We start from the raw sequence: 54475 nt of genomic DNA, 5'->3' as shown, positions 1-54475 counted from the left end.
AGCACAACCTCAGCGTGGTCAGCAAATTGTGCGATCGCATCACCGTGCTGGCTCAGGGCGCTGTCCTGACCGAGGGTGATTACGCCTCGGTCTCTGCAGATCCAAGGGTGCGCGAGGTATACATGGGTAGTGATGGTAGTGGAGAGCGGGGTACTACCGCTGACAGCGAGCAGTCGGAGGCGGCGCAATGACCAGTAAATCAGATCGCGAATACGAGCAGCTCCGACTCTCGGGATTACACGCCTTTTACGGCGAATCCCATATCCTCCATGGCATCGACATGGTGGTGCACCGTGGTGAGCTGGTGACCTTGCTGGGCCGCAATGGTGCAGGTCGGAGTACAACCCTCAAAGCCATTATGAATATGGTTGGCCGGCGCACCGGCTCAATCATGATTAACGGTGAGGAAACCATGTCTTGTGCGCCTCACCACATTGCCAGGTTGGGTGTCGGGTATTGCCCCGAACATCGGGGCATTTTTTCCTCGCTCAGTGTCCAGGAGAACCTGACGCTGCCGCCAGTGGTGCGCAGTGGCGGCATGAGCCTGGAAGAAATCTACAACATGTTCCCCAACCTGTATGAAAGACGTTTCAGCCAGGGCACCAAGCTGTCCGGTGGCGAGCAGCAGATGCTGGCTATGGCGCGCATTCTGCGCACAGGCGCCAACATGCTGCTGCTGGACGAAATCACCGAGGGTCTGGCCCCGGTTATTGTAGAAAAGCTGGGTGAGGTCCTGATTGCCCTGAAAAACAAGGGTCTGACCATTGTCCTGGTTGAGCAGAATTTCCACTTCGCAGCACCGTTAGCCGACCGTCATTACGTTGTTGAGCACGGTCAGATTGTGGAAGAAATCAGCGCCAACGAACTGAGTTCCAAGCAGTCGGTGCTGGATCGCTATTTGGGGGTCTGATCCCGGATAGGACGAGAGCAAGAAAAGCAACAACAACCCGAACCAACGCAAGACAGTAGCGGAGATACAACAATGACAATGATGAAAAAGCTTCTGACATCAGCCGTTGCATCAGCCATGATGGCAAGCGGAGCCCAAGCGGCTATTTCCAACGACACGGTCAAGATCGGTTACCTGGCAGATATGTCCGGCACCTACCGTGACCTGGCAGGCCCCAACGGGCTTAAGGCCCTGGAAATGGCGATCGCTGACTTTGGTGGTCAGGTAAATGGCGCCAAGATCGAAGTGGTCAGTGCTGATGACCGTAACAGCCCCGATACTTCCTCCAGCACCGTTCGTCGCTGGGTTGAGAACGAGGATGTTGATCTGGTGGCCGGTATGGTGGCTTCTTCCGTTTCCATTGCCGTGAGCAAGATTCTGGAAGAGAACGATCGCCTGGGTATCATCTCCGGTTCAGCCGCTTCCAGTATCACCAACGAGCACTGCACCCCGAACCACATCCACTACGTTTACGACACTTATCCGCTGGCCAACGGTACCGCCAGTGCGGTGGTTAAAGAGGGCGGCAAAACCTGGTACATGCTGACTGCGGATTACGCGTTCGGCCACGCTCTGGAAGGCGACGTTACCCGCGTTGTTGAGGCTAACGGCGGTGAAGTGATCGGCACCGTGCGCCATCCGTTCCCGACCCAGGATTTCTCCTCCTTCATCCTGCAGGCCCAGGCGTCCGGCGCTGATGTAATCGGCCTGGCAAACGCCGGTGCTGACACCACCAACGCCATCACAACAGCCAGTGAGTTCGGTGTCACCCAGTCTGGCCAGACGCTCGCGGCTCTGCTGCTGTTCCTGACTGACGTGCACGCACTGGGTGCGGAAACCGCTCAGGGCATCCAGTTGACCACCGGCTGGTACTGGGACATGAACGACGAGACCCGTGAATGGTCTGATCGCTTCATGGAAGAGACCGGTGTTCGTCCGACCATGGTTCACGCCGGTATCTACTCCAGCACCATGCAGTACCTGAACGCAGTCAAGGCGACCGGGTCTGATGATGCCCAGACAGTGCGCAAACAGATGATGGATACGCCCATCAACGACATGTTTGCCAAGAACGGCAAGATCCGTGTTGACGGCCGCATGGTGCACGATATGTACCTGGCGGAAGTGAAAACCCCGGCTGAGTCCACGAATGAGTGGGATCTGTACAAGATCCTGCGGACTATTCCGGCGGAAGAATCTTACCGTCCGCTCTCCGAGAGCAAGTGCAAGCTGGTTAACAACTAAGACCGGCATCAGGGCTCACCCGGCAACAGGGCAGGGTGAGCCCGCAACTCAGAGAATTGAGTAAGAACAACAACCAACCCCTGTGCTGCTTCTGGAGTTAGCCCAATGTCCATGATTTTCGGCGTCCCTGTAGCTGTGCTCTCCGGCCAGCTCCTGATCGGAATCATCAATGGCGCCTTTTACGCCCTTCTGAGCCTTGGGCTCGCGGTCATCTTCGGTTTGCTGAAGATCATCAACTTCGCCCATGGTGCCATGTACATGCTCGGCGCCATGACCACCGTCCTGATGTTTGACTATCTGGGCGTTAATTACTGGGTCGCGCTCCTGCTGGCCCCCCTGCTGGTCGGCGCTTTCGGCGTCGTCATAGAGTATTTCCTGCTGCGCCGCATCGCGGGGCAAGATCATATTTACAGCCTGCTCCTGACTTTCGGTGTGGCGCTGATCATCACCGGCGTGCTCGTGAACTGGTTTGGTGTGTCTGGCCTTCGCTACACCATGCCCGACATGTTCAAAGGCGGTGTGAATCTCGGCTTTATGTTCATGCCGTATTACCGGGCCTGGGTTATCGTTGCGGCACTGGTCGTGTGCTTCGGAACCTGGTTTGTGATTGAAAAAACCAAGCTGGGTGCCTACCTGCGGGCCGGTACCGAGGATTCCCAGCTTATGCAGGGTTTTGGTATCAACGTGCCCCTCCTGATCAGCCTGACTTACGGCTTTGGTGTGGCGCTGGCAGCGTTTGCCGGCGTCCTGGCCGCGCCGATTTACTCGGTGACCCCGGTCATGGGGTCTGCCACCCTGATTACGGTCTTTGCGGTTGTGGTTATCGGGGGTATGGGTTCCATTGGCGGCGCTATCATCACCGGTATTCTCATGGGTGTTATTGAAGGCCTCACCAAAACCTTCTACCCGCCGGCTTCCTCGGCGGTCATCTTCCTGGTCATGGTTCTGGTTCTGATGTTCCGTCCCAGTGGCTTGTTCGGTAAGGAGGCATAAACATGAATCAGCCAGTCAATTCCGCCGATATTCACAAGTCTATCGTTCAGGAACAGGCCAACCAGGATCGCAAGAAAATGATGCTCAACGGCGTGCTGTTGCTTATCCTGCTCGCTGCGCCGTTTGTGATTTACCCGGTCTTCCTGATGAAAATCCTGTGCTTCGCACTGTTTGCGGTGGCCTTCAACCTCCTGTTTGGGTTCACCGGCCTGCTGTCATTCGGTCATGCGGCCTTCCTGGCCACAGGTGGCTACACCACCGGTTACCTGCTCAGTAACTACTCCGGGCTTACCACGGAGATGGGGATCATCGCCGGCACCCTGGCGGCCACGGCTCTGGGCACTGGCTTTGCCTTGTTGTCGATTCGTCGGCAGGGCATCTATTTCGCCATGGTTACCCTGGCCCTGGCGCAGCTGGTTTTCTTCTTCTTCGTCCAGTCCGAGTTCACGGGCGGCGAAGATGGTATGCATGGTATCCCCCGGGGTGAGCTGCTGGGATTCATCAATCTCGAAGATAACCTGAACATGTACTATTTCGTGCTGGCGGTGTTTATCGCCTGCTATCTGCTGGTGCAGCGCATTGTCAGTAGTCCGTACGGTCAGGTATTGAAGGCCATCAAACAGAACGAGCCCCGTGCTGTATCGCTTGGCTATAACGTGGATCGTTACAAGGTGCTGGCATTCGTGATTTCCGCAGCGCTGGCCGGTCTTGCAGGTTCCATGAAATCCGTCGTGTTCCAGCTCGCTTCCCTGAACGATGCGCACTGGCACATGTCGGGCGAGGTTATCCTGATGACTCTGGTCGGTGGTATGGGAACCCTGCTTGGCCCGGTGGTGGGTGCCACCTTCGTGGTGAATATCGAGTACAACCTTTCCCAAGGTCCCTTACGGGATTGGGTAGATCCGATTCTTGGAGGCATCTTCGTGATCACGGTTCTGGCTTTCCGAAGCGGTATCGTGGGTGAGATCCAGAAGTTCGTGAAAAAGAATCTGGGCTGACGCACTTTTTTCCCTGAAAACCAAAAGGGCCACCTCTCGGGGTGGCCCTTTTGCATTGCCCGGGGTTGGATGATTGCCCCGGCTTCAGGCCGGATGCCTGAAAACAAAGGCATCCATGGCCAGAACACCGTGTTCGATCCCGCCATCAATCAGCACGCCGGGTTGCTGTTCCCCGGCCGCACCGGCCGCCACCAACAGAGGCAGGAAGTGCTCTGTGGTGGGGTGCGCACGTTGTGCATGGGGCGCTTTCTCCAGCGTCGCAATCAATTGTTGGTGGTCGCCTGCAGTGACCTTTGCGCGAACCCAATCCGTGAACTCCCGAGCATAGCCAGAGGCGTTCTCGTCCCCCCAGCGAACCTCGTAAAGGTTGTGGGTAAGGCTACCCGACCCGACAACAAGCACACCCTCATGCTCGAGTGGCTGCAGGGTCTGGCCCAGCTGCCAGGCCGAAGCAGGGTCAAGATTGGCAGGCATTGAAACCTGAAACACCGGAACCGAGTGATCGGGGAAAAGGTGCATCAGGGGAACCCAGGCCCCGTGATCCAGGCCCCGCTTTTCGTCAGCTCGTGCCTTCCAGCCTCCTGCCTCAAGCAAGGCGAGGGTGGTATGGGCCAGTTCCGGATGCCCGGATGCCGGATATTCAAGTTCATACAGTTCGGATGGGAAGCCGCGAAAATCGTGAATGGTCTCGGGCGTTCCGGAAACGCCCACCCGGACTTCCGGCGTCATCCAGTGGGGTGACACCACCAGTACAGCTTCGGGCCTGCTAAGGCGTTTGCCCAGCTCCGTCAGGGCCGGGCCAGCGAGGCCCGGCTCCAGTGCGAAGGTGGGAGCGCCGTGGGAAACAAACAGACTCATGATGGCTCCTCCGGGTTGCGGTGGTTATCGGGCTGCAATCGCGCGATCAATGGACGCGCGGCCTGCGCCGCTGAATACCAGGGACACCGACACGGCCAGCAAGGCCAGGCCAAACTCATAGCCATTGTTACTCATGAACAGGCCGTTGCCGATATGAACACTGAAAATGGCGACTAGCATGGCAAATGCCAGTACCGCGCTGGCAGGGCGAACCAGCAGGCCGATGATCAGTGCCAGGCCGCCGAAGAATTCCGCGCCACCGGCCAGCAGTGCCATCAGGTAGCCCGGGCTCAACCCGATGGAGTCCATCCATTGCCCAGTTCCTTCCAGGCCGTAGCCGCCGAACCAGCCAAACAGTTTCTGCGCGCCGTGAGCAGCGAATATGATACCGACGGGAATCCGGAGGGCCAATGCGCCCCAGCCTGCGTCAATGCTGATCAGTTTGTTCAGGAATGCGTTGTTCATGATGAATCTCCTTGGGTGTGTTTCGAACATGGGAGTACTTTACAAATATCAATAAACGGGATAAACGTACCTTTATTAAATTAACTGTTCCGGAAATCGAAACAATGGATCGATTGTTGGAGATGCAGACGTTCTGCAACGTGGTTGAAGCCGGCAGCTTCGTCGCTGCATCAGAGAATCTGGGAATGTCCAAGGCCGCTGTCTCACGCTATGTCAGCGAACTGGAAAGTCGTCTCGGGGTCCGGCTGCTGCAGCGGACCACCCGCCGCCTGTCGCTGACCGGGGAGGGCGAGGTGTTCTATGTCCGGTGCCGGGAACTATTGGCCGGGGTTGAGGAGGCCGAAGCAGAAATAACCGCCCGCAATGATGTCGCAAGGGGCACGTTGAGGGTGAATGCGCCGGTCAGCTTCGGAATAAGCCACCTGGCGCCTTTGTGGGGAGAATTTCACGCCCGCTATCCGGATGTGGAGTTGTCGATCGATCTCTCTGACCGGCTGGTGGATATCGTCGAGGAGGGTTTTGATCTGGCCATCCGGATTGCCACGCTGCAAAGCTCCACGCTGGTAAGCCGACGTATCACCTCCACCCGGCTCATTGCCTGCGCCTCGTCGGATTACATCGCCACCCACGGCGCCCCCGTCAAACCGGAAGATCTGGCCAGCCACCGGATCATCGGCTACAGCAACTTCACCACCGGCAACGACTGGCCCTTTGAGGGCCCGGATGGCAAGACCAGTGTGCGGGTCCGGCCATGGATGTATGCCAACAACGGTGAAACCTGCTGTGCCGCTGCCGTGGCCGGGCAGGGCATCGTGCTGCAGCCCGGTTTTCTGGTGCACAAAGACCTGGAAGCCGGGCGGCTGGTGGAGCTGATGCCTGACTATCGCTCCACCGAACTTGGCGTTTACGCCGTCTATCCCACCCGCAAGTTCGTGACGCCCAAAGTCCGGGCGCTGGTGGATTACCTTGTCTCTGCCTTTCCCGATGCGCTCTAAAGCGGTGGGCTAGGCGTCCGGAGTCTGCAACCGCTTCCGTTCCGCCCGACGCATCAGGTACCAGGCAATGAACGCAATCAGCGAGACTGCCAGAATGATCAGCGTGGCCAGCGCGTTGATCTTCGGCGAAACCCCCATCCGCACGGAGGAAAACACCACCATCGGCAGCGTGGTCGCCCCTGGCCCGGACACGAAGCTGGCAATCACCAGGTCGTCCAGGGACAGTGTGAATGCCAGCAGCCAGCCGGACACCAGCGCCGGAGCAATCACCGGCAGGGTGATCACGAAGAAGGTCTTCAGGGGCGTACAACCCAGGTCCATGGCCGCCTCCTCGATGGAGCGATCCACCTCCTGCAACCGGGCCGACACCACCACTGCCACATAGGCACTGCAGAAGGTGGTGTGGGCAATCCAGATGGTTGCCATGCCACGGTCAACCGGCCAGCCAATGGTCTGGGCCATCTGCACGAACAGCAGCAACAGCGACAGGCCGGTTATGACCTCGGGCATAACCAGCGGCGCGGTAATCATGCTGGACAGCAGCGTGCGCCCGCGCATCTTCTTGAACCGGGTAATCACAAACGCACACAGCGTGCCCAGGCACACCGCCATGCTGGCGGAGTAGAAGGCAATCCGCAGGCTCATCCAAACCGCCGACAGAATCTGCTCATCCCGGAACAGCTCGCCGTACCAATGGGTGGAAAATCCGGCCCAAACCGATACCAGCCGGGACGCATTGAACGAATACACGATCAGCACGAACATCGGCAGGTACAGGAACAGCAGGCCCAGAATCAGCATGACCTTTGAGAAACTGAACGAGCGTGACTTAACCATGCTTTTCCATCTCCCGGGCCTGGAACCGATGGAACAGCACAATCGGCACCAGCAGTAACAACAGCATCACGATCGCGAGGGCAGACGCCACCGGCCAGTCGCGGTTGTTGAAGAACTCCTCCCACAACACCTTGCCGATCATCAGCGTGTCCGGCCCGCCGAGCAGCTCCGGAATCACGAACTCGCCCACCGCGGGAATAAACACCAGCATCGAGCCGGCGAGGATGCCGGCCTTTGAGAGCGGCAGGGTGATGGCCCAGAAGGTGGTCAGGCTTCGGCAACCCAGGTCTGACGCTGCCTCCAGCAGGCGCACATCCAGCTTCACCAGATTGGTGTAGATGGGCAGCACCATGAACGGCAGGTAGGCGTAGACGATGCCCAGCACCACTGCGAAGTTGGTGTTCAGCATCTTAAGGGGCTGCTCAATCAAACCCAGCCACATCAGGAAACTGTTCAGCAGCCCCTGATTGCCGAGGATGCCCATCCAGGCATAGACCCGGATCAGGAACGAGGTCCAGGAGGGCAGCATCACCATCAACAGCAACACCAGTTGCCAGTGCTTGGGCGCCCTCGCCATGGCGTACGCCATCGGGTAGCCAATCAGCAGGCACACGACGGTGGCCAGGAAGGCGGTTTTCACCGATCCCCAGTAGGCCGCGAAATACAGGCTGTCGGACAGCAGGAACAGGTAGTTCCCGATATTCACCACCACCGAGAAGGTGTTGTCCACCCACCGGAATACGGGCTCGTAAGGGGGAATGGCCATCACCGCCGAGGTCAGGCTGATCTTCAGCACCAGCGCAAACGGCAGGAGGAAGAACAGCAGCAGCCACAGGAAGGGGATACCGAAAACTACCCGCCGATTGAAAAGGACTGCACGCACCCGCTCGGTCAGAGGGGCGGGTAAAAGTTTGCGTCTCATCGGCTCAGTTCCAGAGCAGGATGGGGCTGGAGGCTTCCCAGGATACGAATACCCTGTCGCCCCAGGTTGGCCGCTCACCACGACGTTCGACGTTCGCCATGGTCGCCTGCACCCGTTTGCCGCTGGCCAGCTTCACGTAGTAGGACGTGATGTCGCCCAGGTAGGCAATGTTGTCCACCGTACCGCAGCTCCAGTTGTGCTCGCCGTCCGGTTTGTCGGCGGTCAGATAGATCTTCTCCGGACGCAGGGCGATCAGGGTTTCGGTGGTTTCCGCAGGCGTGGTTACGCCACGGTCGATGAACACCGGCGCATCCAGCAGGGTGCTGGTCAGCGTGATGCTGTCGGCCTCGTCTTCGCGGATGTGCGCCTCGAAAATGTTCACCGAGCCGATGAACTCTGCCGTCATGCGGCTGTTCGGGCTCTCGTAGATATCGATGGGCGAGCCGATCTGGGCAATCCGGCCCTGGGCCATGATCGCAATACGGCTGGCCATGGTCATGGCTTCTTCCTGGTCGTGGGTCACCATCAGGCAGGTGGCGCCAACATTTTCCAGAATTTCCACGAGTTCCAGCTGCATTTCGGTACGCAGCTTCTTGTCCAGGGCACCCATGGGCTCGTCCAGCAACAGCAGCTTGGGACGTTTGGCCAATGAGCGGGCCAGGGCAACCCGTTGCTGCTGACCACCGGAAAGCTGCTGGGGTTTGCGCCGGGCATAGGGTTCCATCTTGACCAGCTTCAGCATGGCGTCCACACGGTCGCGAATTTCGCCCTTGGGCAGCTTGTCCTGTTTCAGGCCCATGGCAATGTTCTGCTCCACCGTCATGTGGGGGAACAGGGCATAGGACTGGAACATCATGTTAGTCGGGCGCAGGAACGGTGGCAGAGCCGTAACGTCCTGGCCGTCGAGCATGATGGTGCCGGCGTTGGGCGTTTCAAAACCTGCGAGCATGCGCAGCAGCGTGGACTTGCCGGAACCCGAGCCACCCAGAAGGGCAAAGATCTCGCCCTTGTGGATGTCCAGATTGACGTTGTCTACGGCCAGCGTGCCATCAAAGCTTTTGGAAATGCCCCGAATGCTGAGTAACACCTCCGCTTGCGCGGAGGTGTTGTTGCGGTTTTCCACCGCTTAACGACCAGACTTCACGTTGGTCCAAGTGCGGGTCATCAGACGCTGGGCGTCCTGAGGCCGGCCTTCCATGATGTACAGCTTCTTCATCACTTCGTCGGTGGGGTAGATGCTGGTATCGCTCAGAATCTCCGGATCAACAAACTCGTTGGCCGGCTTGTTCGGGTTGGCGTACCACACGTAGTTAGTCACATCGGCGATGATTTCCGGGCGCATCAGGAAGTTCATCAGCTTGTGGGCGTTCTCCACGTTCGGCGCACCGGCCGGAATGGTCATCATGTCGAACCACAGCACCGCGCCTTCTTTGGGAATGGTGTAGCGGATCACGTTGCCATTTTCGGCTTCCTCGGCGCGGGCAGCGGCCTGCAGGATGTCGCCGGAGTAACCGGCAGCCACGCACAGGTCACCGTTGGCCAGGTCGCCAATGTAACGGGACGAATGGAAGTAGGTGATGTTCGGACGAATGGCCTTGATCACCTCACCGCCTTTCTTGATGTCGTCGGCGTTGTTGCTGTTCGGGTCCAAGCCGATGTAGGCCATGGCCGCACGCACCATCTCTTCGCCGGAATCCAGCATGGCAATGCCGCAGCCGCCGGCGGCGAGCTTGCCGGTGACCTCCGGATCAAATACCAGCGCCCAGGAATCAGTAGGAGCGCTATGGCCCAGGATTTCCTGAATGCGGCCTTCGTTATAGCCATAGCCGTTGGTGCCCCAGAGGTAGGGCAGGGCAAACTGGCTGCCCGGGTCGACCTTTTCCAGATCGTCCATCAAATCCGGGTTCAGGTTGCTCATGTTCGGCAGCTTGCTGTGGTCCAGCGCTACGAAGGCGTTGGCAGAAATTTGCTTGGCCACGTAGTGGTTGGAGGGCACAACAAGATCGTAGCCGGAACGGCCGGAAAGCAGGGCGGCTTCGAGGATCTCGTTACTGTCGTAGACGTCATAGATGACCTTGATGCCGGTTTCTTCCGTGAACTTCGCCAGGGTGTCCTCAGCGATGTAGTCGGACCAGTTGTAGACGCGCACTTCCTCTGCTGCAAAAGCGGAGGAGGCACACAGAGACAACGCAACAGAGGCGGCCAGCGCCTGTGGCTTACACAACTTCAACATTGGATGGTTTCCCTCACTCAAAAGGGATTAATACAAAACGTGCAGGACGCACGCAGTGTTGTGCAGGTCTGCTGAGGGTGGCCGCAGTTGGCTGTTGTCCCGGACGGAACCCGTCGCCGCCTTTTGACTCCTTTAAGGCTTGTCCTGGAAACGGCAGTTGGGAATCCGCCGAATTCTCGCGATATGTATCATGAGATTCCGGGTTGCGCTATAAAAATTTAACTCCGGGATTTGTGGTATGTCCCTATCTTGCCAAACACCCCGGAAACCGGGATAAAGGAGTGTTGAAACTCCTGCGCCGGCTCCTCGGCACCAGGCCTGTTTGCGTTGTGGAAGGCGTTCCCTATGGCTTCTGGTTCTACGAGTGCCGACTCGTTCCTTCAGGCACACCCCGAACTTCAGTTTGTTGATCTGCTGATCCCGGATATCAATGGCATTGTTCGCGGCAAGCGGGTGGATCCGTCAGCGCTGGCGAAAGTGTTTGAGCGTGGCGTAGCCATGCCGGCTTCCATCTTTGCCCTGAACATTCAGGGCACCACGGTGGAAGAAACCGGTCTGGGGCTCGACATCGGCGAGGCTGATCGCGTCTGCCTGCCCATCGAGAACACCCTCACCATGGAACCCTGGCAGAAGCGCCCAACAGCGCAACTGCTGCTGACCATGTATGAGCTGGACCGCGAGACGCCGTTTTTCGCAGACCCCCGAGTGGTCTTGCAGAACATCGTCAAGCGCTTTGAGGAACTGGGCCTGACCCCGGTGGCGGCCTTCGAGCTGGAGTTTTACCTGATCGACCAGGAGAACCTCTCCGGTCGCCCGCAGCCGCCGAAATCGCCGCTTTCGGGTAAACGCCCGGCGGGCACCCAGGCCTACTCCATTGATGATCTGGACGAGTACGCGGAATTCCTGGCGGACGTGCTGGATGCCGCCCACGAGCAGGAGCTGCCGGCGGATGCGCTGGTGGCCGAATCGGCGCCCGGCCAGTTTGAAGTCAACCTGCATTACGTGGATGACGCAGTGCAAGCCTGCGACCACGCCACCCTGCTCAAGCGCCTGATCAAGAACATGGCCTACGACCATGAAATGGACACCACCTTCATGGCCAAGCCCTACCACAACCAGGCCGGCAGTGGCATGCACCTGCACGTGAGCCTGGTGGATAGTGAGGGCCGCAACGTATTCGCCGGCGACGCCGAGCAGCCAAACGACATGCTGCGCTGGGCCGTGGGCGGGTTGGTGGCCACCATGAACGATGCCATGGCGTTGTTCTGCCCGAACATCAATTCCTACCGACGGTTCAGCCCGGAGTACTATGTGCCCAGTGCGGCTACCTGGGGCGTGGATAATCGGACTGCGTCACTGCGTTTGCCGGGCGGTGATCCTGAAGCTCTTCGAATTGAACACCGTGTGGCCGGCGCCGATGCCAACCCGTACCTGCTGATGGCAGCCGTGCTGGCGGGCATGCATTACGGTATCTCCAACCGGATCGAACCACCGCCGGTCACCGTGGGTAATGCCCATGAACAGCACGAGGCCTCATTGGTGAATAATCTGCGGGATGCCTTGCGGGAGCTGGGCCAATCCAGAGTCATGGCTGACTATCTCGGTCGGGAGTTTCTGGACGTGTTCGTGGCCTGCAAGGAGCATGAGCTGAATGAATTCGAGATGACCATCTCGGATCTTGAGTATCTGTGGTACCTGCACACGGTCTAGTGGTTGCGGGATAATGAAAAACGGCGCCTTCAAGGCGCCGTTCTCGCTTGTGAGGCGACGTTTCCTGTTTATTCCAGAACCAGCCAGGTGGCCTTCAGCTCGGTGTACTTGTCGAAGGCATGGACCGACTTGTCGCGACCGTTGCCGGACTGCTTGAAGCCACCGAAGGGCGCTGTCATATCACCGCCGTCATAGTGATTGATCCACACGCTGCCGGCTCGCAGCGCCTTGGCCACTTTGTGGGCGGTATTGATATTAGAGGTCCAAACCGCAGCGGCCAGGCCGTAGATGGTATCGTTTGCAATCGCGACAGCTTCGTCTGGGGTGTCGAATCCGATCACAGAGAGCACCGGCCCGAAGATTTCTTCCGAGGCAATGCGCATCTGGTTGTTCACCCCGTCAAACACCGTGGGCTGAACGAACAGTCCGCCGGTTTCTTCCATGATCCGCTTGCCACCTTCCACCAGGCGTGCGCCCTCAGACTGGCCGATGCCAATGTAGTCGATAATACGATCCAGCTGTCCCTGATCCACGATGGCGCCGCAGGTGGTGGCCGGGTCCAGTGGGTGGCCAGGGCGCCACGTTTTCAGGGCATCGCGAATCAGCCCGACAAACTCGCCACGAATGCTGTTTTCGACCAGAAGGCGACTGCCGGCGGTGCACACCTCGCCTTGGTTGAAGGCAATGGCACTGGCTGCCTCGGCAGCGGCCTTTTTCAGGTCTGGCGCATCAGCGAAGACAATGTTGGGGCTCTTGCCACCGGCTTCCAGCCACACCCGTTTCATGTTGGACTGGCCGGCGTAAACCATCAGCTGTTTGGCCACATTTGTGGAACCGGTAAACACCAGGCAATCCACGTCCATGTGCAGCGCCAGGGCCTTGCCCACGGTGTGGCCATAGCCTGGAAGCACATTGAAAACGCCCGCGGGAACGCCCGCTTCCTCGGCCAGGGCGGCCAGGCGAATGGCGCTCAGGGGCGATTTCTCGGAGGGTTTGAGTATTACCGAATTGCCTGTGGCCAGGGCCGGGGCGATTTTCCAGGCCGCCATGATCATCGGAAAGTTCCAGGGTACGATGGCCGCCACCACACCCATGGGCTCCCGGGAAACCATGCCGATCTGGTTGTGGGGGGTAGGTGCAAGCTCACCGTAAACCTTGTCGATGGCCTCGGCGGTCCAGCGGATTGCCCGGGCCGTGGCCGATACGTCCACGGTCCTGGCGTGGCTGATGGGTTTGCCCATGTCCAGCGTTTCCAGCAGGGCAAGCTCGTCGCCGTGGGCTTCGATAAGGTCAGCAAAACGGAGCAGCACCGCCTTGCGTTTGGTAGGGGCCAGTTGGCTCCAGATGCCTGTCTCGAAGGCGTTCCTGGCAGCTACAACGGCCTGGTCCGCATCGCTCTGGTCACAGCTGGCAACGACAGCCAGTTCCCGGCCGTCGATCGGGCTGATTGAAGCAAACGTCCCACCAGCAACGGCCCATTGATAGGCGCCGTTCAGGTAAGCGCGGCCCTCGATTGTGAGGTTGTCTGCCAGTGCTTGCCATTCGGCCTGGCTGGTAGGAGTAGAAGAGCTGACGGATTGATTCATGGGCGCCTCGCAGGCTGTAGAGTTGAGAAATCATAGCAGCACTTTCATGCCCGGGCGCCGCCCTCGATATAGGTATAAGAACGTGTCTTTCCGAACGCCCTGCGCTGGCATAGACTTTCTGCGGCGCGCAGCATCGCGGCCGGCTTCTGAACGTCTCTTTCACCCTCTCTGGCGTCACATAATGATCGAGTATCCCCCGGTTCCCTCGTATTACGCAGCTTCCGCCAACCCGGCCCCTGTGCGTCCGGCTCTGCGCGGGTCCTGCGAGGCAGATGTGTGTGTCGTGGGTGCCGGTTATACCGGCCTGTCCACGGCGCTGTTCCTGGCAGAGGCCGGGTTCAGGGTGGTGGTTCTGGAGGCCGCAACCGTTGGCTGGGGTGCATCGGGTCGCAATGGCGGGCAGATCGTCAACAGCTTCAGCCGTGACCTGGACAGCATCGAGCGGCAGACCTCAAAAGAGCATCTGGGGTTGCTGGCTGAAATGGCCTTCGAGGGCAGCCAGATTATTCGCCAGCGGGTGAAGAGTTACGGCATTCACTGCGACCTGAAAGAGGGCGGTATCTTTGCCGCGCTCAATTCAAAGCAGTTCAAGCACCTGGAATCCCAGCAGGCGCTGTGGCGCCGGTACGGGTATGACCAGCTGGAATTGCTGGATCGAAACGCTATCCGTGCCCGGGTTGGTACAGAACGGTATGTCGGCGGCGCCATCGATCACACCGGCGGCCACATTCATCCCCTGAATCTGGCTCTGGGCGAGGCCGCTGCGCTGGAGTCTCGCGGCGGCGTGATTCACGAGCATTCAAGGGTAACGAGCATCGTCCCCGGTAAAACCGTAACCGTTAAAACCGGGATGGGTGAGGTGAGGGCGCAAACGGTTGTTCTGGCGGGCAACGCCTATCTTGGCGGTCTGATACCGGAACTCGGCGCCAAATCCATGCCATGCGGCTCGCAGATCATTGCCACCGAGCCGTTGGACGAAGCCGTTGCCAGAGAGCTGCTGCCCAGCGACAACTGTGTCGAAGACTGCAACTACCTGCTGGACTACTTCCGGTTGTCTGGCGACAAACGCCTGATCTACGGCGGTGGTGTGGTCTACGGTGCCCGCGACCCGGCTAACATCGAAAGGCTGATTCGTCCGAATATGCTCAAAACCTTCCCACAACTGGCGAACGTGAAGATCGACTACGCCTGGACCGGTAATTTCCTGCTCACGCTGTCGCGCCTGCCTCAGCTGGGGCACCTGCACGAGAACGTGTTCTACTCGCAGGGCTGCTCCGGGCACGGAGTCACCTTTACCCATGTAGCCGGTAAGGCATTGGCACTGGCAATTCAGGGTCAGGCGGAAAGGTTTGATGCCTTCGCCAGCCTGCCCCATTACCCGTTCCCGGGTGGAAGGGCCTTCCGGGTGCCTTTGACGGCAATGGGCGCCTGGTATTACGCGTTGCGCGACAGGTTGGGCGTTTGATTCTCCGGAAAACTGTGAAATCGCTCTCGTTCTGTCAACGTTTAAATTTGTAATCGGGGAGTCCGCCGATCCTTATAAGCTCAAAGCCTGAAAAAGAGCGTCGCACACAAAATCACAACAAAACAATATCTTATGCATCCTGATTCGGGCATCAGGCTGTAACCTTCCATCACAACGTGTATCCCTCCGTAACCGCCAAATTCCTGACGGACTTGCCCCGGTAAATCCGGAACTGCGCCGCATATAACCGAAAACTGCCGCTGTAAGATTTGCTCAAATTCGTCAAATAATTGGTGTGAAACGATGTCATATTGCGGCAAAAAACTAACGAAGCAAGGACTGCTGATGTTTCCTGCGGCTGTTCTGCTATCGGGCTGCGGTCTGGACATTTCCAGTGAAGACGACAATGCCTCGACACAGTCTTCGGTCGCGGCCGAGCCAACGGTCCAGATTGCTGGCGCAGCGATGAAAGGTGTCATCCAGCAGGGGCTGGTTGTTGCCAACCGTCTGATTGCGGACAAAGATGGCTATTACGCCCCCCAGCGCCAGGCAGCAAAACCGGTGTTGACGGCAGACGACGGCAGTTACGAGTGGCAGCTTCGCGGTAAGGCCGAAGGCTGGGCCCTGGTTGAACTGACGGCTGATGGCGGCACCCGCATGATCTGCGATGTGGTGCCCCAGTGTGATCAGGCGGGTAGTGCGCCGGTGGCATTTGGTCAGCCCATGCCGCTGGATAGCAGTTTCAGCCTCCTTGGTGCCGGCGATCTGCGGATGGAAACCGTCAACCTCACTCCGCTGACCCACCTGGCCGTGAAATTGGCCGAGCGGAGCAGCGATGGCCTTTCACCGGTTGCCATTTCCAATGCCTATTCTACGGTCGAAAACTGGTTCGGGCTCCCGGCCGGCGCTCTTCGCCTGACCCCGCCGGACCTGACCAGCCTGGATGAAATGACCAGTGTATCCGCTGACGCCATTCAGGTGGCGATTGCCAACGCGGCTTTTCTGGCTCTGGTTAACGACAACACCCAGTGGGATTCGATTTCTGATGTGCTGGCGGATGTTACCTCACAGGTCAGTGCCACCGGCCAGATCAGCGTGATGGGTGATGGCACCAATGTGGCGCTGGCGGACCTTATCAGTGCCGCTGCCCTGCAGTCTTCTGAGCTTCAGAATGCGGTTGATTCGAGCGTCATCAGCCAGAAACTGGTGGTTGTCGAGTACCGCAACGTGCAGCGCTTTAAGACCATTGCCGATGTAAACGAAGAGACTGACACCGGTGTTGCCGACTCGGGCGAGACCACCACCGACACCTCAACGGATACCAGTACGGATACCTCTACCGATACCTCGACTGGTTCAACAGACGAGCAGGTTGCCGGAACAACCGAGCCGGATACGTCAGGCGATGTCACCTCAGGCGGTGATACAACCACTGATACCACGACTGATGAAACCGTCGCAGATACCGGGACAGACACTGAACCCAGTGAGCCAGTCACTGAAACTACGCCCGAGGAAACTGTCCCGGCAAATACAGCACTGCTGAGCTGGACCGCGCCGCTGACCCGCGAGAATGGCGAGAGCCTGGCCATGGGCGAAATCGCAGGCTTCGAGGTGGTTTACGGCACCAGCGCTGAAAACCTGGACCAGAGCCTGGCCATTGGTGATGCCTCGGTGGATGAGTTGCTGGTAGACGAGCTGACTGAGGGTACCTGGTACTTCGCTATCCGCACCCTGGATACCGATGGCAACCGCAGCCGGCTGTCTGAGGTGGTCTACAAACAGATCTGATAAGGCACGAAAAGGCAGCGCTGTCCTCTGTGGGCTTCGCTGCCGGCCTGCTACCATGTACTGGAACGAGGCCCCACTCCGAGTACATGATGGAATTTTCAGACGATCATCAAGCCCTCCTTGAAGTCATCCCCGATGTGCGCGATGGCCTGACGCGTACCGAGCGAATCATTCTTTACGTTCTGCAGGAAACACAGCGCGAGCTGGAAGGCCGCAACGTGCCGACTGCCATGCTGTATGGCCGGGTGCTCGAATACGTGGATATGAGCGAGGCGGAGCTTCACCTGTATATGGACAGGTTGGGCGTGAAGGGAGATGGCAGGTAGGTTTGTTCGCGCTTTGTGTTGCCGGCCGCTTTCGCCAGTCGGCCTAGCAGCCGGCAATTCCGCAGCGATTATTTCGCGGTAATGGTCGACATCACCAGCTTTCCGTCCCGCTTGATCGGGCCGTCTTCCTTGGCACCCAGGGTGTACTCGAAAATTCCGGTTTTCATGCCGCCGTCTTCGCTGTGAACCATCAGCATCAGCATGTCACCGGATTGCACTTCCTCGGTTAGGATCGCCGCGACATCCATGTTCATGCCTTTGCGCAGTGGCGCGTGGGCGACAACAGGGCCGGGCTTCGTGGATTCGTCGGTGCGGTGAACCACCAGCCAGCCATTCTGTTCGGCAACAACTTTCCTGGCGGATACAACGCCATTTGCGACGGACTGATCGTTGGTCCAGACACCGGCCTTGTGCTCAGCGGCCAGTGCCGAGCCGGTTGCGAATGCGCCGGAAACCAGGGCGGCCAGAAGTGTGGATGTTTTTGCGTGCTTGGTCATTGCGTTCTCCTTAGTCTCAGTATTTCCCGCCCGTTGGGTTGTTGTTGGGCGGGTTAACTGCAGCTACGGGAGCGGATGCGCAAAGTTTCAGGCACCGGTGATTTTTTTGTGATGCTGACTAAGGATTGTTCCCATCGGTGGGGTAGAGGTAGCCATGAATCGCCGGCCCGGTGGGTTGACCTGTCGGTGAGCCGCCCTCGGGCTCGACACTTATGCCAAACGTGGCTTCCTTGAGAAGGGCCGGTTCGTAACCGCTCAATGCTCCCTCATCAAGCCTGAAATCGTTGCCCAGAACGCCCACTGAACGCGGGTTTGGTCCCAGCTCGTCCGCCTTGATCCACAACTGATAGGATTTTCCGGGCCTTGGCTCGGCGGTTACCGGTCTGATATTGAGCCGTTGCGCCTCCAGGTCCACTGTAAGCAGGAAGGCCGGCTGTTCATCATTATGCTGGAACACCGCCACGAACGACTGAGCTTGTGGCGTGGGTTGTGGCTGGAATAACAGAATGGCCACCAACACCAGGGCCGCCGCCGAAGCAATCGCCGTACTCCAGCGCCAGCGGTTCAGCTGGCTGCGCAAAGCAACCACTTTGAGGGTTTCGGAAGGCTGCCGGGGTGTCGATTCGATGCGGTCCAGCGCCTTCTCGATTTTTGCAAACAGCGCAGGCGAGGGCTGAACGGGCTCGGCTTCATCTGCCAGCCTGCCCAGTCGCTCTTCCCACTGCAGGATTAGAGTTTCTACCTTGGGATCCTCGCGGCGTCGGGTTTCAACATACTCCCGCTCCGGGGCCGGCAAAGTGCCCAGAACGTACTCTGCAACCAGCATGTCCAGGTCGTCGCGTTCCGTCATGATTCCAGGCACCTTTTGATCTGTTTCAGGGCGCGGTGCAGCCAGGTCTTTATGGTATTTACTGGCTGCTCGAACTGGCTTGCCAGTTCTTCCCGGGACCAGCCGTTGAGGTAGGCCAGGCGTACCATGTCCTGTCGGTCTTTCTCCAGTTGGTCGATGCAGTGATTCAGTTTATTTGCCGCCCGCTGGTCTTCCAACTGTTCCTGGGCCGTTGACTGTCTTCCCGGCATCTCGTCCAACTCATCGCTGTTCGTGGTACGACCGGCAGGGTGTTTGCGCAGCTCATCAATTGCGCTGTTACGGGCGATCGAAACCAGCCAGGTGATGGGCGAGGATTTACCGTCCTGAAACTGCTCGGCCCTTTGCCAGATCTTGAGGTACGTGTCCTGGATAACATCGTCTGCCCATGCCCTGTCTCTGAGGATACGCAACACGGTGCCCAGAAGTTTCGGGGCCGTTGCCTGGTAGAGGAGGGCGAAAGCCTGGCGGTCTTTCTGAGCCACATGGTGAATCAGCTCAGCGACGCGCTCGGGCGACTGCGAACTCTGTGCGTCGATGGCATTGCCTGGGAGCTGATGGGAGTCGGGCTTCATGAGGCCTCGGGCTGTGGTGCCTGTCCAGCAGGGTACTTGCTGGTTCGCTGCTGCTCAACAGGAATTTGCCCTTGGGCGGCAACCCATCCTGAGAGGTAAAGCTCTCGTTAGCCCAGATGCTTCTGCTTGCGCCACCGCACTGGCGGCATGCCTGTCCAGCGCCGGAACGCGCGGTAAAACGTGCTTACCTCGGCAAAGCCCAGCGCCTCGGCGATTTCGGGTAGGGAAGAGCTGGAATCGGCCACCGCCTGCAGAGCCTTTTCGCGGCGAACGTTGTCAACAAGCCCATCGAAGGTCTGGCCTTGTTCCCGAAGCCGCCGGGCCAGGCTGCGTTCGCTGATGCCCAAGGCTTCCGCGGCGTCTGCACGGCGGGGCGGCACCGGCCCAATGCGTGTGGTTAGCCACCTTCGTATCTCCGGCGCCGACGCACTGTTGATGGAGAGGGCGGCGAGGCGAGCGGTTGTGTAGCGCTCGTGCACTTGCGCAAGCTGAGGGTCGGCCTGGGGTAGGGGCTGGTCCAGAACGCTGTTATCGATCAGTACCCCGCTGAACGCCTGCTCGAACTCCACCGGGCAATTGAACACGGTCTGGTACCCGGCCAGCGGCCCCAGCCGGGGCTGGCTGAATTGCACCCGGGCCGGTTGCATCCTGGTTCCCGTGACCCAACTCCCGAAGCCCACCACCGACGCCAGCACCGCCTCAATCTGGTGGGGACTGAAGGCCAGTCGGCCCTGCCTGGGATGGTAAACCAGCCAGGTGGCAGCATTGCCAGCGACAACCTGAAAGCGTCCGCCATCGGAGATCAGCCGCTGGAAACGCTGAACCATCACAATGGCCTCCCGAAGGGTGGCGGCGGACTGCAGCGCGAACCCGACACCACTGATGCTCATCGGCGAGAACTCCGCGCCCACTTTCAGGCCGAAGCCCGGGTCGCCAGTGCACCGCTCGGCAGCGTGCCAGAGCCGGGTAATATCGTCGATCGGCCAGCGTTCCAGTTCGCAGGCGGAGTGCGGAATACCTGCGGCGGCCAACAGCTGGTCCGCCGCAACAGATAGCCTCTCGGCAGCACCGATCACCGTGTTGACCCAGCCAATGGAAACGGTGGCCTCTAAAGTCAATTTTGCTGGCCTCTGAGGTCAATTTTAATGCCATGGTACCGGTATATCTTTAAACCTGACAACTCATTGCAATCGAGTCGGATGCGATATGGCCAAGGTAATTACCTCGGATATTCTGGTGGTCGGCGGCGGGCTGGCCGGCATTGTCGCCGCGCTTGAAGGCTTGCGCGCGGGCAAGACTGTCACCCTGGCAGACCGGGACACCGAAGAGCGGATGGGTGGCCTCGCACTGTGGGCCTTTGGCGGCATGATGCTGGTGGGCACGCCGCTGCAGAAACGCATGAAGATTGCAGACACACCGGAAATCGCCCTGGAAGACTGGCTCAGCTTTGGCGAGCTGGCACCCAAGGATGACTTGCCCCTGCAATGGGCCAAATATTATGTGGAACACTCACGTTCCGAGGTCTACGACTGGCTCAGCAACGAAGGCATCAAGTTCCTGCCCGCCGTGAACTGGGTTGAGCGCGGCCGTTTCGGCGATGGCAACCGCTTGCCCCGTTACCATGTGGTCTGGGGCACCGCCCGGGAATTGGTGCGTTGCCTGTTGACGGCGCTACATCGGGAGAACACCAGCGGCAAGCTCACACTGCTGCACCAGCATCGCATCACGGAACTGGATCAAGAGGCAGGAAACGTCAGCGGCGCTCTGGCCATTAACGAAGCCACGGGTGAAGAAGTCCGCTTCGCGGCTTCGGCGGTGGTGCTGGCCACCGGCGGCATCAACGGTAGCCACAAAGAGTGCCGCGCCAACTGGCCGGTGGATCGCCCGCAACCCACCCGCATGCTGAACGGTGCCCATCCCTATGCCGATGGCCGCATGCATCACTGGGTGGCCGATGCCCTCGGGGGGCAGATTACCCACGCCGGCGAAATGTGGAATTACGCCGCCGGCTTCCCGCATCCGTACCCCCATTTCCCCGGCCACGGCCTGTCCACCATACCCTGCAAATCCGCGCTGTGGCTGAACCACCGGGGTGAGCGGATTGGCCCGGAGCCCCTTGTAACCGGCTTTGACACCCACTGGCTATGCCAGCGGGTGGCGGAACAGGAAAAGCCCTGGACCTGGCACCTGTTGAACTGGCGTATTGCCGCCAAGGAATTCGCCATCTCCGGCGCCGAGCACAATGCCCGCATCCGCGATAAACAGTTCCCACTGTTCGTAAAAGAGTTGCTGCTGGGCAATCACGCCCTGATACGACAAATGCAGCACGAAAGCCGGGATTTCCTGGTGGCGGACAGCCTGACGGAACTGGCCGGCAAGATGAACGCGCTCACCTGTTCCAACGACATCAACCCGGCCACACTCAAGGCCACCGCCGATGCTTTTGATGCCAATTTCACCGCAGGCACCAGCCTCCACGACGATCCCCAAATCCGCATGATCCAGCATGCCAGGGAATGGAAGCCGGACCGCCTGCGCACCTGCAAGCCGGCCCCGCTGCAGAAACCGGGCGCCGGCCCCTACATCGCCATCCGTATGCAGCTGATTACCCGCAAGAGCCTGGGTGGCCTGAAAACCGACCTGCAAAGCCGCGTTCTCAATGGCCATGGGCAGCCGGTGGGCGGCCTCTACTGTGTTGGCGAGGCAGCCGGCTTCGGTGGCGGTGGTGCTAATGGCAAACGATCCCTGGAAGGCACCTTCCTGCCTGGTTGCATCATGACCGCCCGCGCAGCGGTGCGCTCTATTGTGGCCGGAGGCTGAACCCCGTGGGCAAATCATTCAACCGAAACCCTGAACCCGGAAAGCTTGGAGAACAACAATGACAAACGGCGCTCAAGCCCTGATGAAAACCCTGGTGGACGCCGGTGTTGAGGTTTGCTTCAGCAACCCCGGCACCAGTGAAATGCACTTTGTGGCGGCCCTGGACGACGAGCCCAAAATGCGGGCGGTGCTTGCCCTGTTCGAGGGTGTCGCCACCGGCGCCGCCGACGGCTACGCGCGCATGGCCGACAAGCCTGCCGCCACCCTGTTGCACCTGGGCTGCGGGCTGGGCAACGGCCTGGCCAACCTGCACAACGCCCGCAAGGGCAAGGTGCCGGTGCTGAACATTGTGGGCGACCACGCCACCTACCACGTGAAATACGATGCCCAGCTGCAGTCTGATATCGAGACCGTTGCCCGCAACGTGTCCCCGGGGTTTGTACGCACCGCCAAGAGCACGGAAATCCTGTGCCAGGATGCCGCCGAAGCCATTGCCGCTGCCCAGACCGCGCCCGGGCAAGTTGCCACACTGATACTGCCTGCGGATGTGTCCTGGGGCGAGGGCGGTGTGCCCAGCGCACCCATGGCGCCGCCGACACCGGAACCGGCAGACGATGCCACGGTGGAAGCCATTGCCAAGGCCATCCGATCCGGCAAGAAGACTGCTTTGTTGATGGGCGGCCATTCCCTGCGTGAACCCAGCATGCTGGCGGCCGCCAAACTGGCCGTCCACAGCGGCGTTACCCTACTGGCGGAAACCTTCCCCACCCGCATGGAGCGGGGTGCCGGCCTGCCCTACATCGAACGGATCGCCTACCTGGCCGAACTGGCCACGGTGCAGCTTACCGACATCGAACAACTGATCCTGGTGGATTCAAAAGCGCCGGTGTCCTTCTTCGCCTACCCCGGCAAGAAGAGCTACCTGGTGCCGGACACCTGTGAGGTTCATACCCTGGTGGCTCCCGATCAGGACATCCTGGCCAGCCTGAACAAGCTCAATGACGCCGTTGGCGCCAGCGAGGCCGAGCCGAAGCTGCAGCCGGCGAAACGCCCAGGCCGGCCACGGGGCAAGCTCACTGCCGAGAAAGTCTGCAAAGCGGTGGGCCAGCTGATGCCCGAGAACGCGATCATTGTGGACGAGGGCATTACCTCCAGCCTGATGCTCTCGGTGATGACCGCCGGCGCGCCGCGGCACGACATGCTGACCCTCACCGGTGGCGCCATCGGCCAGGGCCTGCCGAATGCCGTAGGTGCCGCCGTGGCCTGTCCGGATCGCCCGGTGATTGCTCTGATTGGCGACGGCACCGCCATGTACACCATCCAGGCCCTGTGGACCATGGCCCGGGAACAGCTGAACGTAACCTCCATAATCTTCAACAACGCCTCCTACTCCGTGCTGAACATTGAACTGGAGCGGGTAGGCGCCGAAGAGGCTGGAGAGAAGGCAAAATCCCAGCTGGACCTGCGCGGCCCGGTGATCAACTTCGCGGAAATGGCCAACGGCATGGGCGTTCACGGTGTACGCGTGCACACCGCCGAGGAAATGGCAAAAGCCCTGGAATACGCCCAGAGAATGCCGGGACCACACCTTATTGAAGCCGTGATCCCGGAATCACTGAGCGGGGTAAAACGCCGGATACTGCCCTGGATGCTGCGCTCACTGCCCAGCCTGCCGCTGTCGGTTTCCAAGGCATTGAAGCGCAAGCTCGCCCCCTGACGAGGGAAGAACCGTTCAGCCCGGTCGCTTGGCCGGGCTCACTCTATCTGCCAGCGCCTCGGCAATGTACCGGTAGCCCCTCTGGCCGGGGTGATAGCCATCAGCGGCTAGAAGCGCCGGGTCGGTCACCACTGGATAGTCCAGGTAGGTGAAGTCTTCCGGAAATTGTTGCGCCAGTTGGATGTAGAGGTTATCCAGCTGCCGGGCCCGCCACCCCATCACATACCGAAGCGGCGAGGGTAGCGCGGTGAATAGGTGCATGGGTGGCACGCTCAGGAGCAGAATGGGCCCTGAATACCGTGGTGCAAGCAATCGACGGAATGCCCGCAGCTGCTGGCGGAAACGAAAGCGGGGCGTGAACCCCGTGGTGTCGTTCACGCCCATACTCAGCAGCACCACATCCGCCTCTGGCAGTTCGGCGGTTTCCAGCTCACTCAGCAACGCACCCAGGCGAATACCGTTTACCCCGAAGGTGTGCCAGGCAGTGGTCTGGCCGGTGCGCTCGTGAATCTGCTTCGCCAGCTGGCTGGCCAGGCCCTGATCGTGGGTCTCCACGCCAACCCCGGCCGCTGTGGATTCGCCAATCACCAGGATTCGCTTCGCCGGAGCGCCTTCACCGTATTGACCGGAAGGAGAGCCACCGGCTTCCGGCAACCTGGGCGTTGTGCGGCGGGCCTTCTTGCCCTGGTAGAGCAGTACCGGAAAGAGCAGGGCGGTTGTCAGCCAGAATGGAAGGTGCATTGGAAGTCTCCTGATTTACCGGCAGGCTAGTGAGCGACTGACTTTGAAAACAGATTGATTACCGCAACACCGGTGATGATCAGCGCCATACCAATCACAGTGGCGGCATCCAGAGCCTGCCCGTAAATCAGCCAGCCGATTAGCGCCACCAGCACAACGCCCATCCCCGCCCAGATGGCATAGGCCACGCCTACAGGAATTTCCTTCAGGGTCAGCGACAGGAAGTAAAAGGCAATCGTATATCCGACAATCACTAACAGGCTGGGCCAGAGTTTGGTGAAGCCTTCGCTGGCTTTCAGGCCGGTGGTGGCAATTACTTCCGCTACGATGGCAACGCCCAGAAAAATCCAGCTCTTCACAACTGACACACTCCTGCTGGTTAAAACCGCCCTGCGATTACAGGGGTACTCTTTGGGCGGTGGAGTCTATCAAAAACCAGGCTGAACGCGCGCGGGCTTAGCCCGGCCAGAGCGGTGGCCATTTACCGTGTGTCTTCTCGAATTGTTCGATCGGCTCGCTGCGGTAACCACTGGCGTAGCGTTCTTTCACGCTTGGATGTACCCAGGTGCGGTTGGTCTCGGGCGAGGGTATCTCGCGCACCAGCTTGCCCAGCAGCTTGTACTTGCCCTTGTATTCGTTGTGCTGTTTTGCGTTGGTGTGGGTTACGGAGGGCAGGGAATCGTTGAACACCAGGGACTGCTTTTGAGCTTCCGCCTTCAGCCACAGCAGGGGAATATCGGCCAGGGTGCGACCCTGCTTGTCTGGCCCATAACCACCGCCGACGTCCGAGTGCACGCCAGCAAACCACACCTGCTCCAGATCCGTGCCGTCTCGCGGCTCCCAGAGCGTGGGCTCGAAATCCTCCCGCTGCTCGTCCAGCGAGAGCGCGTGGCGGGCGACGCGAATGTTGCTGCCGATCTTGCGATCGTAGAACAGGTCCTGGTCCTTGATCAGCCCGAAGAACGTGAAGGGCAGGCCCAGGGCACCCACAGTATCCCACACTCCGACAAACCGGATTGGCGTGCGCTGCTCCAGGGAATACTTCGCCTTCCAGGCCATGGAGTGGTCGCCGTTGGCCTTGTGCTTCTTGGTTTTGTAGAGCTTGAAGGCCTCCTCGATCCGGCTGCCATGTTCCTTTCGCAGAATGCTGCAGTTATTGATCATCCCGCAGAGGCTGCGGGCGGTGTAAGCACCGCGGCTGAAACCGAACAGGAAAATCTCGTCGCCCGGCTCGTAGTTGTGCACCAGAAACCGGTAACCGTCCATCACGTTCTTCTCCAGCCCGTACCCGGTGGCGCCGGCGCGGAGTGAATCGTGGTAGGAGCCAATGCCCCAGTCGTAAAACACCACCTGCTCCACGCCGTTACCGTCGGTAGGTCGGATGGCCCGGGCAAATTGCAGAACGTTTGTGGGATAGTCCTCACCCAGGATTTCCTCCGGGCGGTTCCAGGTGCCATCAAAGCAGACAGCGATGCGTTTCATGGGAGTGACCTCCTGTCGTTATTGTTCCCCGTTGCTCCGCCGGTAAACCAGGGAGCAACTTTGCCCACGCTCCGGCGAATAGAAACGGCCGGTACATCCTGTTTGGTGGGTATAGATGAGTATCTCAGGTATGTGAGTGGGAGGGTAGTGCAACGACCGAGGGTGCCGGAGTTATACGAACGCGTTCGCAAAACTCCGGAGATCGCGTGAGAAATGTCGGTAACTATCTGATAGGGTTGGAAAGATAGAACGTGAACGGCGGAGTTATGCGCCCACGGTGGGAGCAGGAGTGGCTCGAAAGAGGGCGTATAACTCCGGCGGTAGTCGTGGCAATTGGCGCTCAAGACGCTGTTTTTACGAGAGAAATCCGCTTTTTCTTGAGCGCGTTTGAATGGAATTTTACGAACGGGTGATATACGAACGCGTTCGTATAAATAGCTGTTAAAGGTAAGTAGCGAATCATGGCACGGAAGCAATTCCTAGACGGAACAATAAGGCTTGGTGATATTTCGAAAATAACTGGTTTGCGCATAACACAGGTCGCAACTGGAACAGGCAGAGGTTTTCGAGTGATTGCGTTACCAGGTGAAGAAATTGTTTACTGGTCGTTCTGGCGTGGAAAAGTAAACCGGTTCGCTATTAAACAAGCGGAAGAGCTGAAGGTTCCGGTCGATTTTGACCCAGACCTTTATGGTCAGTCCCTGAAGTTTAAATATCGCTATGAGCCTAACGAGTACATTTTTGGCGGGCTTTTTTGTGTGGCGACTGCTGGCGTGTTGCATGGAGATGCTGACATCTCAAATGCAGTGGTTGCGTCGTTCATTGGTTTGGGCCTCTTTCAGTTCGTGCAAGCATACAGGGCAAAAACAGCCCTCAAAAACCTTTAACAAGGCGCATCAATACGCGGCCGGTGGCCGCCGGACGCCCTTTACATTGCGGCTGCGCCTCCATTACAAGGGCGCCGTTGTGCGCTGGCGTTAGGCATTACTAAGGAACTCGGTATGGTCCTCACCAAGGAAAAAGGTGGGCTAAAAGTCTTGATGACTATCTGTGTTGTTTTACCGATCTACGCTCATGGCTATTCGGCATGGAAAGGCGGCTTCACTGAGGCTGGGTTTCAATTACATCTCTATATTTTGCCGTTCTCCGTGCTTTTCTTACTATTTGCTCTGTCAATTCAACGGTCGTTGGGAAATAGGTTGGCAGTCACAGATTCCGGCCTTTTGGTGGAGGATTTTTCGACGGTTGAGTTTCCGTGGGATGTGATCGAACGAGTCTCCACGAGGCGGCAACTTTTACCACGGGGTGGCGCATGCCTGTGGCTAGTGTTAAAAACGAAATGTGATAGCAAGTACACGAACAGAAAAGTACGAAAACTTAATCGCCTGATCGGCATCGACGGGATACCAGTCTGCAATCTATCAACCTACTCTGGCGACGTTGAAAAATTCCTAGCGATTATTGAACAGCGTGCGGCCAGTGCCTAACCAGTGCAGGCACGGCGACGCCCATTACATTGCGCCTTTGGCTCCATTCCATGTGCGCGCATGCTGCAAGCGTTATGGCTACAAGGAAGTCGAGTGAAGAAGAAGGTTTATCTATCCATTTTTGCTAGCCTGATTTTGGCAGTATGCGTCAGCTCAATAGGCGGAGTTTTTGGCGAGGTACTGGTGGAGCACGTAAACAAAGAGACTGCTGAATTGGCGTTGGATGGCAGGTCAATATCAGATCTTTCCCGAGAGGAAGCCAATGCGTTGATGCGCGATCCGGAATTTGGTGACCGCTTGGTCGCAGCTAAGAAAGAGGTATCTGACGAGTACTGGTGGTATTTCGGTGCGAACTTCGCTATCCAAATATTACTAATTCTCGTCATTTGCTTGGTTTGCGGAAAATTTGTAATTCATACGGTGACCAAGCATGCGAGGCCATAACCAGGCGGTCAACCGGACGCCAAAAGCGTGGCGCTTTTGGTTCCCTCCGCTGGCGCTCCGGCGCCGGTTACCTCAGCGTTAAATGTCTATGATCGATCACGATAAATTCCGGGCTTTGGTCACTCAGCTCTATGCCACGGTCAATGAGTTGGAGGCTATGTTTCCGGGCAGGCACTTTACCCCGGACGGTCATATGGTTGGCAGTTTAGGTGAATGTCTCGTGGCCGACGCCTACAATTTGGAGCTGAAGACAGCGTCCAACAAAGGCTATGACGCTGTCACCGCAACCGGCTTGGAAGTTGAGATCAAGGCTACGCAATCAAACTCTGTTGCGTTCCGGAGTCAGCCGCAGCATACGATCATCATCAAAATCCTGCGGGACGGAACGTTCGAAGAAATTTATAACGGGCCAGGAGCCCTTGTTTGGGAGCAGTTCACAGGTAAACGGCTACCGAGTAATGGCCAGTTTCAAGTCTCTCTAAACAAACTCCGGCAACTTAATCAAACTGTGGCTCAAGCGGACCGTGTGCCCAGGGCCATTTAACAAGGCGCATCAGTACGCGGCCGATGGCCGCCGGACGGCTTTCAGCCGCCGCTGTGCTCAGCGTTAGCGGGTAAAGACTATGGAGTGGCTCGCCACAATTTTTAGCTGGTTTTTCCCTGACGCAGTAAAAAAAGCGGAACAGGCATCGGCGCAATCACGCCACTCTCAGGGAGTGGGTAAAGCTGAACAGCAACTGCGGGCCGGCCATATTCTGAAATCCACCAGCGTCACGGAGCATGGCAGACAGGACGCGGAAATAACTTTTGCCAAAGGCGCTGGCTTTACTCTTTCCCTTTGCGGTGAACAGGAAATTACTCGGAATTTTGAGAGCATCAATGATCTTGACCATTTTCTGGTTTCCGAAACCTCGTTCAGGGTCGGAGACTTTTTACCGCGCTAACAATGCACAGCACCGGATGGCCCCTTCGGGCCGCCGGTGTGCTCGGCGTTAGGCAATGCAACCAGTTCCCTCATCAGGACTAAAAAAGGCTGATACGCGTGGGTTCAGATAAACCGGACATTTTCGAATCAATTGAAAAATTAAGGGGCGACTATGTAGAACTTTTGCTTAGGGCCCTGAAAGATGGATTGTCAGCGGTTAGCGAGGTGGAAAAGTCTGGTGCGTATATTGGAAAATATCACGACTTTCCGTCTTTGTCTTTTAATCGAAATGGGCTCCCGAGTTTCTCTACAACATTCGGTAATGGCCCAACTGACTACCGGGACTGTTTCGCCTCCTGGGGTGGGCCGCCTCATATTAATGAAGATGAAATCAAAAGCGGCTCTCTTCCATTTCGTGTGGAATCGGTCGCCAGCTAACGCCTTTTTGAGCCATACTCCCTGATATCTTCTGACCTCCAGCGAACATCTCTATGAATCCGGAACTCTTGTTCACACAAGCCTTGGGTCTGACGTCACCATGGGCTGTCGATGACATCGATTTTGACCCAAAGGCCCAGCGTATCGATTTCCGGGTCTCCTGTGAGGCGAAGCAATTACCGTGTCCTGGTTGTGGGCGAGCTGATCAGCCTATTCACGACCGGAAACCGCGAACTTGGCGGCATTTGGACTTCTTCCAGTTTGCCGCCTATGTCCATGCCGAGGTGCCCCGGGTGCGCTGCGGCGGCTGCAAGAAGACCACTCAGGTGGAAGTACCCTGGGCTCGCCCGGGCAGCCGTTTCACCCTGCTATTCGAAGCCTTTGCGCTCACGTTGGCCAAGGCCATGCCGGTATCGACCACGGCAAGGCAGCTGAGGACTGATGACAGGGCCCTTTGGCGGGTACTGGACCACCATGTCACCCAGGCACAAGCTCGTGAAGACTACAGCACCGTGACCACCATCGGGGTCGATGAGACCGCCTGTCGGCGTGGCCATCACTACATCACGCTGGTGCATGACCTGGCCGAGCGCCGACTCATCTTTGCAACGCCCGGTCGTGACGCCCAGACTCTGAAAGGATTCTCTGAGGATCTTGCAAGCCATCAGGGCAAGGCTGATCAGATCCGGCACGCCAGCATCGATATGTCTAAAGCCTACATCAGCGGCCTGGGGCAGCACCTGCCCAACGCCGAAATCACCTTTGACCGGTTCCATATCATTCAGCTGGCAAATCAGGCTGTGGATGCCGTGCGCAAGTCTGAAGTACGCCACGACGCCCGCCTGAAGCGAACCAAATGGGCCTGGCTCACGGACATGGCCCGCTGGAGCAAAAAGCAGGATGAGGCCGTCTACGACCTGACCCGCTCCAACCTGAAGACCGCTCGTGCCTGGCGCATCAAAGAGGCCTTGCGTGACATCTTCCAGGCCAAGCCTGGTCGTGAACAAGCGGAAGGGTTACTGAAGCGATGGCACTCCTGGGCCAGACGCTGTCGGTTGGAACCGATGAAACAACTAGCTGCCACCCTCAAGCGACACTGGGCCGGAGTCCTACAGGGCTTTGAAAGCGGCTTGAGCAATGGTTATGTCGAAGCCATGAACAGCCTGATCCAGGCGGCCAAGGCCCGTGCGCGCGGCTACGGCACGGCGAGCCACTTCATTGCCATCTGCTTTCTGATTGCCGGCAAGCTCAAGCATCTGCCAGCAAACCCGTTCCAGACGCCATTACAGAGAATGGTTGCAAGCTAATGTTCCACACAAAACGGAAGAGACCCTCAAAAGCTTTAGCGATTTGGTTGAATTTGTCAGGACCCACGATCAGTTACATCGGCGCTTCACCGTCCAAGGAAGTCCTAATCCAGATAAAGAGTTGAAAATAGAATTTGATAAGATATTGATTCTATCCGGAGTGAAAGATTGCATAGAGCGGTATATACACAGATTCGGTGATTTTGAGTATGATCAAGAGAAAGCAGTGTCTGCGGTAGAGCCAACGGTTTCGTATATTTTTAATCAAAAGTTAGATATTGAAATATCAGTTCCGATACTTTTTCTAGGATTTAATTTCGATAGCTTCCAAATAGCGGATGGTATAAGCATAGAAAGGATTTCGAAATCGCATCATAGGGCTAGGTACAAGGTTAAGTCATATAATACGAGTACTCATCAGAATGTAGTAAGTTCGGCGACTCATGCGCTTGTGCTTAAGGGATGGTATGTCCCTAACACAGAGCGTATGTGGGATTTTGATATTTTATCAAAAACTAGAGCGTATCCAATTGAATTAATCGATGAGTTTTTCGGAGCGTTGAGAGTGATAACTCAGGTAGAAACCGGTTACGCCCAAGTGTATGCAGTAGCTAAGGAATGGGAGGCTCACTGCACGGCAGATCTTCCTTACCTAAAGGGTGCTACGCTCAGATCTTACCCAAGTTGGTTTGAAGACTATTACTGGAATATAGAAAACGTTCCGGCTCTTTCTGATGAGGAAATGGACGAAGCCAAGATTATATTTAACAAAGTTCAGTCAGCTAAAGAAAATTCGATTAGCTTGGCATTGAGACGACTTAATAGGTGCGTCATTCGAGACGATGAAGAAGATGCTGTTTTGGATGCGACAATTGCGCTTGAAGCACTTTTGTCAGATGGAAACCAAGAAATGACCCACAAACTTGCGCTGAGAGTGGGGGCGTTATCAAAGCTTGACGATCGGAGTCAGAAAAATCCAAGCCAAGCTTTTAAAGATGTTAAGAAAATATATGGTTATCGCTCAGCTATTGCGCACGGAAGCAGGGATCTGGATAAGAAGCGAATCATAAAGATTACAGAAGAAAAGAGCACTACTGCTCACGATTTGGTCGTCGACTATTTAAGGATGACTTTACGTGTTGTATTGAAGCATGAGAAGTACAGAGCGCCAAAAGTTATAGATGAGCAGCTGCTTTTAGGCGAGGAATCTGACAATGCCTAATTACTGTTAGATCTAAGGAATGAATTATGAGTCTACCGAGTGAGGAGCAATTAATTCAGATCTTTGGAACGCTACTCGCGGTAATCGTTGGCGGGCTTCTAACCTCCATTACGACCTTCGTTATTGAAAGGCAGAAATGGAAACGGGAGCGTCGAAACAAGCTTGATGAATTGCGCAGAGACGCGATAGCGGCGGCGCTGGAGTGGATTAGCCCTATGCGTACCGCAGAATACGCTGCATCTTCACTAGTGATGGCGGCAATACAAGGTGATTTCGAGCATGAGAGATTCATGGTGGATTACCCCAACCTTGTCTTGGAGCTCGCTAAATCGGATCTTACTGGGGTTCAACGTGCCAGTCTTCCTTCTGATTTTTATGCTCGTGGGCATGAGATAATTCGGGACCTAGAGAAGCTTCGAATTCTGGGTGTGAAGTGTGGTCAGGAAGTGAAAATTGGCAGGTCAGACCCAAATGGCTACAAAGAGTGAATGGAAACAATGTCTAGAGTTTCCAAGTCAATTGAAGAACTTGAAAGTGAACTCAAAAGGGTCTTTCTTGAGACTCTCGAATAGTCATGATTTAACAAGGCCAGGCACGGCGACGCCTACTACATTGCGGCTTCGCCTCCATTCCTCAGCCGCGCATGCTGGCTGGCGTTATTTCTACGAGCGTGACCTATGAATCGACCAAGACGAATGGATCCCGAGGCTTTTGAGAAAATGCTTGAGAGCTTGGGGCCCGAAGAGATTGATCGCCGCAACCAAATTCAGCATGAACTTAACGTCCAAGAGTACGAGCGTTTTAAGGATTCGTATTCAAGAGGTGAGTGTTATCTTTGTGGAAAACCGTTTAAAACAATAAGTAAAGAGAAGCCATGTCTTCACTGGTTACTGCGGCGATGCAAATTTAAAGCGAAGGATTTCCCTAAGTTATACCGAGAGTTTGATTACCATCAGATGGAATCATACCTACGATGGATCGCGAACGAAGAGCGTTTTCAGGGAAATATCAATGACCTGAAAGATGAGAGGTCAGAGAAAAAGGTCTTTCAAACAACAATTCAATGGAAAAACATCAAGTGGACATTCGAATGCTCAGAGAGCGACTATCAGGGGCATGAGGGAACCAAATCGGATTTTCCGCATTTTCATTTCCAGATGAGAATCGAAGAACGTCCGTTCCTAAAATTCAACTCCCACCACATCCCTTTTTCTGAAAGAGATTTGTTCAACCTAGACCTCGTGAGAGAGAAACCAGATATAGTCCATCACGATTTTGGCCCGGGTGGTTCTGGCATGCAGGAAGCAGTAGAAATTGAGCCTCAAGATATCGTTGAGAATACTACTTTATGCGAGGATGAAGCTGAGGCGACTTACCATATACAAACAATGATAAAGGCGGACAAGGAGCCAATAAGTGGCGATGCTATTGCTGCTATGGCGGAGGAAAGTAGAAAAACCGGCAAGCCAATGGCATCGCTTGTACAAAAATATCTTGGCGAAAGTGTGCAGGGAAGCACCGTTGTTTCGCCATCTGAGTCGGTGCCCAAAATCGCCAAGAGGACTGCCCGAAAAAGAAATAACCAGTGAATCAAGCCGACCGTTTTGCGCTACCGCTCCAAACGGCGGCTTATTCAAGGCGTTAACTAGGATAAATTTCTCATGTCGCATCTTGGACCCGAATTACATCAAGCCATCCAGAACAACGACATGAATTCCGTTATTTTCACCGATCCTTTTGGTGAGGAAACACGGAAATCAAAACGAAATCTGATGGGCTCAGCATTCGTCGGGCTCCTGATTGCAATGCTTCACTTGCGGGTAAGTGGTTTCCTAGGCCTTACAACAGAAGAAGGAGGGCTGGGAAACGAGGTAGCGGCGGGTTTAGCGTTTCTGTTGATTTCGTATTTTCTGATTGCTTTCGTGCTAGCGGCCTACATCGATTTGCAAGCATGGCATTTTAAGCAAGAGAGACAGTTAACCCGTCCCTATCTTGAACTACTCCTTCGAATTGATGACCGTATTCATACTACGGGGTTGCATATCGAGGGCGCTCGATCTGATCTCAACTCTCTATCGGAAGACCAGAGAACTCAAGACCGAGTTCACAACATGACCGCAATCTCAAAAGGGACTGAATCTCTGAAGCACATCAATGTTGAGCTCAATGGTTTTGTTCAAGAGGTGAGGCCTCTCATCAGGAAATGGGAAACAACAGTTCGGAGCATGGAGAGGCTTTCAGCGAGGTTCCGTGCACGCTTGTTCAGCCTATGGATTCTTGATATTGCCTTTCCTGTGCTCTTGGCACTGTGGGCTTTGTATCTGTGTGGAGGTGGTTTCGTCGCAATACTTAGCGGGAACCAAAGTTAACAAGTCACGGAAGGCGGACGCGTGAGACGCGCCGCTTCGTTCAGCGTTAAATGACTATGAGATATATTGCTTTAATACTGCTAGCCACATTGATCGTTGCATGCGGGCAAGAACAAAAAGCTCCTGATGGCTACCTATACCCTGATAATAATGGAGTAACTATTCCAGAAAAATATCATGTGGGCTGGCCAATTGAATCTTGGAACGTCGTTGGTGACAAAAAATATAAATTAGATCAATCTGACTGGATGCTCGAACAACTAGATGCTGAGAGTATCAATTATGAGCTTGTTAAATATAGAGATAAAAAGTACTTGATCTGGTCTGAAAAAGACGATGGTTGTGTTCAAAAAATAATCAATTATGCGCCATGCAAGTAAGTCATCTAACAAGTGCGGGTTGTCGGACGTGTACTACGCTACGCTCCGTACCCGCCGCACCTGCAAGCGTTAAAACGAAAACACAGGAGGTCACGTGCAACGGATCGCATCGAAAATTACCCTGCTTTTTCTATCTTTGATCCCCAGTATTGCTCTTGCCGAAAACTCGGCTACTGAGGACTATCTCGCTAATAAACCGCTGGTATTGGAGGTTCGGTACTGTGAGTGCCTGGCCACTAAAACCGATGGCGCACTCTCCGACCTGCTGCCAAGTTTCCTCAATGAGTCCAGTCTCTTAAGGGTCAGTGTGTCGAGCGAGGATAAAGGCTTTGCTTCTTCGGGTGATTTGTCCATCGGTTATGAACTCAAGCCAGTCGCAGGCTCGCCCGGCCAATTTCAGTTCAACTATTCTGGAAGCTACACAACGAGTAATGGGAGCAGTGCAGGCAACGGCGAGATGCTGCTCGTTCAGGGGCAATGGGTCAGCCTTTTCGAGTTGCGGCATGACAACGGAACCGGGTCGCAGTACAGCAATGTTGCGGTGCGGCTGGCTAAGCCAGGTGGTTCCTGATGGTAGGTTTTAACCAGTCAATTAAGTTCGTTCCGGCCTTCGGCCTCCACCGGACGTCCCTGTCGGGCCGCCGCTTATTTCAGCGTTACATGCCATGAAAGTATCTGAGTTGCAGAGTATCTTGCTCGAAGAATTGAAGTTCCTATTGCCTGATTGGAAGTTCATCAAGAGTAAAAGAGAGTTCCAGAGATCAGAGGAAGGCCTCGTCTGGTATCTCCACATAGGTTGCATCAATCACTTGGAAGATTTCGATGCGGTGGCCGACGTTGCCGTAGAGTTCAAAGCGGGTAAGGAGCGACTTTGTATTGTTGGTGCAGAGCTGGGAAATATTGAAGGCAGGGGACAGCTTCGATTTCCCGTATCGAATAGAGAGGCGGCCAAATCATCGGCGTTCGAACTTTATGAACACTTTAACGAGCGTGGTCTTCCGTTTCTGCGCAAGTATAGCGATCCAGCTGAAGTCGTGGGAACTCTCAGGAATGGTGGCGCAGAAGCTATGTTGATAAGCCCTTTCCTAAACCAACACCAAGACCAAATAAACCGGCTGAGTAGCCACTATGGCATCAGCATGTAACAAGCCGCGTCACTCGGACGGCCTTGTTTGGCCGCCGGGCGTTATGCCTAAGGAAGACTATGCCTCGTAGAAAAAAATGGGAACAGGGGAATGTTGTTGAAGTTGAGCTTGATGACGGTTCATTTTCATATGGTGTAGTTATTGAGGAACCTCTCGTTGCATTTTCAGAGGCTACATTTACGGAACGTCCTGAAATAACGACAGAATTATTCGGCAAGGTAGCTTTTCAGCTTTGGGTAATGAATTCAGCGATTGGCAAGAATGGTTGGCCTGTTATCGGAGATGTGCCGTTCAAAGAACTATCAATATCGGAGGCCATGTTTTACCGATACGATATTGTCTCGAAGAAGTTTTATCACTACTCAGACTGTACCAACCATATACCCTCTACGAGGGAGGCGTGTGTTGGTCTGGAGTGCGCCGCAGTTTGGCGGAAGGATCATGTTGAAGACAGACTGCAAGCACACAAGGAAGGTGGGGTATGTAAGTGGGAAGAATCATTGAGAGCTGAGAACAAGCCATAACCATTGGGTGAAGTCCACTGGCCTAATATAGGTTGGGCTAATTCATACCTTTCGGTAGGGTGTGGCTATGGTAGATGTGATTTTGGAATCAACGATCAAATGTCCAAACTGTGGCCATCAGAAAACGGTAACCATGCCTACCGACTCATGCCAGTATTTTTACGAGTGTGAGTCTTGTCATGTATTACTGAAGCCCAGGCATGGCGACTGTTGTGTCTTTTGTTCATTCGGCACAGTGCCGTGCCCACCCATTCAAAAAGGGTCAGGGTGTTGTGCTCCTGGCCCATAACAAGTGACTATGGTTTCAACCCCCAATTTCTAACCCATTTTCGGATCCCACAATGCTCCGTCTCGCACCATCGAATTGAGGATGATAATCATCTTTCTGACACAGGCGATGATGGCCGATTTCTTGGTCTTCCCAGCGGCGAGTAACTTGTTGTAGGTGGTTTTGAATACAGGATTACACTGGATGGCGGACATCATCGCCATGTACATAACGGTGCGTATCTGGGCGCGCCCGCCACGGATCTTTCGTTGCCCCTGATATTTGCCACTCTCCTTATTCATAGGGGCCACGCCGATTAGAGCGGCTGCCTCCTTGTTGGAGATATAACCGAGTTCCGGCATGTTGCTGATTAAGCTGAGAGCAACGACCTTGCCGATGCCCGGCATGCTTTGAATGATGTCATTCTTAGCCCTGTAATCGTCACAGCTTTCGATGAGGCACTGGAGTTTCTGGTCGACCTTCGCAATTTGGTTGGCCAAAGCGGTCAGGATGGGTTTGATTGTGCTGGCCAACGCCTTGGGCATGATCTGACATCGATTCTTTTCCATCGTTTGCATGGCTAGTAACTGGCGACGTCGAGACAGTAAATCGCTCAGTTGCTGCAGGACGTCAGGCCGCAGCTTGGAGAGGCGTGGTTGAACCGCTTCGCCATAGTGAGCGATGAGGCTGGCATCCAGACGGTCGGTTTTGGCAAGACGGCCAATAGCTTTACCGAATCCCTTGATGTGAATGGGGTTGGAGATGACGAAAGGAAGATTGGCCTTTGCGCAGGCGCAAACGAATGCATGCTCTAGACGCCCTGTGGCTTCGATAATGATGCGGGTTGGACTATGCTTTTTGAGTGTCGCCACCGCTTCTTTAATGCCCGCTTCGTTGTTGGGAACAGTGAACGCAATGCCTAGTGGGCGAACGTAAAAATCGAGCTGAAACTTGCCGGTGTCCACACCGACGTTGATCTCTTTTTGCGTGTGCTGATTATCCATAATAAGCTGACTCTGCCTTGCTAATACGGGCTCGAGGCCCAGTTGACTATCCGAGTTGAAAAGCTTGGAGACCTGGCCAGCGTTCTCACTTGTTAACGGTCTCTCGACAGAGGAACCTGCGCTGCAGCGAACTACTGACCAGGAAGCGCTAGTTGCAGCTAGCGCCTGGGCCTCACTTTACCCAATTTCTCGGTGGGAATTATCCATACAAGTCGCAGCAGTACGCGGCCGATGGCCACCGGACGCCCTTTACATGGCTTCTTCACAGCCACTCCAAGGTCGCCGCTGTTCTTCGGCGTTACGAGCAAAAGGAGAAAGCGTGCATCATCTGGCGGCTAAATGGATTGTGGGATTACTGAGGGATAGGAATATTCCCTTTTTGATCTGTGGCGGGCTCGCAGCGAAGGGATATGGCTCTGAGCGCGATCTGAATGACATCGATCTTTTCGTGCCCGGTGAATGCTTTTGGTCAGTGGTTGAGGCTGGCCAGAAATTTGTATCCAAAGCTGCCGCCCACCGCCAGGAGGAAGGCTGGGATCTAACCTACGTCCAGTTCAAGTATGAAGGTGTCAAAGTGGAGGTAGGCAGCTCTGATGGTCCGCGAATTTTTGATGCAAACAGGCAAACCTGGGTTCCGCTTAGCATAGATTTTTCTCGATATGCGACGGTGTCTTTGTTGGGCCTTGAGCTTCCTCTTATGTTGAAAGACGACTTGGTCCAGTATAAGACCGTGCTCTCACGCCCTGTCGATATCGAGGATGTCTGTGCTATCCGTGAAAGTGAATAAACAGACTATGCACCGGAGACCAGAACCTCTGCTTCGCGCCGGTTTTGTCACCGGTGATAGTGAACCATGCCATAAATCAAGGAGTCAGATTTGAGGTCAGGAATCTTCATTGTAGTCAGTGCTTTGCTGGTTGGATGTGCAACCCATGAGCAACCCATTTCTACAGCAACAAGTACAGGCGAAATCGTCGAATCCTCTTTCGACCAAAAGGCTGTTGGAGAGAACTCGCTCATGACGAATCAAGCCTTAAAGTCTTACCGAGAAGGGTATGTTCATGCAACCGAACACAAAGCTTTTGCGCAATCTGATGTGGGTGCCTGGTCCTGGAAATCAAACAGAACCTCAGTCAGGTACGCGATAGAGAACTCTTTGAAAGATTGCCAAAGAAACAACAAAAGACATGAAGCTGAATACCCGTGCAAGATCATTAATGTTGATGGGAAATGGGTCGGAGAGCAGTAGACCCTGTAGCCGCGCATGCTGGCTCGTGTTGAATCAAGGAGACTTTCCGCTGCGGAAAGTCTCCCTAAAACACCTGGGCACTTATTGGTATGCGCCCGCACTGTAAATCAACTCATAGCTGTGGCTGTAAATTTCCAGGATGTTGCCAAACGGGTCTTCCATGTAAATCATGCGGTAGGGCTTTTCGCCGGGATAATAGTAGCGCGGTTTCTCCATGCGCTTTTTACCGCCCGCAGCCACAATCCGCTCTGCCAGTTCCTCTACGTTCGGGTCTTGCACACAGAAGTGAAAAACCCCGGTTTTCCAGTACTCGAAATTGTCTTCCGGGTTGGTCTGGTTCTTGAACTGAAAAAGCTCCACGCCGATGCGATCGCCTGTTGATAGGTGAGCGATACGGAAGCTGCCCCAGCCTGCGCCGAATACATCGGTGCACATGTCTCCGATGGCGCTGTCGTCCTCTTCGATCTCGGTTGGTTCCATAATCAGGTACCAACCCATCACCTCTGTGTAAAACTTTACGGCTTGCTCAAGGTCGGGCACAGATATGCCGATGTGTGAGAAATTTCTTGGGTAAACGTTGTTCATGTCCTGTCCTCCTCTGTTGAGACTGAGAGCAGGTTACATCCGCTGATTAATCATTTAAAATTATCAATTATTCTCGTAAACATTATGTAGTGTAATGATAAATACGACCTGGTTGCGCACCTTTTGCACACTGGTGGAAGTTAGTCATTTCACCCGTACAGCTGAACGCCTTCACATGACACAGTCGGGCGTGAGTCAGCATGTGCGTAAACTCGAGGAGCAACTGGGTGCTGAATTGCTGGTGAGGCAGGGCAAGCAGTTTTCTCTATCCGGTGCAGGAGAGAGGCTGTACACCGAGGCGCAGAGCATCCTCTTCGCATTGTCGAATCTTGAGCAGACAGTGGGAGAGGACCCGCCCTTTGAAGGAAGTGTGCGAATCATGTCCCCGGGCAGTGTCGGGCTGAAGCTCTATCCACACCTGTTGGCTCTTCAGAGCAAACACCCGAAGCTGGTTATCGATTACCGGTTTGCGCCGAACCCCGATGTGGAAACTGCCATTGCCGGGTCTGCTGTTGACCTCGGATTCATGACGTCGAGATCGACGCTGGCCGACGTAAGCTGCACGCCCGTCGCCCAGGAATCGCTGCTGTTGGTAACGCCGGCCACCGTGAAGGAGCCGGATTGGGACACGCTGATGAACCTCGGCTTTATCGACCATCCTGATGGCAGTCATCACGCCAGTTTGCTTCTTGGTGCCAATTACTCCGAGTTTCAGCACAGCAACCTGTTCCCGAAGAAAGGCTTCTCAAACCAGATTGGTTTGATTCTGGAGCCGGTATGTATGGGGTTGGGATTTACCGTGCTGCCTGCGCATGCCGTTGAAGCTTTTGAGAAGCGTGAGCACATCAGAGCTCATCGTCTTGCTAACCCGGTGAGTGAAACGCTGTATCTGTGTGTTCCACGGCACCGGGCACTTGCGGCGAGAATGCGGACTATAATTGCGGAAGCTAGGAAATGGCTTTAAACCGGCCTGGAATTTGGCACGTCGCGCCACTCGTGTGCGCAGTGATGTTGCCATCTAACTGCTCAATAAGGGATTAAGATGACGACGCATTCTGGCTCTTGCCTGTGTGGCACCGTGAAATATGAGATAGAGGGCGACTTCGAGAGCTTCTACCTCTGTCACTGCCGGCACTGCCAAAAAGATACGGGATCTGCTCACGCGGCAAACCTGTTTTCACAGTCCGCAGAATTAACCTGGTTGGCCGGTGCCGATGCTGTAACCTCCTTTATGCTTCCGGGCACTCGTCATAACAGGAGCTTTTGTAAGCTGTGTGGTTCAGCATTACCAAGCAACCAGATAGCCGGTTTGCTCGTTGTTCCGGCAGGGAGCTTGGACACGGAGGTCTCTTTGTCGCCAACGGCACATATCTTTTCATCCAGCAAAGCCGCCTGGGAAGAGGCGTCAGCGGGAGTGCCAGAGTTCGAGGGACTGCCAGCTACGGCTCAATAATTCCCGCCTGTCGTCATTTAGTCCCTCTAACCTAGCAGGCGCTATCGCTTGGGCAGCGCATCATCAATGTCGACGATTCTACGGTCATAGAAGAAATGCCCGTTGGGCTGATAAGACTCCGGAAGTGTGTATCCGTTGGTCTTGAGCACCAGGATCTGTGAAACCAGCTTCCAGCCCATGGCGTTGGTGTTGTAAAGCACCTCGCCACAGTCAGCACAGAACACGCGTGTCATGCGTTTGGAAGGGTGCTGGAATGTTTTCACACTCGGCTCGCCCTTTGTCACCGAAACCTGCTCTGCTTCCCAGGCCAGCACTGAGTGATAGGGGACCTGAAGCAGGTCCCGGCAATCTTCACAATGGCAAAAGGCGTGGACTTTTGGTGCACCGGTCATGGTGACTTCCACGGTGCCGCAGTCGCAATGTACTTGATGTGTTTCAGTCATGATGCATTCCGCTGGCCCGGAATCTGTTCAGCGAGGTGGGCCCGAAAACGCTGAAAATCTTGCTCCACCTGCGGATTTTTCATCACGTCGTAGCAGGCGAAGGTGTTCAACGCTTCCATGCCGAAGAAGCGGAAGTTCATGTGCATGGGGAATAGCAGGTCGTCCACGCTTCCGCCGCGGAAGAGATACTCATCCGGGTTATTGAAGGCTTCCTCTGGGGCATTGAAGGTGAGCGAGAGCAGGTATTTTTTGCCCTGCCGTGTGCCGCCATTGCCATAATTCGCCTTGGGTGCTTCTTCGGTGCGGCCATCGCCGTTGCACAACGCGCCGCCCATTCCGGCTGTGTAGACTTCGTCCATGTATTTCTTGAAGCTCCAGGGCACGCCCATCCAGTTAACCGGGGTTTGCAGCAGGATGATGTCTGCCCACTGGTGGTTTTCCAGCTCCTGGTCCACGTCCCAGCCTTTATCGACTTCCACGATTTTTGTCTGATGCCCGTCGGCAGTAAGCAACTCGTCGGCCATCTGAACCAGAGTTCCGTTGAGTTTGCCTTCTGCGAAGGGATAGTAATGGTGCGCATTGATGATGAGGATATTGCTCATCGGAACCTCCATCGGTGGTAACGAATGTAGTGCTGGTATATTATGGTTACCTGTAAACGGTGATCAATTAGTATACTTTTGGTAACCTTATTCCAAATGCTGGAGAACGGATGGAAAGTCGCGTAGAAACAGACGATTACGGTCGGAAAAAAGTTTTTAACGCCTGCATGGAACCCTGCGCCATTGAAAGGGGTATGCGCATCATTGGCGGAAAATGGACCGGCTCCATCATTTACCACCTGAAAGACGGCCCGGTGCGCTTTAACGACCTGGCCCGTATGCTCGGTGGTGCCAGCAAGAAGATGATCGATCAGCGCCTCAAGGAGCTGGAGTCACGGGAGATGGTGGTGCGAAAGGTCATCAATGACCGACCAGTCGCGGTTACCTACGAGTTGACCGATTTTGGCCGCAGCGCACTGAAGATTCTTGATGACCTGAGGGTATGGTCTGAGAAATACGATATCAGCTAGCCAGTCATGCTCCAGCCAATTTCAACGTCATTTCCCCGGCTGAGATTTCTTCGCACCCCGTAGTGTTCTGCCCCGCCCACAGTGGCGAAAAGTCCCCCTTTCCGCGCTTTTCAGCCTCCGATCTCAAGGGCGCCAGCGCAGCTGCGGCATTGGGAAAGTCCGGCACGCGCGTACTGAGAGGGCCTTGCTCTCTGATAAGCCGGTTGAGGATGCCGCGCGCCGGGCGACCGGAAAATACGTTGGTGATTTCGGTGTGGGACGCCTGCTCGGACTGGAGCGCGGCACGGTGGATGGCGCTGGTTTTTGTTTCGGTGCAGAGAAGGTAAGCAGTGCCGACCTGGGCGGCGACCCCACCCAGTTTTGTGGCTGCTTCGACGCCTTCCGCGGAGGCAATACCCCCTGCCGCAATAACAGGAATTTTGACTCTGGATACGATTTGGGGGAGCAACGCAAAGGTACCCATGTGCAGACCAAGGTCGCCAGACAGAAAGTGGCCGCGATGGCCACCGGCCTCGAGCCCTTGTGCAATGATGGCGTCTGCGCCTCGCTTCTCCAGCCACAAGGCTTCGGCCACCGTGGTGGCACTGGCCAGTACCTTCACGCCGTTGGATTTGATGTAGGCCAGCAATTCGGGGGCCGGTAAGCCGAAGTGAAAGCTCACAACCGCAGGCTTCAATTCAGCCACCAGATCGGCAGTTTGTTCATCGAAGGGTCGACGGCTTGCGCCGCCGGCGTCATCGTTCACGTCTAGCCCCAGCTCTTCGTAGTAAGGTTGCAGGCTTTGCCGCCAGGCGGCTTCTTTCTCCGGGGCTTCCGGTGGCTGGGAGTGGCAGAAGAAATTCAGGTTGAAGGACCGGTCGGTCGCGGCCCTTATCCTGGTGACTTCTTCGCGTATTTTGTCGCCTGTGAGCATGGCGCAGGGGAGCGAACCCAGCCCTCCCGCTTTGGAAACCGCGATGGTCAACGCGCTGTCCTGCACGCCGGCCATTGGGGCCTGAATCACTGGGTAGTCCACGTTCAGAAGTTCCCGGAGGGTGGTCATGGTATGTGTTGCTCCCCTGATGGTCTGGTTATCGCTTTCGCAGGTTGGTGACGGTTTCTCCTTTCACGCCCCAGTTGTCGGTCGACACTTCGTCGATAACCACGTGGGTGGCGTCAGGATTCTTGTTCAGGACATCGACCAGTAGCTGCGTTGTTCCCTTAATTAATTGGCGTTTCTGTTCGACGGTTACGTTGTCGTCGGTGACTTTGATATTGACATAAGGCATTCGAAATTCCTCTCGATAAATGGTTTCGGGTTTTCGGTCAGTCGGTTGCTGGCGCGTACATTTTGTTCACGATCTTCCAGACACCGTCTTCTCTAAGGAAGCCCAGGTAGTCGGTAAAGTTGCCGTGGGGCAGGGGGCACGCCACTTTCACCATGGCCTGGTTTCCGGCCAGTTCCACCTGGAGGATGCGATAGTCCTCCGGGTGTCCGATGTTCGCGGGTATTGGTCGCGTTGCGACATCGGCCAGCCATTCGTCCAGTGTGCGCCGCAGGCCGGGTGCCTTGAGTACACAGTCCCTGTGGAACAACGGCGCCAGTCGTTCGGCACTCCCCGTGTGCAGGCCCTGAAAATACTCATTCACCATGGTTTCCAACTGGCGTTTTTCGGTGTCCATTTATGCCGCGGCTCCCGCGCTGTATGCCTCTTCCCGCTGCAGGGCAAGTTGCATGCTGTCTCGCTTCAATACGGCATCCACCATCTGCCGGCTGCGCGGGCCGAGTACGATATCCACGGGGAAGAAGTCGCCCCAACGGGAGTACACGGCCAGCAGAATGTCGGCGGCGGAGATGTCATGCCCCCCGAGGTACGGCATGTGCTCCAGCTTCGCTTCCACCACCTGCCACAGTTTGTTGATGGCCACCGCCGCAGAATCGAAAACCTGCTGTCTGGCTGCTGCATCGTTCACGTTGGCCTGGGCAAAGAACAGGCGGCCGTAGGCAGGATGCATGGTGGCGTTTGCGAATAGCATATTTTCGATGGCCTGATGCCGCGCGTCCCCGCTTTCAGCGATCAGGTTGTTCTTATGCTTGTTGAGCAGATGGAGGATGATCGCCACGCCCTCGTTCAGCACCATGTCGCCGTCGACCAGTACTGGCACGGTTCCGGCGGGGTTCAGGGTTTCAAAGTGGTCGGCTTCCAGCTTGTGAACCAGGGTGCTTTCCTGGTTGAGCTCGTTGAGAATCGCCTGCGTGGCCAGTGAACAGGCGCCGGGAATGAAGTACAGGGTGTACATATAAAACCTCGTTTGTTGGGTTATTGCGTGACTGCAAGTGAAGTTTGGCGCTTCCCTTCGTGTTCTTAAATGGCAATAATGTTTTATCAGTATCAACAATTTGGAAACAGTAAGGCCGGGCAGTATGGACAAATTGCGGGCAATGCGGATGTTTGTGCGGGTGGTGGATGCCGGTAGCTTTACCAGTGTGGCCAATGAGCTGAACGTGACCACCTCTATGATCAGCAAGGAGATAGGGCGGCTGGAGGAGGACTTGGGCGTGAGGCTCTTGCACCGCTCGACGCGCGGGCAGCAATTGACGTCCATTGGTGAGGGATACCTGGAGCGGTGCCGGGAATTGCTGGTTCAGGTAGACGATGCGGACGCCTATGTGCAGCACATGCAGGACAACCCGCGCGGCAAGTTACGCATCAACGCCCCTATGGCGTTGGGCATTACCGATCTGTCGCAACTGTTCTCCGCCTACATGAAGCAATACCCGGATGTGGAGCTGGATATACAGCTGGGAGACGAAAGCCTGGATTTGATCGAGCATGGGTTCGATCTGGGGTTTCGGGCGTCCAGCCAGATGCTGGACTCCAACTATGTTGACAAACCGCTGGTCCGTTTTACCTACAAAGTGTGCGCGTCACCCGGGTACCTGGAGAGCCATACGCCGATTCGTGATGTCGACGATCTGGCCGCCCATAACTGTTTTGTGTACAGCTATTTCAAATCAGGAAATTTCTGGCCGCTGGCGCAGGGTATTACCGTCGGTGGTTCCCTCAAGGTGAACAGCACATTGTTCATGAAACAGGTGATTGAGGACGGGCTGGGGATCGGTTTTCTTCCCAGCTTTGTGGCCAGAGAAGGTATAGATCAGGGCAAGTTGGTGGAAGTGCTGCCGGAGGTTAGCCGACCGGACCTTACGCTGTACGCGCTCTATCCCAACCGGCAGTTTACGCAGCCGAAACTGCTCAGCTGCATCGAGTTTCTGCAGTCCTGGTTTCTGTCCAGGGATTTCGACTAGGATCAAATACGCGAGGAAGGAAATCGCGAAACCAAGGATGAACATTACTGAAGGATGTACCATCTCACAGTCTGAAACCCACGCATTGACCAACATCGGAGAATTCAAACGATATGAATACAGCGCCAACACCATACCCAATCGGCACTCCTGGCACCCCATGGGGGGAGGCGGAACGCGCCGAGTGGTTGTCACGGCAGACCCGTCAGCGCAGTTACGAGGCGGAGGTGTTGAGTGTGATCGAGCGCCTTCGCTCGCGCTTCGATGTGGAAGAGTACGGCGCTCTGGATTACGGCCCGGATTATTACCGGCTGATGGCGATTCGCAGCCGTGACTGGAACGAGGATTTGCCGGTGGTACTGATCACGGGCGGGGTTCACGGGTATGAAACCAGCGGGGTGCATGGGGCGCTGCAGTTCCTTGATAAACATGCGGCGGAGTATGCGGGCCGCGTGAACCTGCTGGTTGCGCCCTGCGTGAGTCCCTGGGCGTATGAGCGTATTCATCGCTGGAACCGTAATGCCATCGACCCCAACCGTTCCTTCCACGAAGGTAGTCGGGCGGAGGAGTCAGCTGCACTCATGCGATTGGTCGCGCCTATCCGTGACAGTGCTCTGATTCATATCGATCTTCATGAAACCACTGATACCGACGAATCAGAATTTCGGCCGGCCCTGGCAGCCCGCGACGGCAAGCCGTTCGAGCCGGCAGGAATTCCCGATGGCTTTTATGTGGTTGATGACAGTGAGAACCCGAAACCCGATTTTCAGCAGGCGGTGATCAAGGCGGTGGAGCAGGTGACGCACATTGCGCCAGCGGATGAGAATGGCGAGATCTTCGGCTCCAAGGTCGTTGCGCGGGGCGTGATTGAGTACCCACTTACCCAGTGGGGCCTGTGCGCCGGCATGACTCGGGCGCCCTACCGAACCACTACCGAGGTTTATCCGGATAGCCCGCGAGTTACCCCCGAGCAATGCAATGCCGCGCAGGCTACTGCGGTTTGTGCGGCCATCGATTACGGGCTGGCCCATTCAGACACCGCCAAATGATGTACTGAGTCGGCATGGAAGAATAAGTTAACTAGACTTCCTGAAAAGCTGACCCCAAAAACAAGGCGAACTTCATGGATTCTTCTGAAAAGAAGCTGGCGCTCGGACTTTTTCAGATAATCGAGCGTATTCTGCTGTTCCTGGTTGTATTGATGACGCTTGGTGGGGTGGCCTTCGAGCTTCATTCGCTGTACGTCGCCCAAAGCATCAATCTCGCAGACATTCTGCTGATGTTTCTGTACCTGGAGGTCATCGGCATGGTGGCCGTGTTTTACTCGGACCGGCGATCAGCTTCTGTCTTCCCGATCTTCATTGCCATCACGGCATTGGCCCGACTGATCATTCTTCAAGGCAAGGATATGGCACCCGAGAACATTCTCTACGAAGCCATCGCGATTCTGATTCTTGCCATTGCAGCGTTTGTAATGACCCGGCTCAACCAGGTTCGCAAATACGACGACTAGCCCGGTTCTGATAAATAGGGCTTTGCCAGCGCCTCAAGTTTTTCTTCTCTGAGTTCGCCGATGGCATCCCAGATCTGCTCGGAGAGCTCTGGGTGGGCTGCTTTGAATTGGCGCGAAAGCATCAGGTAGTAGGGTTTGGTCTTGAGGGGCGGGGCGATCCGGACAATACCCTCCAACTGGTCGGGATTGTTGGCCAACAGATAATCGGCGGTCACCGATTGCAGCGCCACGGCTTTTACACGCTTCGCCTTGAGTAACTGCAGACTTTGCATCGAGCTGCGGACTTTGATCACGGAGACGCCAAGATTCTCAAGATCGTTCACGATTGAGTAACCGAGTGGGGCGCCAATGCTGATGTCCGGATCTTCGAACGCTTCGCCGTTCCAGCCGATTTCAGTGTTGGGCAGGGTATAGAGATAGTAGCTAATGGTGGTCAGGCGGCGTGAGGGATCAACCTGGCCATCCTCCCAGGGGTATTCGCCAATGCGGGTACGCGAGGTGTTGAAAGAGGCGTTGAATATCCCGTCTACCTGGCCGGTTTTGAGCATCGTGAGGCAACGCTTCCAGGGATAGCGGCTGAATCTGATCTGCAGGCCAGGTATCCGTTCCTCAAGCATTTTGACCAGTTCAACCGCGGCGCCGGGCTTGTCCAGAACCCGTTGGGTGTCACCCATGTAGTATGGGAACTGGGTCTTATCTTCATAGGCAACATGCAGCACGGTATCTGCCGCCGCCGGACGGCTTGCACTCAGGGTAAGACCCGCCAACAGAGCAAAAGCGAGAACGACCTGAATACAAGCTTTCATGAGCATACTCAAAATGTTTGAGGGAACCCGCTTAGCTTAGTTCGCGGGTGATTTTTTTCCATTCTTCCCGGAATTCAGGCGCCTGCAGAACTGACGAGTCAGTTCTGCAGGCGAATATCATCCTTCCAGCGAAAGCCAACACCACCGGCTTGCCACACGCCGTCTTTGTTGAACGGATGGGGACCGGCCATATTGATGTACTGCGGCAGGCCAAAGTGAGGCGCCAGGTTTCGCGGAGCTTTGATGGTAACGCGATCCATGATGCGCAGACCCTGTTGCTCTGCCGGCAGGTGGGCCTCCGGTGAGGCCCGATGGGCCACCGCCCAGTTGTCGATAAACAGCAGGTCGCCGGTGTCGTACTCGTAGCGAATGCCGTAGCCATCCTCGAAGGAATCGTTCAGCAAATCGTTGTAGTCGTTGAACAGTTCTTTCATGGCCGCTTCGTCCAGCAGGCGGAAACTGTCTGCATGTGCGGGGAGCGTTTTGAGTTGGTCGATTGTCAGTCCGTCGTCCGGCAGGCGTTCGATGACGGCGCCGGTCATGCCCAGGTGCAGCCACACGCTTTTGCGGCCGGAAATTGGATGCGTATGAACCACGGGGTGTGTGACGCTGGACGCGGAGTTAACCGAGACAAGGCGTTCCCAGAAGTCCTGCTTCTCCGGCGGCAGTGAATCAAACGCGGCGCCCTGGTGAGCGAAATGGGTGCCGCCGCCGTTTTCCGGCGCGCGAGCCATGTAGTAGGCGCTGTGGGAAAAGGTAGCGGCTTCGAAACTGCCGTCGTTGTGCCATTGGGGACCGACGCCGAGGATGCCCTGGCGGCCATCGTTCGAGCAGCGGAAGATGTGCCGGTTCCGGCCGGGCGTTGCCGGATGAACACCGTGGGTGGAGTGGATTTCACGGCCGCCCCACCACTTGCAGGCATCAATCAGTTCTTCGGGCGATAGACCGGCCTGGTGTTTGAAAACGATGAATCCGCGATTGGCCATTTCCTCTTCAAGGGCCTTGATGGCGGGCTCTGGCAGTTGGTTGCGCACGTCGGCGCCGTAGATTTCAACGCCGATGGGATCCAGTGGCTTAAGCGACAAACCGTGCTGTTCAAGCAGAGTCACGTTCTCCGGGTTCAGGGCCGCTACGGTGGAGGTGGGTTCGCGGGGTATTTCCTGGGTCTGTGCCATAGCCGTCACTACCATGCTGCTCGCTTTTCAGACAGCCTAACCCAGCGGGTTTTGGGAATTCAAACCTGAATAATCTCTGTACATGTCTTCAACTGGACGGGGCGCGCTTCCACCCGGCAAGACCAATTCGCGTTTGCCTTCGTAGATGCGGCCTCTAGACTGTTATAGGTAACCAAAACCAGAGGAATGGCCGTGACCCCCAAAACCCTTTTTCGCCGCACACTGGCATTGTTCGCTTTCGTGATGTCCGGATCTTTGTTGGCTGCCGACCCGGTGGTGGTGTCTTCGAAGATTGATACCGAAGGCTCGGTATTGGGCCAGATGGTATTGCAGTCCCTCGAAGGAGCCGGTATTCCGGTTGAAAACAGGCTTCAGCTGGGCGGTACGAGCATTGTCCGCAATGCCATCAAGGCCGGGGAAATAGATATTTACCCGGAGTACACCGGCAACGCTGCCTTCTTCCACGATCAGGCCGAGCGGGATATCTGGAAGGATGCCGGAAAAGCCTATCAGGAAGCCGCCCGCCTGGATAAAGAGGCGCACAACATTGTCTGGCTGGAACCGGCAGAGGCCAACAACACCTGGGCCATGAGCGTACGTGGAGATCTGGCCCGTGAGAACAACCTGGCTACGCTGGAGGATCTGGCGCGCTATATCAATGAAGGCGGTGCATTCAAGTTTGCAGCCAGCGCCGAGTTTGTGGAATCCGCCAGTGCCCTGCCGGCGTTCCAGGAGGCCTATGGTTTCAAGCTTGAATCCGATCAGCTTTTGATTCTTTCAGGTGGTAATACGGCGGCCACTCTCCGTGCGGCGGCGTTGAACAACAACGACGTGAACGGGGCGATGACGTACGGTACCGATGGCGGCCTGGATGCGCTGGATCTGAAGGTGATGGAAGATACCGCGGGCGTTCAGCCGGTGTACCAGCCTGCGCCCATCGTGCGTGGCGAGGTGCTGGCAACCTACCCGCAGATCCGGGAGGTGCTTACTCCGATCTTCGAGTCGCTGGATCTTGAAACCCTGCAGCGCCTGAATGGCCAGGTGGCGGTAAACGGGGTGCCGGCGGGTACTGTCGCGCGGGATTACCTGGATTCCCTCGCCCAGGACTGAGGTTTGTCGATTTTCAGCTCCGTTACTCCGAATTCCATGCCGAACCATGTCCTGCCCGTGCTGGGGTGTCTTGCCCTGGCGCTGGTCTGGTTGCTGGACTTGGGCGTGATTCAACCCAACCGGATTGTCCCGGGTACCGGGCACGGCCTTTTGTCGGCTCTCGGCGGAGCCGGGGCCGGCCTGGTCTCGCTGATCCTGGCCGGTTGCGTCTTGCTGTCTCTTCTGCCGCTGCGCCGCCGTTACCTGCCGCTGCTGGCTCTGGTAGGGCTTTCACTGGCGCTGTTGCCACTGCTGCTTGAGGTCTTTGCAAGCCGGCATCTGCCAGAGAACGCGCCGTATGCACGATCCTCCATCGGTGCCGGTTTCTGGTGTCTGCTGTTTCTGCTGTCCCTGATGCTGATCGAAATTCTCGGGCGTCTTGGAGGCGGGCGAGGGCTGCAGCTGCTGATTCTGGCCTTTATCAGCGGAAGCTGGTTGTGGTTCCTGCGGGGCGATGGCCTTGAGAGTCTGTCCCTGGTTCGGGAGTTCAACGCCCGGCCAGACAAGTTTGAGCAAGCATTATGGACACACCTGGCTTTGGCATTCGGGGCAGTCAGCATCAGTGCGTGCCTGGCGTTTTTCCTTGCCCTGAAAATGATTCGCAGCGTTGCCTGGCGCCGGCCCATCCTTGGTGCTGTCAGCTTTCTGCAGACCATTCCCAGCCTGGCTGTGTTTGGTTTGCTGATCGCGCCGCTCAGCGCTCTGGCGGCTGCCTTTCCGGCACTTCAGGCGATGGGAATCCGCGGAATTGGCTGGGCGCCGGCTTTGTTGGCGCTGGTGGCTTACAGTCTTCTGCCGATGGTGCGCAATACCTTTGTGGCGCTCACTGAAGTGTCCGAAAGCCTCTCCGATGCTGGGCGAGGAATGGGAATGAATGAACGGCAGCTGTTTTTCAAACTCAAGCTGCCGCTGGCAATGCCGGTGATTGTGGAGGGCGTTCGCATTACCACGATTCAGGCCATTGGCCTGACGGCGGTTGCCGCACTGATCGGTGCCGGCGGTTTTGGCAGCTTTATCTTTCAGGGTCTGGGGCAAGCGGCGATGGACCTGGTATTGCTGGGCGCCTTGCCAACGATTGCACTCGCGCTGCTGGCGGATGCTTTGCTTACCATGCTGGCGGCGAGTCTCAAACCGACACCGGCGACGGCCTGACAGGAAAAGGATAAGCCCGGATGATCGAACTAAAAAACGTAACCCGCCGCTTCGGTGACGCCGTCGCCGTGGACAGCATCAATCTAACGGTCGAAACCGGAGAGGTTTGCGTGCTGGTGGGCAGCTCGGGCTGCGGCAAGTCCACCACCTTGCGGATGATCAACCAGTTGCTGCCCCACAGCGAGGGCGAGATTCTGGTGGACGGCAAGGATGTGACCGCCATGAACCCGGAGCAGCTGCGGTTGAACATGGGGTATGTCATCCAGGGCACCGGGCTGTTTCCGCACTGGACGGTGGCCCGCAACATAGCCATGGTGCCCCAGCTTCTGAAATGGCCACGGGAGCAGATCGACGAACGTGTTCATGAGCTGCTGACGCTGCTGGACCTTGACCCGGCCGTCCATGCCAACAAGTATCCCCAGCAACTGTCCGGCGGCCAGGCCCAACGGGTGGGGGTTGCCAGGGCACTGGCGGCCAATCCTAATATTCTGCTGATGGACGAACCCTTCGGTGCGCTGGATGCCATCACGCGCGAAAATCTGCAGCTGGAAATGCTGCGCATCCAGAGACAGTTGAAAAAAACCACGGTGTTCGTGACCCACGATATCGACGAGGCCCTGAGACTGGCGTCTCGCATCGCCGTTATGGACCGGGGCCGTATCATTCAGCACGACACGCCAGAGAACATCCTCCGCCGGCCGGCCTCCGAGTTTGTCGAGAATCTGGTGGGCAAGCAGGACCGGGGACTAAAACTGATGAGCCTGCGCAGCGTGCGTGACCTGATGCAAGCATACCCACAGCCGAGGCAACCGGAACCCGGAGCCGATGGTCTCAAGGAAGACGACAGTCTGCGGGTGGCGCTGTCGATCATGCTCTGGCAGAACTGGAACCATGTGCCCGTGTTCAATGCCGAGGGCCAGGAAACCGGAACCATCACGCGCGAACGCATTATCCAGGAAGGTGCCTGATGCGGATCTGGGTGCCACCGGTATTGCTGACCGCGCTGCTGTGCGCCCTGAGTGCGGGCATGCCGGCTCTGGAGCCACTATTCGAATGGGTGCAGCCGGACAAACAGAACGTCATCTATGAGCGGGAGAGCTTCCTGTTTCTGCTGCAGAATCATCTGACGCTGGTGGTGATTTCCGCGCTTGTGGGCACGGTTGCTGCGGTAGCGGGCGGAATCTTCGCCACCCGGCCTTTCGGCCGGGATTTTCTGCCACTGGTGAGCCAGATTGCGTCCATTGGCCAGACCTTCCCGCCGGTGGCGGTTCTGGCCCTGGCGGTGCCGGTTCTTGGCTTCGGCGAGGCGCCGATTCTAGTCGCATTGATTCTGTATGGCCTATTGCCCATTTTGCGCAACACCCTGGCGGGCCTTGAGGGGGTTGATACCACCGTCAGGCAGGCAGCCCCGGGCATGGGCATGTCGCCGCTGCAGGTGCTTCTGCAGGTGGAACTGCCGCTGGCGGGCAGGGTGATTCTGGCCGGCATTCGCACTTCGGTGACGATCAACATTGCCACCGCGGCCATTGGCTCAACCATTGGGGCCCGAACCCTTGGTGATCCGGTGATTGCCGGTCTGGTGAATGGCAACACGGCCTACGTGCTGCAGGGTGCGATTCTGATTGGGCTCCTGGCGCTAACCGTGGATAGCCTGTTTGAGGCGGTGGAGCGGGTCTGGGATCGCCGATTTCTGCCCCAGGCTGCAGGCTGAAACCGTTCGCACTATACGCTCACCGCTTTAAAAACCTTGCGTGGATGTCTAGGCTGACGGAGAGGCACAGCGCAAGGAGCACAGCGGAATGAAGTTTCCCTCGAGCACATCATTTGCACTCCTCGGCGCAGCACTGATCGCGATCAGTTACGGGCTTGCGCGTTTCGCGTTTGGTTTGTTTGTGCCCCCGATTCGGGACGATCTCGATCTGGCACCGGATGTGATAGGTATCATCGGTGCGCTGCCGCTGATCAGTTTCGTTTTCGCGACCATGGTTGCGCCGCTCTCCGCGAATCGGCTTGGCGCCCGCAATACCGCCATGGCCTCCGGTATTTTTGGTGTTGTTGGCCTGGCCCTGATCAGCCAGGCCGCGGGCGCACTGTCCCTCGGCATTGGCGTTGTCCTGTGTGGTATCTGTACGGGCCTGATGATGCCAGCGCTCACGGCCGCCATGCAGGCGCTGGTCAGACGCTCCCTCCACGGCCGGGTCAGCTCGGTGATGAACGCGGGCACGAGTGTGGGTGTCATGGTCGCTGTACCAACCATTCTTTTCCTCGCCGGTGCCTGGCGCTATGCCTACGCGTTCTTTGCGGTGCTGGCGGTTATTGGCGTGATTGCCACCTGGTTCTTCATCCCCTCGGTTTCACGTGTGGTTCCCGCCAATGCGGCGCCCGTGCAGCCAATCAGTGCGGATCAGTGGTGGCGACTGCTCCGGCTGTCTTTGTTCGCCTTCATGATGGGGTTTGTGTCTGCCGCCTTCTGGATTTTCGCCCCCGATCTTGTGGTTAATCTTGGGTCCATGCCCTCCGATGCCACCGGCTGGCTGTGGTTGGGTGTTGGCTTCGCAGGTCTGGGCGGTGCGGTGGTGGCCGATCTGGCAGACCGGAACAATCCGCCGGTTACCCAGGCCCTGATGTTGATGACATTGGCTGCAAGCCTGGCGTTGCTGGCAGCCAGCCCGGACAACCTGGTGATTTCGGCGTTTTCTGCTCTGGTTTTTGGCCTGGCCTATATGAGTCTGACCGGCCTGTATCTGATGACCGGCATTCGCCTGTTGCCGGGGCGGCTGTCCATGGGGCCGGTGCTGCCATTTATCGCCGTATCCCTGGGCCAGGCGGCTGGCTCGCCAGTGGTTGGTCTTCTGGTCGGCAGCGTGGGTTACGCCGATGCCTTTGCCATGTTCTGCTCTATCGGCATCGTTGTGGCCATGCTGTCTCCCTTCTATCCGCGGTATCTCGAGTATGAGCCGGAGGAGGAGACTGAAGAGGATACCGGTCTGCAGGCCGCCTATG

At 56.4% G+C, this 54475-nt stretch carries 63 protein-coding genes (2 of these 63 cut by a window edge); 39 read left to right on the top strand and 24 right to left on the bottom strand.

The features are described 5' to 3' along the window. The 5 genes from ABNF92_RS05010 to ABNF92_RS04990 all read left to right on the top strand — a co-directional run. Positions 1–191: the final stretch of an ABC transporter ATP-binding protein gene (locus tag ABNF92_RS05010; protein ID WP_069184244.1), read on the top strand. Its footprint begins 613 nt before the window's first position; 191 of the gene's 804 nt are visible here — the last part of the coding sequence; its start codon lies off the left edge, out of view; it ends in the stop codon at positions 189–191. Then, positions 188–910, top strand: coding sequence for an ABC transporter ATP-binding protein (locus tag ABNF92_RS05005; protein ID WP_069184245.1), 723 nt, complete (start codon positions 188–190; stop codon positions 908–910). Before ABNF92_RS05010 ends, ABNF92_RS05005 begins: the two co-directional genes overlap by 4 nt. Before the next feature lie 72 nt (positions 911–982). Beyond that, positions 983–2194 carry an ABC transporter substrate-binding protein gene (locus ABNF92_RS05000; protein ID WP_069184246.1) on the top strand — a complete coding sequence of 404 codons (1212 nt, stop codon included), beginning with the start codon at positions 983–985 and terminating at the stop codon, positions 2192–2194. A gap of 105 nt (positions 2195–2299) precedes the next feature. Next, on the top strand, positions 2300–3187 hold the full coding sequence (locus tag ABNF92_RS04995; protein WP_069184247.1) for a branched-chain amino acid ABC transporter permease: 888 nt from the start codon (positions 2300–2302) through the stop codon (positions 3185–3187). Between the two features lie 2 nt (positions 3188–3189). Beyond that, complete coding sequence (locus ABNF92_RS04990) at positions 3190–4185, top strand: branched-chain amino acid ABC transporter permease (RefSeq protein WP_136632273.1); 996 nt, start codon at positions 3190–3192, stop codon at positions 4183–4185. A gap of 84 nt (positions 4186–4269) precedes the next feature. Here ABNF92_RS04990 and ABNF92_RS04985 read toward each other — a convergent pair whose 3' ends face one another. Both ABNF92_RS04985 and ABNF92_RS04980 read right to left on the bottom strand, forming a co-directional pair. Further along, positions 4270–5043, bottom strand: coding sequence for a class III extradiol ring-cleavage dioxygenase (locus tag ABNF92_RS04985; protein WP_136632356.1), 774 nt, complete (start codon positions 5041–5043; stop codon positions 4270–4272). Between the two features lie 24 nt (positions 5044–5067). Beyond that, entirely contained in the window at positions 5068–5508 is a 441-nt protein-coding gene (locus ABNF92_RS04980; RefSeq protein WP_291909547.1) for a DoxX family protein, read from the bottom strand. A 104-nt stretch (positions 5509–5612) separates the two neighbouring features. Between ABNF92_RS04980 and ABNF92_RS04975 the strand changes: the two genes are divergently transcribed. Then, positions 5613–6503: a LysR family transcriptional regulator gene (locus tag ABNF92_RS04975; protein ID WP_349343631.1), complete on the top strand. Its 891-nt coding sequence runs from the start codon at positions 5613–5615 to the stop codon at positions 6501–6503. A gap of 9 nt (positions 6504–6512) precedes the next feature. On the opposite strand, the gene ABNF92_RS04970 is transcribed toward ABNF92_RS04975, so the two are convergent. The 4 genes from ABNF92_RS04970 to ABNF92_RS04955 are packed head-to-tail and all read right to left on the bottom strand — an operon-like array spanning position 6513 to position 10495. Further along, positions 6513–7340 (bottom strand): ABC transporter permease subunit, encoded by an 828-nt coding sequence (locus ABNF92_RS04970; RefSeq protein ID WP_069184252.1) that lies wholly within the window; start codon positions 7338–7340, stop codon positions 6513–6515. After that, positions 7333–8262, bottom strand: a complete 930-nt coding sequence (locus ABNF92_RS04965) for an ABC transporter permease subunit (protein ID WP_136631691.1) — start codon at positions 8260–8262, stop codon at positions 7333–7335. Before ABNF92_RS04965 ends, ABNF92_RS04970 begins: the two co-directional genes overlap by 8 nt. Positions 8263–8266: 4 nt before the next feature. Next, positions 8267–9385: a polyamine ABC transporter ATP-binding protein gene (gene potA, locus ABNF92_RS04960; protein WP_349343630.1), complete on the bottom strand. Its 1119-nt coding sequence runs from the start codon at positions 9383–9385 to the stop codon at positions 8267–8269. A 3-nt stretch (positions 9386–9388) separates the two neighbouring features. Next, the gene (locus tag ABNF92_RS04955) at positions 9389–10495 is read right to left on the bottom strand and encodes a polyamine ABC transporter substrate-binding protein (protein ID WP_349343629.1); all 1107 of its coding nucleotides are present in this window, start codon (positions 10493–10495) and stop codon (positions 9389–9391) included. A gap of 345 nt (positions 10496–10840) precedes the next feature. Between ABNF92_RS04955 and ABNF92_RS04950 the strand changes: the two genes are divergently transcribed. After that, on the top strand, positions 10841–12205 hold the full coding sequence (locus ABNF92_RS04950; protein ID WP_349343628.1) for a glutamine synthetase family protein: 1365 nt from the start codon (positions 10841–10843) through the stop codon (positions 12203–12205). 68 nt (positions 12206–12273) lie between these two features. On the opposite strand, the gene ABNF92_RS04945 is transcribed toward ABNF92_RS04950, so the two are convergent. Then, positions 12274–13791: an aldehyde dehydrogenase gene (locus tag ABNF92_RS04945; protein ID WP_349343627.1), complete on the bottom strand. Its 1518-nt coding sequence runs from the start codon at positions 13789–13791 to the stop codon at positions 12274–12276. Between the two features lie 184 nt (positions 13792–13975). Here ABNF92_RS04945 and ABNF92_RS04940 point away from each other — a divergent pair, with 184 nt between their 5' ends. From ABNF92_RS04940 to ABNF92_RS04930, 3 genes are all read left to right on the top strand, one after another. Then, positions 13976–15256: an FAD-binding oxidoreductase gene (locus ABNF92_RS04940; RefSeq protein ID WP_349344062.1), complete on the top strand. Its 1281-nt coding sequence runs from the start codon at positions 13976–13978 to the stop codon at positions 15254–15256. Positions 15257–15601: 345 nt separating this feature from the next. Beyond that, positions 15602–17047 (top strand): hypothetical protein, encoded by a 1446-nt coding sequence (locus ABNF92_RS04935; RefSeq protein ID WP_349343626.1) that lies wholly within the window; start codon positions 15602–15604, stop codon positions 17045–17047. 89 nt (positions 17048–17136) lie between these two features. Then, a complete protein-coding gene (locus ABNF92_RS04930; RefSeq protein WP_349344061.1) occupies positions 17137–17373 on the top strand; it encodes a hypothetical protein in 237 nt (78 codons plus the stop codon). Between the two features lie 68 nt (positions 17374–17441). Here ABNF92_RS04930 and ABNF92_RS04925 read toward each other — a convergent pair whose 3' ends face one another. The 4 genes from ABNF92_RS04925 to ABNF92_RS04910 all read right to left on the bottom strand — a co-directional run bounded on the left by ABNF92_RS04925 (position 17442) and on the right by ABNF92_RS04910 (position 20431). Then, on the bottom strand, positions 17442–17870 hold the full coding sequence (locus ABNF92_RS04925; protein WP_349343625.1) for a hypothetical protein: 429 nt from the start codon (positions 17868–17870) through the stop codon (positions 17442–17444). A 118-nt stretch (positions 17871–17988) separates the two neighbouring features. Continuing rightward, positions 17989–18720 (bottom strand): anti-sigma factor, encoded by a 732-nt coding sequence (locus ABNF92_RS04920; protein ID WP_349343624.1) that lies wholly within the window; start codon positions 18718–18720, stop codon positions 17989–17991. After that, positions 18717–19313, bottom strand: coding sequence for a sigma-70 family RNA polymerase sigma factor (locus tag ABNF92_RS04915; protein WP_349343623.1), 597 nt, complete (start codon positions 19311–19313; stop codon positions 18717–18719). Before ABNF92_RS04915 ends, ABNF92_RS04920 begins: the two co-directional genes overlap by 4 nt. Before the next feature lie 107 nt (positions 19314–19420). Then, positions 19421–20431, bottom strand: a complete 1011-nt coding sequence (locus ABNF92_RS04910) for an AraC family transcriptional regulator (protein WP_349343622.1) — start codon at positions 20429–20431, stop codon at positions 19421–19423. Positions 20432–20519: 88 nt separating this feature from the next. On the opposite strand from ABNF92_RS04910, the gene ABNF92_RS04905 reads away from it, so the two are divergent. Both ABNF92_RS04905 and ABNF92_RS04900 read left to right on the top strand, forming a co-directional pair. Then, positions 20520–22133 (top strand): FAD-dependent oxidoreductase, encoded by a 1614-nt coding sequence (locus ABNF92_RS04905; RefSeq protein ID WP_349343621.1) that lies wholly within the window; start codon positions 20520–20522, stop codon positions 22131–22133. Positions 22134–22191: 58 nt separating this feature from the next. Next, positions 22192–23850 carry an acetolactate synthase large subunit gene (locus ABNF92_RS04900; protein WP_349343620.1) on the top strand — a complete coding sequence of 553 codons (1659 nt, stop codon included), beginning with the start codon at positions 22192–22194 and terminating at the stop codon, positions 23848–23850. Between the two features lie 15 nt (positions 23851–23865). On the opposite strand, the gene ABNF92_RS04895 is transcribed toward ABNF92_RS04900, so the two are convergent. The 3 genes from ABNF92_RS04895 to ABNF92_RS04885 form a co-directional block, all read right to left on the bottom strand. After that, the gene (locus tag ABNF92_RS04895; RefSeq protein ID WP_349343619.1) at positions 23866–24591 is read right to left on the bottom strand and encodes an SGNH/GDSL hydrolase family protein; all 726 of its coding nucleotides are present in this window, start codon (positions 24589–24591) and stop codon (positions 23866–23868) included. A gap of 26 nt (positions 24592–24617) precedes the next feature. Next, complete coding sequence (locus ABNF92_RS04890) at positions 24618–24950, bottom strand: SMR family transporter (protein WP_136629368.1); 333 nt, start codon at positions 24948–24950, stop codon at positions 24618–24620. A 97-nt stretch (positions 24951–25047) separates the two neighbouring features. Then, entirely contained in the window at positions 25048–26073 is a 1026-nt protein-coding gene (locus ABNF92_RS04885; protein WP_349343618.1) for a DUF2235 domain-containing protein, read from the bottom strand. A 461-nt stretch (positions 26074–26534) separates the two neighbouring features. Here ABNF92_RS04885 and ABNF92_RS04880 point away from each other — a divergent pair, with 461 nt between their 5' ends. From ABNF92_RS04880 to ABNF92_RS04810, 15 genes are all read left to right on the top strand, one after another. Then, positions 26535–26960 carry a hypothetical protein gene (locus ABNF92_RS04880; protein WP_349343617.1) on the top strand — a complete coding sequence of 142 codons (426 nt, stop codon included), beginning with the start codon at positions 26535–26537 and terminating at the stop codon, positions 26958–26960. 114 nt (positions 26961–27074) lie between these two features. After that, positions 27075–27560 carry a hypothetical protein gene (locus ABNF92_RS04875; protein WP_349343616.1) on the top strand — a complete coding sequence of 162 codons (486 nt, stop codon included), beginning with the start codon at positions 27075–27077 and terminating at the stop codon, positions 27558–27560. Between the two features lie 93 nt (positions 27561–27653). Then, positions 27654–28004, top strand: a complete 351-nt coding sequence (locus ABNF92_RS04870) for a hypothetical protein (protein WP_349343615.1) — start codon at positions 27654–27656, stop codon at positions 28002–28004. Between the two features lie 82 nt (positions 28005–28086). After that, positions 28087–28548 (top strand): hypothetical protein, encoded by a 462-nt coding sequence (locus ABNF92_RS04865; protein WP_349343614.1) that lies wholly within the window; start codon positions 28087–28089, stop codon positions 28546–28548. 79 nt (positions 28549–28627) lie between these two features. Beyond that, the gene (locus tag ABNF92_RS04860; protein WP_349343613.1) at positions 28628–28948 is read left to right on the top strand and encodes a hypothetical protein; all 321 of its coding nucleotides are present in this window, start codon (positions 28628–28630) and stop codon (positions 28946–28948) included. 472 nt (positions 28949–29420) lie between these two features. Continuing rightward, the gene (locus tag ABNF92_RS04855; RefSeq protein WP_349342348.1) at positions 29421–30674 is read left to right on the top strand and encodes an ISL3 family transposase; all 1254 of its coding nucleotides are present in this window, start codon (positions 29421–29423) and stop codon (positions 30672–30674) included. After that, positions 30664–31896, top strand: a complete 1233-nt coding sequence (locus tag ABNF92_RS04850) for a hypothetical protein (protein WP_349343612.1) — start codon at positions 30664–30666, stop codon at positions 31894–31896. Before ABNF92_RS04855 ends, ABNF92_RS04850 begins: the two co-directional genes overlap by 11 nt. Before the next feature lie 26 nt (positions 31897–31922). Continuing rightward, the gene (locus ABNF92_RS04845) at positions 31923–32384 is read left to right on the top strand and encodes a hypothetical protein (protein WP_349343611.1); all 462 of its coding nucleotides are present in this window, start codon (positions 31923–31925) and stop codon (positions 32382–32384) included. Positions 32385–32591: 207 nt separating this feature from the next. Next, positions 32592–33485: a hypothetical protein gene (locus ABNF92_RS04840; protein ID WP_349343610.1), complete on the top strand. Its 894-nt coding sequence runs from the start codon at positions 32592–32594 to the stop codon at positions 33483–33485. A 72-nt stretch (positions 33486–33557) separates the two neighbouring features. Continuing rightward, the gene (locus tag ABNF92_RS04835; protein WP_349343609.1) at positions 33558–34265 is read left to right on the top strand and encodes a hypothetical protein; all 708 of its coding nucleotides are present in this window, start codon (positions 33558–33560) and stop codon (positions 34263–34265) included. Positions 34266–34321: 56 nt separating this feature from the next. After that, entirely contained in the window at positions 34322–34645 is a 324-nt protein-coding gene (locus ABNF92_RS04830) for a hypothetical protein (protein ID WP_349343608.1), read from the top strand. Positions 34646–34739: 94 nt separating this feature from the next. Then, a complete protein-coding gene (locus tag ABNF92_RS04825) occupies positions 34740–35216 on the top strand; it encodes a hypothetical protein (protein ID WP_349343607.1) in 477 nt (158 codons plus the stop codon). A 94-nt stretch (positions 35217–35310) separates the two neighbouring features. Then, positions 35311–35790 carry a hypothetical protein gene (locus ABNF92_RS04820; RefSeq protein ID WP_349343606.1) on the top strand — a complete coding sequence of 160 codons (480 nt, stop codon included), beginning with the start codon at positions 35311–35313 and terminating at the stop codon, positions 35788–35790. A 59-nt stretch (positions 35791–35849) separates the two neighbouring features. Beyond that, on the top strand, positions 35850–36314 hold the full coding sequence (locus ABNF92_RS04815) for an Imm26 family immunity protein (protein WP_349343605.1): 465 nt from the start codon (positions 35850–35852) through the stop codon (positions 36312–36314). 67 nt (positions 36315–36381) lie between these two features. Next, a complete protein-coding gene (locus tag ABNF92_RS04810) occupies positions 36382–36603 on the top strand; it encodes a GDCCVxC domain-containing (seleno)protein (RefSeq protein ID WP_349343604.1) in 222 nt (73 codons plus the stop codon). 29 nt (positions 36604–36632) lie between these two features. On the opposite strand, the gene ABNF92_RS04805 is transcribed toward ABNF92_RS04810, so the two are convergent. Continuing rightward, positions 36633–37586 carry an IS110 family transposase gene (locus tag ABNF92_RS04805; protein ID WP_349343369.1) on the bottom strand — a complete coding sequence of 318 codons (954 nt, stop codon included), beginning with the start codon at positions 37584–37586 and terminating at the stop codon, positions 36633–36635. A gap of 319 nt (positions 37587–37905) precedes the next feature. Here ABNF92_RS04805 and ABNF92_RS04800 point away from each other — a divergent pair, with 319 nt between their 5' ends. Further along, positions 37906–38373, top strand: coding sequence for a hypothetical protein (locus tag ABNF92_RS04800; RefSeq protein ID WP_349343603.1), 468 nt, complete (start codon positions 37906–37908; stop codon positions 38371–38373). Between the two features lie 543 nt (positions 38374–38916). On the opposite strand, the gene ABNF92_RS04795 is transcribed toward ABNF92_RS04800, so the two are convergent. After that, on the bottom strand, positions 38917–39420 hold the full coding sequence (locus ABNF92_RS04795; RefSeq protein ID WP_349343602.1) for a lactoylglutathione lyase family protein: 504 nt from the start codon (positions 39418–39420) through the stop codon (positions 38917–38919). Positions 39421–39514: 94 nt separating this feature from the next. On the opposite strand from ABNF92_RS04795, the gene ABNF92_RS04790 reads away from it, so the two are divergent. Together ABNF92_RS04790 and ABNF92_RS04785 are read left to right on the top strand one after the other, a co-directional pair. After that, entirely contained in the window at positions 39515–40384 is an 870-nt protein-coding gene (locus ABNF92_RS04790) for a LysR family transcriptional regulator (RefSeq protein WP_349343601.1), read from the top strand. 78 nt (positions 40385–40462) lie between these two features. Next, complete coding sequence (locus tag ABNF92_RS04785; RefSeq protein WP_349343600.1) at positions 40463–40873, top strand: GFA family protein; 411 nt, start codon at positions 40463–40465, stop codon at positions 40871–40873. A 41-nt stretch (positions 40874–40914) separates the two neighbouring features. Here ABNF92_RS04785 and ABNF92_RS04780 read toward each other — a convergent pair whose 3' ends face one another. Together ABNF92_RS04780 and ABNF92_RS04775 are read right to left on the bottom strand one after the other, a co-directional pair. Next, positions 40915–41316 carry a GFA family protein gene (locus tag ABNF92_RS04780; RefSeq protein ID WP_349343599.1) on the bottom strand — a complete coding sequence of 134 codons (402 nt, stop codon included), beginning with the start codon at positions 41314–41316 and terminating at the stop codon, positions 40915–40917. After that, the gene (locus ABNF92_RS04775) at positions 41313–41918 is read right to left on the bottom strand and encodes an NAD(P)H-dependent oxidoreductase (RefSeq protein WP_349343598.1); all 606 of its coding nucleotides are present in this window, start codon (positions 41916–41918) and stop codon (positions 41313–41315) included. The genes ABNF92_RS04780 and ABNF92_RS04775 overlap by 4 nt, the downstream gene beginning before the upstream one ends. Positions 41919–42028: 110 nt before the next feature. Between ABNF92_RS04775 and ABNF92_RS04770 the strand changes: the two genes are divergently transcribed. Then, positions 42029–42388 (top strand): helix-turn-helix domain-containing protein, encoded by a 360-nt coding sequence (locus ABNF92_RS04770; RefSeq protein WP_069183930.1) that lies wholly within the window; start codon positions 42029–42031, stop codon positions 42386–42388. Between the two features lie 4 nt (positions 42389–42392). Here ABNF92_RS04770 and ABNF92_RS04765 read toward each other — a convergent pair whose 3' ends face one another. Genes ABNF92_RS04765 through ABNF92_RS04750 form a run of 4 tightly spaced genes read right to left on the bottom strand, consistent with a single transcriptional unit; the run spans position 42393 to position 44668 of the window. Further along, positions 42393–43430 carry a nitronate monooxygenase gene (locus ABNF92_RS04765; RefSeq protein WP_349343597.1) on the bottom strand — a complete coding sequence of 346 codons (1038 nt, stop codon included), beginning with the start codon at positions 43428–43430 and terminating at the stop codon, positions 42393–42395. A 28-nt stretch (positions 43431–43458) separates the two neighbouring features. Then, positions 43459–43656, bottom strand: a complete 198-nt coding sequence (locus ABNF92_RS04760) for a 4-oxalocrotonate tautomerase family protein (RefSeq protein ID WP_349343596.1) — start codon at positions 43654–43656, stop codon at positions 43459–43461. Between the two features lie 37 nt (positions 43657–43693). Continuing rightward, the gene (locus tag ABNF92_RS04755) at positions 43694–44050 is read right to left on the bottom strand and encodes a nuclear transport factor 2 family protein (protein ID WP_349343595.1); all 357 of its coding nucleotides are present in this window, start codon (positions 44048–44050) and stop codon (positions 43694–43696) included. Continuing rightward, on the bottom strand, positions 44051–44668 hold the full coding sequence (locus tag ABNF92_RS04750) for a glutathione S-transferase (protein ID WP_349343594.1): 618 nt from the start codon (positions 44666–44668) through the stop codon (positions 44051–44053). It lies immediately after the preceding gene. 124 nt (positions 44669–44792) lie between these two features. Here ABNF92_RS04750 and ABNF92_RS04745 point away from each other — a divergent pair, with 124 nt between their 5' ends. The 3 genes from ABNF92_RS04745 (at position 44793) to ABNF92_RS04735 (ending at position 47190) form a co-directional block, all read left to right on the top strand. Continuing rightward, positions 44793–45677, top strand: a complete 885-nt coding sequence (locus tag ABNF92_RS04745; RefSeq protein ID WP_349343593.1) for a LysR family transcriptional regulator — start codon at positions 44793–44795, stop codon at positions 45675–45677. A 113-nt stretch (positions 45678–45790) separates the two neighbouring features. After that, positions 45791–46726, top strand: a complete 936-nt coding sequence (locus ABNF92_RS04740) for a M14 family metallocarboxypeptidase (protein ID WP_305967393.1) — start codon at positions 45791–45793, stop codon at positions 46724–46726. A gap of 74 nt (positions 46727–46800) precedes the next feature. Then, positions 46801–47190 carry a phosphate-starvation-inducible PsiE family protein gene (locus ABNF92_RS04735; protein WP_222466386.1) on the top strand — a complete coding sequence of 130 codons (390 nt, stop codon included), beginning with the start codon at positions 46801–46803 and terminating at the stop codon, positions 47188–47190. Here the strand turns inward: ABNF92_RS04735 and ABNF92_RS04730 are convergent. Further along, positions 47187–47996: a transporter substrate-binding domain-containing protein gene (locus tag ABNF92_RS04730; protein WP_349343592.1), complete on the bottom strand. Its 810-nt coding sequence runs from the start codon at positions 47994–47996 to the stop codon at positions 47187–47189. The two genes, ABNF92_RS04735 and ABNF92_RS04730, sit on opposite strands and share 4 nt — an antisense overlap. A gap of 98 nt (positions 47997–48094) precedes the next feature. After that, positions 48095–49171, bottom strand: coding sequence for a TauD/TfdA family dioxygenase (locus tag ABNF92_RS04725; protein ID WP_349343591.1), 1077 nt, complete (start codon positions 49169–49171; stop codon positions 48095–48097). 186 nt (positions 49172–49357) lie between these two features. On the opposite strand from ABNF92_RS04725, the gene ABNF92_RS04720 reads away from it, so the two are divergent. The 5 genes from ABNF92_RS04720 to ABNF92_RS04700 form a co-directional block, all read left to right on the top strand. Next, positions 49358–50281: an ABC transporter substrate-binding protein gene (locus tag ABNF92_RS04720; protein WP_136631337.1), complete on the top strand. Its 924-nt coding sequence runs from the start codon at positions 49358–49360 to the stop codon at positions 50279–50281. A gap of 36 nt (positions 50282–50317) precedes the next feature. Continuing rightward, entirely contained in the window at positions 50318–51472 is a 1155-nt protein-coding gene (locus ABNF92_RS04715) for an ABC transporter permease (RefSeq protein ID WP_349344060.1), read from the top strand. Positions 51473–51492: 20 nt separating this feature from the next. Continuing rightward, a complete protein-coding gene (locus tag ABNF92_RS04710; RefSeq protein ID WP_349343590.1) occupies positions 51493–52440 on the top strand; it encodes an ABC transporter ATP-binding protein in 948 nt (315 codons plus the stop codon). Next, positions 52440–53183, top strand: coding sequence for an ABC transporter permease (locus ABNF92_RS04705; protein WP_291908180.1), 744 nt, complete (start codon positions 52440–52442; stop codon positions 53181–53183). Before ABNF92_RS04710 ends, ABNF92_RS04705 begins: the two co-directional genes overlap by 1 nt. Before the next feature lie 88 nt (positions 53184–53271). After that, positions 53272–54475, top strand: the 5' portion of a protein-coding gene (locus ABNF92_RS04700) for an MFS transporter (RefSeq protein ID WP_349343589.1). It continues 68 nt past the right edge of the window; 1204 of the gene's 1272 nt are visible here — the first part of the coding sequence; the start codon lies at positions 53272–53274; its stop codon lies beyond the right edge, outside the window.

Origin of the sequence: Marinobacter sp. MMG032 (assembly GCF_040112695.1) — a bacterium.
Taxonomy (GTDB): Bacteria; Pseudomonadota; Gammaproteobacteria; order Pseudomonadales; family Oleiphilaceae; genus Marinobacter; species Marinobacter salsuginis.
Note: the sequence above shows the minus strand (reverse complement) of the source record. Positions and strands in the feature narration are given on the sequence as shown.

Bases quoted from the DNA above. Each gene is read 5' to 3' on its own strand.
- ABNF92_RS05005 (WP_069184245.1), top strand. From the start codon at position 188: ATGACCAGTAAATCAGATCGCGAATACGAGCAGCTCCGACTCTCGGGA.
- ABNF92_RS05000 (WP_069184246.1), top strand. From the start codon at position 983: ATGACAATGATGAAAAAGCTTCTGACATCAGCCGTTGCATCAGCCATG.
- ABNF92_RS04995 (WP_069184247.1), top strand. From the start codon at position 2,300: ATGTCCATGATTTTCGGCGTCCCTGTAGCTGTGCTCTCCGGCCAGCTC.
- ABNF92_RS04990 (WP_136632273.1), top strand. From the start codon at position 3,190: ATGAATCAGCCAGTCAATTCCGCCGATATTCACAAGTCTATCGTTCAG.
- ABNF92_RS04985 (WP_136632356.1), bottom strand. From the start codon at position 5,043: ATGAGTCTGTTTGTTTCCCACGGCGCTCCCACCTTCGCACTGGAGCCG.
- ABNF92_RS04980 (WP_291909547.1), bottom strand. From the start codon at position 5,508: ATGAACAACGCATTCCTGAACAAACTGATCAGCATTGACGCAGGCTGG.
- ABNF92_RS04975 (WP_349343631.1), top strand. From the start codon at position 5,613: ATGGATCGATTGTTGGAGATGCAGACGTTCTGCAACGTGGTTGAAGCC.
- ABNF92_RS04970 (WP_069184252.1), bottom strand. From the start codon at position 7,340: ATGGTTAAGTCACGCTCGTTCAGTTTCTCAAAGGTCATGCTGATTCTG.
- ABNF92_RS04965 (WP_136631691.1), bottom strand. From the start codon at position 8,262: ATGAGACGCAAACTTTTACCCGCCCCTCTGACCGAGCGGGTGCGTGCA.
- ABNF92_RS04955 (WP_349343629.1), bottom strand. From the start codon at position 10,495: ATGTTGAAGTTGTGTAAGCCACAGGCGCTGGCCGCCTCTGTTGCGTTG.
- ABNF92_RS04950 (WP_349343628.1), top strand. From the start codon at position 10,841: ATGGCTTCTGGTTCTACGAGTGCCGACTCGTTCCTTCAGGCACACCCC.
- ABNF92_RS04945 (WP_349343627.1), bottom strand. From the start codon at position 13,791: ATGAATCAATCCGTCAGCTCTTCTACTCCTACCAGCCAGGCCGAATGG.
- ABNF92_RS04935 (WP_349343626.1), top strand. From the start codon at position 15,602: ATGTTTCCTGCGGCTGTTCTGCTATCGGGCTGCGGTCTGGACATTTCC.
- ABNF92_RS04930 (WP_349344061.1), top strand. From the start codon at position 17,137: ATGGAATTTTCAGACGATCATCAAGCCCTCCTTGAAGTCATCCCCGAT.
- ABNF92_RS04925 (WP_349343625.1), bottom strand. From the start codon at position 17,870: ATGACCAAGCACGCAAAAACATCCACACTTCTGGCCGCCCTGGTTTCC.
- ABNF92_RS04920 (WP_349343624.1), bottom strand. From the start codon at position 18,720: ATGACGGAACGCGACGACCTGGACATGCTGGTTGCAGAGTACGTTCTG.
- ABNF92_RS04915 (WP_349343623.1), bottom strand. From the start codon at position 19,313: ATGAAGCCCGACTCCCATCAGCTCCCAGGCAATGCCATCGACGCACAG.
- ABNF92_RS04905 (WP_349343621.1), top strand. From the start codon at position 20,520: ATGGCCAAGGTAATTACCTCGGATATTCTGGTGGTCGGCGGCGGGCTG.
- ABNF92_RS04900 (WP_349343620.1), top strand. From the start codon at position 22,192: ATGACAAACGGCGCTCAAGCCCTGATGAAAACCCTGGTGGACGCCGGT.
- ABNF92_RS04895 (WP_349343619.1), bottom strand. From the start codon at position 24,591: ATGCACCTTCCATTCTGGCTGACAACCGCCCTGCTCTTTCCGGTACTG.
- ABNF92_RS04885 (WP_349343618.1), bottom strand. From the start codon at position 26,073: ATGAAACGCATCGCTGTCTGCTTTGATGGCACCTGGAACCGCCCGGAG.
- ABNF92_RS04880 (WP_349343617.1), top strand. From the start codon at position 26,535: ATGGCACGGAAGCAATTCCTAGACGGAACAATAAGGCTTGGTGATATT.
- ABNF92_RS04875 (WP_349343616.1), top strand. From the start codon at position 27,075: ATGGTCCTCACCAAGGAAAAAGGTGGGCTAAAAGTCTTGATGACTATC.
- ABNF92_RS04865 (WP_349343614.1), top strand. From the start codon at position 28,087: ATGTCTATGATCGATCACGATAAATTCCGGGCTTTGGTCACTCAGCTC.
- ABNF92_RS04860 (WP_349343613.1), top strand. From the start codon at position 28,628: ATGGAGTGGCTCGCCACAATTTTTAGCTGGTTTTTCCCTGACGCAGTA.
- ABNF92_RS04855 (WP_349342348.1), top strand. From the start codon at position 29,421: ATGAATCCGGAACTCTTGTTCACACAAGCCTTGGGTCTGACGTCACCA.
- ABNF92_RS04845 (WP_349343611.1), top strand. From the start codon at position 31,923: ATGAGTCTACCGAGTGAGGAGCAATTAATTCAGATCTTTGGAACGCTA.
- ABNF92_RS04840 (WP_349343610.1), top strand. From the start codon at position 32,592: ATGGATCCCGAGGCTTTTGAGAAAATGCTTGAGAGCTTGGGGCCCGAA.
- ABNF92_RS04835 (WP_349343609.1), top strand. From the start codon at position 33,558: ATGTCGCATCTTGGACCCGAATTACATCAAGCCATCCAGAACAACGAC.
- ABNF92_RS04830 (WP_349343608.1), top strand. From the start codon at position 34,322: ATGAGATATATTGCTTTAATACTGCTAGCCACATTGATCGTTGCATGC.
- ABNF92_RS04820 (WP_349343606.1), top strand. From the start codon at position 35,311: ATGAAAGTATCTGAGTTGCAGAGTATCTTGCTCGAAGAATTGAAGTTC.
- ABNF92_RS04815 (WP_349343605.1), top strand. From the start codon at position 35,850: ATGCCTCGTAGAAAAAAATGGGAACAGGGGAATGTTGTTGAAGTTGAG.
- ABNF92_RS04810 (WP_349343604.1), top strand. From the start codon at position 36,382: ATGGTAGATGTGATTTTGGAATCAACGATCAAATGTCCAAACTGTGGC.
- ABNF92_RS04805 (WP_349343369.1), bottom strand. From the start codon at position 37,586: ATGGATAATCAGCACACGCAAAAAGAGATCAACGTCGGTGTGGACACC.
- ABNF92_RS04795 (WP_349343602.1), bottom strand. From the start codon at position 39,420: ATGAACAACGTTTACCCAAGAAATTTCTCACACATCGGCATATCTGTG.
- ABNF92_RS04790 (WP_349343601.1), top strand. From the start codon at position 39,515: ATGATAAATACGACCTGGTTGCGCACCTTTTGCACACTGGTGGAAGTT.
- ABNF92_RS04785 (WP_349343600.1), top strand. From the start codon at position 40,463: ATGACGACGCATTCTGGCTCTTGCCTGTGTGGCACCGTGAAATATGAG.
- ABNF92_RS04780 (WP_349343599.1), bottom strand. From the start codon at position 41,316: ATGACTGAAACACATCAAGTACATTGCGACTGCGGCACCGTGGAAGTC.
- ABNF92_RS04775 (WP_349343598.1), bottom strand. From the start codon at position 41,918: ATGAGCAATATCCTCATCATCAATGCGCACCATTACTATCCCTTCGCA.
- ABNF92_RS04770 (WP_069183930.1), top strand. From the start codon at position 42,029: ATGGAAAGTCGCGTAGAAACAGACGATTACGGTCGGAAAAAAGTTTTT.
- ABNF92_RS04765 (WP_349343597.1), bottom strand. From the start codon at position 43,430: ATGACCACCCTCCGGGAACTTCTGAACGTGGACTACCCAGTGATTCAG.
- ABNF92_RS04760 (WP_349343596.1), bottom strand. From the start codon at position 43,656: ATGCCTTATGTCAATATCAAAGTCACCGACGACAACGTAACCGTCGAA.
- ABNF92_RS04755 (WP_349343595.1), bottom strand. From the start codon at position 44,050: ATGGACACCGAAAAACGCCAGTTGGAAACCATGGTGAATGAGTATTTT.
- ABNF92_RS04750 (WP_349343594.1), bottom strand. From the start codon at position 44,668: ATGTACACCCTGTACTTCATTCCCGGCGCCTGTTCACTGGCCACGCAG.
- ABNF92_RS04745 (WP_349343593.1), top strand. From the start codon at position 44,793: ATGGACAAATTGCGGGCAATGCGGATGTTTGTGCGGGTGGTGGATGCC.
- ABNF92_RS04740 (WP_305967393.1), top strand. From the start codon at position 45,791: ATGAATACAGCGCCAACACCATACCCAATCGGCACTCCTGGCACCCCA.
- ABNF92_RS04735 (WP_222466386.1), top strand. From the start codon at position 46,801: ATGGATTCTTCTGAAAAGAAGCTGGCGCTCGGACTTTTTCAGATAATC.
- ABNF92_RS04730 (WP_349343592.1), bottom strand. From the start codon at position 47,996: ATGAAAGCTTGTATTCAGGTCGTTCTCGCTTTTGCTCTGTTGGCGGGT.
- ABNF92_RS04725 (WP_349343591.1), bottom strand. From the start codon at position 49,171: ATGGCACAGACCCAGGAAATACCCCGCGAACCCACCTCCACCGTAGCG.
- ABNF92_RS04720 (WP_136631337.1), top strand. From the start codon at position 49,358: ATGGCCGTGACCCCCAAAACCCTTTTTCGCCGCACACTGGCATTGTTC.
- ABNF92_RS04715 (WP_349344060.1), top strand. From the start codon at position 50,318: ATGCCGAACCATGTCCTGCCCGTGCTGGGGTGTCTTGCCCTGGCGCTG.
- ABNF92_RS04710 (WP_349343590.1), top strand. From the start codon at position 51,493: ATGATCGAACTAAAAAACGTAACCCGCCGCTTCGGTGACGCCGTCGCC.
- ABNF92_RS04705 (WP_291908180.1), top strand. From the start codon at position 52,440: ATGCGGATCTGGGTGCCACCGGTATTGCTGACCGCGCTGCTGTGCGCC.